General features: G+C 44.4%; 53 protein-coding genes and 1 riboswitch (2 of these 54 cut by a window edge). Of the genes, 13 read left to right on the top strand and 40 right to left on the bottom strand.

From position 1 onward, the window contains the following. From ptsG to yceD, 14 genes are all read right to left on the bottom strand, one after another. Positions 1-474, bottom strand: partial view of a PTS glucose transporter subunit IIBC gene (gene ptsG / locus R7F64_RS11815; protein WP_005372959.1) — the 5' portion only. The gene continues 957 nt to the left of window position 1, outside the view; 474 of the gene's 1431 nt are visible here — the first part of the coding sequence; its start codon is at positions 472-474; its stop codon lies beyond the left edge, outside the window. A 444-nt stretch (positions 475-918) separates the two neighbouring features. Further along, positions 919-1686, bottom strand: a complete 768-nt coding sequence (locus tag R7F64_RS11820) for a TatD family hydrolase (RefSeq protein WP_005372957.1) — start codon at positions 1684-1686, stop codon at positions 919-921. Beyond that, positions 1677-2639, bottom strand: a complete 963-nt coding sequence (locus tag R7F64_RS11825; protein ID WP_258628305.1) for a DNA polymerase III subunit delta' — start codon at positions 2637-2639, stop codon at positions 1677-1679. The genes R7F64_RS11820 and R7F64_RS11825 overlap by 10 nt, the downstream gene beginning before the upstream one ends. A gap of 24 nt (positions 2640-2663) precedes the next feature. Continuing rightward, positions 2664-3296 (bottom strand): dTMP kinase, encoded by a 633-nt coding sequence (gene tmk / locus R7F64_RS11830; protein WP_005387350.1) that lies wholly within the window; start codon positions 3294-3296, stop codon positions 2664-2666. Next, a complete protein-coding gene (gene mltG / locus R7F64_RS11835; protein ID WP_025767224.1) occupies positions 3293-4309 on the bottom strand; it encodes an endolytic transglycosylase MltG in 1017 nt (338 codons plus the stop codon). Before mltG ends, tmk begins: the two co-directional genes overlap by 4 nt. Further along, the gene (pabC, locus tag R7F64_RS11840; RefSeq protein ID WP_042523095.1) at positions 4306-5121 is read right to left on the bottom strand and encodes an aminodeoxychorismate lyase; all 816 of its coding nucleotides are present in this window, start codon (positions 5119-5121) and stop codon (positions 4306-4308) included. The genes mltG and pabC overlap by 4 nt, the downstream gene beginning before the upstream one ends. A 107-nt stretch (positions 5122-5228) precedes the next feature. Next, on the bottom strand, positions 5229-6479 hold the full coding sequence (gene fabF, locus R7F64_RS11845; RefSeq protein ID WP_005372948.1) for a beta-ketoacyl-ACP synthase II: 1251 nt from the start codon (positions 6477-6479) through the stop codon (positions 5229-5231). 93 nt (positions 6480-6572) lie between these two features. Further along, entirely contained in the window at positions 6573-6806 is a 234-nt protein-coding gene (acpP, locus tag R7F64_RS11850; protein WP_004406112.1) for an acyl carrier protein, read from the bottom strand. Between the two features lie 246 nt (positions 6807-7052). Further along, positions 7053-7787 carry a 3-oxoacyl-ACP reductase FabG gene (fabG, locus tag R7F64_RS11855; protein WP_025767222.1) on the bottom strand — a complete coding sequence of 245 codons (735 nt, stop codon included), beginning with the start codon at positions 7785-7787 and terminating at the stop codon, positions 7053-7055. A gap of 45 nt (positions 7788-7832) precedes the next feature. Continuing rightward, positions 7833-8756, bottom strand: coding sequence for an ACP S-malonyltransferase (gene fabD, locus R7F64_RS11860; RefSeq protein ID WP_005387313.1), 924 nt, complete (start codon positions 8754-8756; stop codon positions 7833-7835). 75 nt (positions 8757-8831) lie between these two features. Further along, the gene (locus R7F64_RS11865) at positions 8832-9782 is read right to left on the bottom strand and encodes a beta-ketoacyl-ACP synthase III (RefSeq protein ID WP_318071716.1); all 951 of its coding nucleotides are present in this window, start codon (positions 9780-9782) and stop codon (positions 8832-8834) included. 5 nt (positions 9783-9787) lie between these two features. Continuing rightward, on the bottom strand, positions 9788-10813 hold the full coding sequence (plsX, locus tag R7F64_RS11870) for a phosphate acyltransferase PlsX (protein WP_047103428.1): 1026 nt from the start codon (positions 10811-10813) through the stop codon (positions 9788-9790). Positions 10814-10823: 10 nt separating this feature from the next. Beyond that, a complete protein-coding gene (gene rpmF, locus R7F64_RS11875) occupies positions 10824-10994 on the bottom strand; it encodes a 50S ribosomal protein L32 (protein ID WP_005396978.1) in 171 nt (56 codons plus the stop codon). A gap of 59 nt (positions 10995-11053) precedes the next feature. Next, positions 11054-11578 (bottom strand): 23S rRNA accumulation protein YceD, encoded by a 525-nt coding sequence (yceD, locus tag R7F64_RS11880; protein WP_005387307.1) that lies wholly within the window; start codon positions 11576-11578, stop codon positions 11054-11056. Between the two features lie 149 nt (positions 11579-11727). Here yceD and R7F64_RS11885 point away from each other — a divergent pair, with 149 nt between their 5' ends. Then, entirely contained in the window at positions 11728-12309 is a 582-nt protein-coding gene (locus tag R7F64_RS11885) for a Maf family protein (protein ID WP_025767221.1), read from the top strand. Positions 12310-12367: 58 nt separating this feature from the next. On the opposite strand, the gene rluC is transcribed toward R7F64_RS11885, so the two are convergent. Further along, positions 12368-13312 (bottom strand): 23S rRNA pseudouridine(955/2504/2580) synthase RluC, encoded by a 945-nt coding sequence (gene rluC, locus R7F64_RS11890; protein ID WP_021033985.1) that lies wholly within the window; start codon positions 13310-13312, stop codon positions 12368-12370. A 639-nt stretch (positions 13313-13951) separates the two neighbouring features. On the opposite strand from rluC, the gene rne reads away from it, so the two are divergent. Beyond that, positions 13952-17017 carry a ribonuclease E gene (rne, locus tag R7F64_RS11895; protein ID WP_262628791.1) on the top strand — a complete coding sequence of 1022 codons (3066 nt, stop codon included), beginning with the start codon at positions 13952-13954 and terminating at the stop codon, positions 17015-17017. A gap of 332 nt (positions 17018-17349) precedes the next feature. Beyond that, a complete protein-coding gene (locus R7F64_RS11900; RefSeq protein WP_005380840.1) occupies positions 17350-18909 on the top strand; it encodes a SulP family inorganic anion transporter in 1560 nt (519 codons plus the stop codon). 60 nt (positions 18910-18969) lie between these two features. On the opposite strand, the gene R7F64_RS11905 is transcribed toward R7F64_RS11900, so the two are convergent. Next, positions 18970-19419 (bottom strand): low molecular weight protein-tyrosine-phosphatase, encoded by a 450-nt coding sequence (locus tag R7F64_RS11905; RefSeq protein WP_064368645.1) that lies wholly within the window; start codon positions 19417-19419, stop codon positions 18970-18972. A 117-nt stretch (positions 19420-19536) separates the two neighbouring features. Here R7F64_RS11905 and cobO point away from each other — a divergent pair, with 117 nt between their 5' ends. Continuing rightward, entirely contained in the window at positions 19537-20142 is a 606-nt protein-coding gene (cobO, locus tag R7F64_RS11910) for a cob(I)yrinic acid a,c-diamide adenosyltransferase (protein ID WP_005380837.1), read from the top strand. A gap of 62 nt (positions 20143-20204) precedes the next feature. On the opposite strand, the gene R7F64_RS11915 is transcribed toward cobO, so the two are convergent. The 3 genes from R7F64_RS11915 to apbC all read right to left on the bottom strand — a co-directional run bounded on the left by R7F64_RS11915 (position 20205) and on the right by apbC (position 24380). After that, positions 20205-22292 carry an AsmA family protein gene (locus R7F64_RS11915; RefSeq protein ID WP_318071717.1) on the bottom strand — a complete coding sequence of 696 codons (2088 nt, stop codon included), beginning with the start codon at positions 22290-22292 and terminating at the stop codon, positions 20205-20207. A 189-nt stretch (positions 22293-22481) separates the two neighbouring features. After that, the gene (gene udk, locus R7F64_RS11920; RefSeq protein ID WP_005380833.1) at positions 22482-23123 is read right to left on the bottom strand and encodes a uridine kinase; all 642 of its coding nucleotides are present in this window, start codon (positions 23121-23123) and stop codon (positions 22482-22484) included. A gap of 180 nt (positions 23124-23303) precedes the next feature. Next, positions 23304-24380: an iron-sulfur cluster carrier protein ApbC gene (gene apbC, locus R7F64_RS11925; protein WP_005380830.1), complete on the bottom strand. Its 1077-nt coding sequence runs from the start codon at positions 24378-24380 to the stop codon at positions 23304-23306. 162 nt (positions 24381-24542) lie between these two features. On the opposite strand from apbC, the gene metG reads away from it, so the two are divergent. Together metG and R7F64_RS11935 are read left to right on the top strand one after the other, a co-directional pair. Further along, positions 24543-26618 (top strand): methionine--tRNA ligase, encoded by a 2076-nt coding sequence (gene metG, locus R7F64_RS11930; RefSeq protein WP_033905755.1) that lies wholly within the window; start codon positions 24543-24545, stop codon positions 26616-26618. Between the two features lie 210 nt (positions 26619-26828). Further along, positions 26829-27638, top strand: a complete 810-nt coding sequence (locus R7F64_RS11935; protein ID WP_017821380.1) for a hypothetical protein — start codon at positions 26829-26831, stop codon at positions 27636-27638. A gap of 110 nt (positions 27639-27748) precedes the next feature. On the opposite strand, the gene fadR is transcribed toward R7F64_RS11935, so the two are convergent. Beyond that, on the bottom strand, positions 27749-28588 hold the full coding sequence (gene fadR / locus R7F64_RS11940) for a fatty acid metabolism transcriptional regulator FadR (RefSeq protein ID WP_054576221.1): 840 nt from the start codon (positions 28586-28588) through the stop codon (positions 27749-27751). A gap of 639 nt (positions 28589-29227) precedes the next feature. On the opposite strand from fadR, the gene nhaB reads away from it, so the two are divergent. Both nhaB and dsbB read left to right on the top strand, forming a co-directional pair. Further along, a complete protein-coding gene (gene nhaB / locus R7F64_RS11945; RefSeq protein WP_005380822.1) occupies positions 29228-30814 on the top strand; it encodes a Na(+)/H(+) antiporter NhaB in 1587 nt (528 codons plus the stop codon). Between the two features lie 83 nt (positions 30815-30897). Next, entirely contained in the window at positions 30898-31434 is a 537-nt protein-coding gene (dsbB, locus tag R7F64_RS11950; protein ID WP_017821379.1) for a disulfide bond formation protein DsbB, read from the top strand. A 79-nt stretch (positions 31435-31513) separates the two neighbouring features. Here the strand turns inward: dsbB and R7F64_RS11955 are convergent, their stop codons facing one another. Further along, on the bottom strand, positions 31514-32131 hold the full coding sequence (locus R7F64_RS11955; protein ID WP_017633855.1) for a YecA family protein: 618 nt from the start codon (positions 32129-32131) through the stop codon (positions 31514-31516). A 170-nt stretch (positions 32132-32301) separates the two neighbouring features. Between R7F64_RS11955 and dusC the strand changes: the two genes are divergently transcribed. Further along, complete coding sequence (gene dusC / locus R7F64_RS11960) at positions 32302-33261, top strand: tRNA dihydrouridine(16) synthase DusC (protein ID WP_017633856.1); 960 nt, start codon at positions 32302-32304, stop codon at positions 33259-33261. Positions 33262-33312: 51 nt separating this feature from the next. On the opposite strand, the gene R7F64_RS11965 is transcribed toward dusC, so the two are convergent. From R7F64_RS11965 to yfbV, 6 genes are all read right to left on the bottom strand, one after another. Further along, on the bottom strand, positions 33313-34773 hold the full coding sequence (locus tag R7F64_RS11965; protein WP_005387278.1) for a sensor domain-containing diguanylate cyclase: 1461 nt from the start codon (positions 34771-34773) through the stop codon (positions 33313-33315). Between the two features lie 174 nt (positions 34774-34947). After that, on the bottom strand, positions 34948-36774 hold the full coding sequence (gene malZ / locus R7F64_RS11970; RefSeq protein ID WP_318071718.1) for a maltodextrin glucosidase: 1827 nt from the start codon (positions 36772-36774) through the stop codon (positions 34948-34950). 141 nt (positions 36775-36915) lie between these two features. Further along, the gene (locus R7F64_RS11975) at positions 36916-37710 is read right to left on the bottom strand and encodes an ABC transporter ATP-binding protein (protein WP_005387275.1); all 795 of its coding nucleotides are present in this window, start codon (positions 37708-37710) and stop codon (positions 36916-36918) included. After that, positions 37707-38642: an ABC transporter permease gene (locus tag R7F64_RS11980; RefSeq protein ID WP_012841584.1), complete on the bottom strand. Its 936-nt coding sequence runs from the start codon at positions 38640-38642 to the stop codon at positions 37707-37709. Before R7F64_RS11980 ends, R7F64_RS11975 begins: the two co-directional genes overlap by 4 nt. Positions 38643-38816: 174 nt before the next feature. Then, on the bottom strand, positions 38817-39782 hold the full coding sequence (locus tag R7F64_RS11985; RefSeq protein WP_017633858.1) for an ABC transporter substrate-binding protein: 966 nt from the start codon (positions 39780-39782) through the stop codon (positions 38817-38819). Between the two features lie 330 nt (positions 39783-40112). Next, on the bottom strand, positions 40113-40565 hold the full coding sequence (yfbV, locus tag R7F64_RS11990) for a terminus macrodomain insulation protein YfbV (protein WP_005380809.1): 453 nt from the start codon (positions 40563-40565) through the stop codon (positions 40113-40115). Between the two features lie 346 nt (positions 40566-40911). Between yfbV and R7F64_RS11995 the strand changes: the two genes are divergently transcribed. From R7F64_RS11995 to R7F64_RS12005, 3 genes are all read left to right on the top strand, one after another. Next, positions 40912-42108, top strand: a complete 1197-nt coding sequence (locus tag R7F64_RS11995) for an acetate kinase (RefSeq protein ID WP_005380807.1) — start codon at positions 40912-40914, stop codon at positions 42106-42108. Positions 42109-42244: 136 nt separating this feature from the next. Beyond that, on the top strand, positions 42245-44389 hold the full coding sequence (gene pta / locus R7F64_RS12000) for a phosphate acetyltransferase (RefSeq protein WP_005380805.1): 2145 nt from the start codon (positions 42245-42247) through the stop codon (positions 44387-44389). A gap of 342 nt (positions 44390-44731) precedes the next feature. Continuing rightward, positions 44732-45154 carry a hypothetical protein gene (locus R7F64_RS12005; protein WP_005380804.1) on the top strand — a complete coding sequence of 141 codons (423 nt, stop codon included), beginning with the start codon at positions 44732-44734 and terminating at the stop codon, positions 45152-45154. 114 nt (positions 45155-45268) lie between these two features. Here R7F64_RS12005 and R7F64_RS12010 read toward each other — a convergent pair whose 3' ends face one another. From R7F64_RS12010 to moaA, 11 genes are all read right to left on the bottom strand, one after another. Further along, positions 45269-46216, bottom strand: a complete 948-nt coding sequence (locus tag R7F64_RS12010; RefSeq protein ID WP_054576226.1) for a glutathione S-transferase family protein — start codon at positions 46214-46216, stop codon at positions 45269-45271. A gap of 167 nt (positions 46217-46383) precedes the next feature. Further along, entirely contained in the window at positions 46384-47397 is a 1014-nt protein-coding gene (gene oppF / locus R7F64_RS12015; RefSeq protein WP_005387265.1) for a murein tripeptide/oligopeptide ABC transporter ATP binding protein OppF, read from the bottom strand. Next, positions 47376-48347: an ABC transporter ATP-binding protein gene (locus R7F64_RS12020; protein ID WP_005380792.1), complete on the bottom strand. Its 972-nt coding sequence runs from the start codon at positions 48345-48347 to the stop codon at positions 47376-47378. The genes oppF and R7F64_RS12020 overlap by 22 nt, the downstream gene beginning before the upstream one ends. A 27-nt stretch (positions 48348-48374) precedes the next feature. Then, on the bottom strand, positions 48375-49277 hold the full coding sequence (oppC, locus tag R7F64_RS12025) for an oligopeptide ABC transporter permease OppC (protein ID WP_017633861.1): 903 nt from the start codon (positions 49275-49277) through the stop codon (positions 48375-48377). A 15-nt stretch (positions 49278-49292) separates the two neighbouring features. Continuing rightward, positions 49293-50213: an oligopeptide ABC transporter permease OppB gene (oppB, locus tag R7F64_RS12030; protein ID WP_005380786.1), complete on the bottom strand. Its 921-nt coding sequence runs from the start codon at positions 50211-50213 to the stop codon at positions 49293-49295. A 128-nt stretch (positions 50214-50341) separates the two neighbouring features. Further along, entirely contained in the window at positions 50342-52018 is a 1677-nt protein-coding gene (locus R7F64_RS12035) for an ABC transporter substrate-binding protein (RefSeq protein ID WP_017633862.1), read from the bottom strand. A gap of 531 nt (positions 52019-52549) precedes the next feature. Continuing rightward, positions 52550-53005 (bottom strand): molybdopterin synthase catalytic subunit MoaE, encoded by a 456-nt coding sequence (gene moaE / locus R7F64_RS12040; protein WP_262637164.1) that lies wholly within the window; start codon positions 53003-53005, stop codon positions 52550-52552. A 1-nt stretch (position 53006) separates the two neighbouring features. After that, complete coding sequence (moaD, locus tag R7F64_RS12045) at positions 53007-53264, bottom strand: molybdopterin synthase sulfur carrier subunit (protein ID WP_017636051.1); 258 nt, start codon at positions 53262-53264, stop codon at positions 53007-53009. Continuing rightward, complete coding sequence (gene moaC, locus R7F64_RS12050; protein WP_005380779.1) at positions 53261-53740, bottom strand: cyclic pyranopterin monophosphate synthase MoaC; 480 nt, start codon at positions 53738-53740, stop codon at positions 53261-53263. Before moaC ends, moaD begins: the two co-directional genes overlap by 4 nt. Before the next feature lie 26 nt (positions 53741-53766). Beyond that, on the bottom strand, positions 53767-54279 hold the full coding sequence (moaB, locus tag R7F64_RS12055; RefSeq protein ID WP_005388935.1) for a molybdenum cofactor biosynthesis protein B: 513 nt from the start codon (positions 54277-54279) through the stop codon (positions 53767-53769). Between the two features lie 101 nt (positions 54280-54380). After that, positions 54381-55370 carry a GTP 3',8-cyclase MoaA gene (gene moaA, locus R7F64_RS12060; RefSeq protein WP_318071719.1) on the bottom strand — a complete coding sequence of 330 codons (990 nt, stop codon included), beginning with the start codon at positions 55368-55370 and terminating at the stop codon, positions 54381-54383. Then, positions 55359-55493, bottom strand: a riboswitch (molybdenum cofactor riboswitch). It overlaps the preceding gene by 12 nt. A 175-nt stretch (positions 55494-55668) precedes the next feature. Here moaA and R7F64_RS12065 point away from each other — a divergent pair. After that, entirely contained in the window at positions 55669-56565 is an 897-nt protein-coding gene (locus R7F64_RS12065) for a YvcK family protein (protein WP_005388931.1), read from the top strand. Between the two features lie 138 nt (positions 56566-56703). On the opposite strand, the gene luxU is transcribed toward R7F64_RS12065, so the two are convergent. Continuing rightward, positions 56704-57048 (bottom strand): quorum-sensing phosphorelay protein LuxU, encoded by a 345-nt coding sequence (gene luxU, locus R7F64_RS12070; protein WP_318071720.1) that lies wholly within the window; start codon positions 57046-57048, stop codon positions 56704-56706. Beyond that, a protein-coding gene (gene luxO / locus R7F64_RS12075) for a quorum-sensing sigma-54 dependent transcriptional regulator LuxO (RefSeq protein ID WP_005380768.1) crosses the window boundary here: on the bottom strand, positions 57045-57671 show its 3' portion. It continues 780 nt past the right edge of the window; 627 of the gene's 1407 nt are visible here — the last part of the coding sequence; the start codon falls outside the window, past its right edge; its stop codon occupies positions 57045-57047. Before luxO ends, luxU begins: the two co-directional genes overlap by 4 nt.

Consider the following 57671-nt stretch of genomic DNA (forward strand, 5'->3'; position numbering starts at 1 on the left):
GATAACACCTAGGATGATCGCAGCAAAACCAGTGATGATTGGCACTGCGCGCTTACCAGCGAAGAAGCCAAGGTACTCTGGAAGTTGGATTTTGAAGAAACGGTTGAATGCCCAAGCAGCCACACCACCGACAAGGATACCACCTAGTACACCTGTATCGATTTTCTCAACACCCATAACGCCCGCCATTACACCTAGCGTTGCCGTCATGATGCCGTAACCAACGATAGCTGCAAGACCTGCAACACCGTCGTTGTTAGTGAAGCCTAGAGCTACACCTACTGCAAATAGAAGTGCCATTTGGCCGAATACTGAACCACCAGCTTGTTCCATAAGATTAGAAACGATCTCTGGAATAAAGCTTAGATGGGCAGCACCCACACCTAATAAAATACCTGCAACTGGTAAAACTGATACTGGAAGCATCAGAGCCTTACCAACTTTTTGCAGGTTAGCAAAAAGGTTCTTAAACATGTTTATGCTCCTGATAAATTTATAAGTATTATTTGGGCACTAACGGCACACCCCCGTAGCCTAAAGGTTAGCACCCAATGAAAATGTAACCACAACTGCATTATATTTTCCGGCTCTAAATATATATTGATGACCCTCAAACTTTCCACACAGTTACGAAATTTAGTTTCAAAACAAGTCTTGGATCACACCCAAAAACAGCCGATGAAAAGGTTTGCATTGCACTTATATTACTGTTTTATAAAGAATTAATTATTTATATAATTAATTTTAAGGCGTAAATAAAATACGCCCCAATGTTATTTTTAGTAACAAAATTACATTTGTGATTTTTGAATGTTATTAAATCAACATTTTTAGTAAACATTAAACTCGTGAGCGTATCTGTTGTTTTTATCAACAAAAAAGGAGCCTAAGCTCCTTTTTTATGCTCTTATTATTTTTTCATCGCAAAAAAAGATTTCGGAAGTTTTCGGTGGTTTTTTGTGCCACTTCAGAAAGAGAGCACGATTTGAGTTGCGCAATATAAGAAGCGACTTCGACAACGTAAGCGGGTTGATTCTCTTTGCCACGATGGGGAACAGGAGCCAAGTAAGGAGAATCTGTCTCAATAAGAAGCTTCTCTAAAGGTAGAGTCTTCACCACTTCTTTTAACTCTGTAGCTTGACGGAAAGTAACAATCCCCGAGATAGAAATATAAAACCCCAGCTCCAGTGCAGCTTCAGCAAATGGAAGATCTTCTGTAAAACAGTGGATAACACCACCACATTTCTCTGCCCCACCCTTACGCAAAATATCTAGAGTATCCGCACGTGCGTTTCTGGTATGGATAATTAAAGGTTTGTTGAGCTCCACTGCAAGATCAACGTGTTGCTCAAAGCGCTCTTTCTGTAACGCGGCCGTTTCGGGCTTGTAATGATAATCTAAACCCGTTTCGCCAATAGCGACGACTTTTGCATTCGACGCATGGTGGCGCAATACGTCCATCGAAAAGTCGCTTTCAACATCAAGTGGGTGCACACCGCACGAAGCATAAACATTGTCATAAGGCTCGATCATTTCCATCATTTTCGGGAAAGAATCCAGCGTTACTCCAACAGAAAGTAGCTCAGTTACGTTTGCTTGTTTAGCTTTGTTAATAACGTCTTCCACATTGATGTGGAGATCGTCGTAATTCAATTTGTCTAAATGACAATGAGAATCTACGAACATAATGCCTCTCGTGATTCAATTAACCAATTCATTGATAGTAGCTCAAGGTTCAGGCCAGGAAAGGCTTGCACCTGAGCTTTCAGGTTCATCAGCGCCTTCGCTGATGAGTACAAACCGTTATAGTTGTCCGGTTGAAACTTTGTCGCGCCCGGAAGCATTTGAGCTTCTGATACACCAAACTGCGCTTTCTGAGCATCTGTCAGTAAATACCATGCCCAGTCTAGTGATTGCTCTGAGTGTTTAGCGATTAAAGAAGCACACTCAGAAACGTCTGAAACAGGCGAAGACATTGCCTTAATAAAACTGCGTTCAAAAGCCAAGTAAGCTTCGAGATCACCATTATTTAACGCATCCAATGTTTTTATTGGAGAGCCCATATTCAGTTTTAAGGCATAAGCAGGAACTTGCTTCGCCCCTTGTTCGTGCATCCATTGCATTGCTTGTTCCGCTGACGGAGGCGCAACAACCCAGTGTTGGCAACGGCTACGAATCGTTGGGAGCAGACGCTCCTGATTGTGGGTAACGAGCAAAAACAAGCACTTTGCCCCAGGCTCTTCTAGCGTCTTTAACAGCGCATTCGATGCCGACTCGTTCATAGAGTCCGCCGGTTCTATTACAAATAGGCGGTAACCATTAAGCTGAGATGATTCCTGAGCAAGACGGTTACAAGCGCGAATTTGGTCCACCGTTATCGCCTTTCCTTCTTTCTCTGGCTTGACCCAGTGTAAATCAGGGTGGTTTTGAGATTGATTTAGCTGGCAGCTATGACAAAAACCGCATGCTTCACTCGCGTAATTTTGGCAAAGAAGCGCTTGGCTAAAAAACTCGATAAGTTTTTCGATGCCTAAGCCCTGATCGCTTTGTAATAAAAGCGCACCTGGTATTCTGTCCGACTCTAACCCTACTTTGAGGTTATCCCATATTGGCTGTAGCCATGGATAATCATTTAACATGAGTCACCTAAATTTACATTTCACTTATTGACGAGCTAGCCACTCGTTTAGAGCGTCCCGAATATCACGCGACACGCCTTCAATCGTCTGTTCTGCGTTAATGATAACGATGGAAGGATCGGCATGAGCAATCTCCAAATAACGCTCACGTGTACGCTCGAAGAAACTAATATCCATCTTCTCTATACGATCTAACTCACCACGCCCACGCGCACGCTCAAGCCCAACACGAGGGTCAATGTCCATATAGAGAGTAAGAGCAGGTTTAAAATCACCAAGCGTTGTATCCCGGAGATTTTTCATTAACGATGCGTCAATCTGACGGCCACCACCTTGATAAGCTTGCGACGACATATCGTGTCGGTCACCAACCACCCACTGACCGTTTTCCAAAGCTGGTTTGATCACGTTCTCAACCAACTGAACACGTGCAGCGTACAGAAGAAGCAACTCCGTCATGTCCTTAAGTTCTTCACCTTCGTGCTCTTCTTTCACCAGAGCGCGCATTTTTTCTGCTAGCGGTGTGCCTCCTGGCTCACGGGTATTTACGATATCCTCAATACCGGCCGCTTTTAGCGTATCTAAAACGGTTTTAATCGCAGTGCTTTTACCCGCGCCTTCTAGGCCTTCAACGACAATAAAGTTTGCTTTCATCATTTGTTCTTTCTTAGTTCTCTTAAATAGGCACGAACAGCACGGTTGTGCTCAGCAAGGGATTTCGAGAATACATGTCCGCCCTTTCCACTTGCTACAAAATATAAATAGTTGCTGCTTTCTGGATTCAAAGCCGCTTCAATGGAAGCTTCACCAGCCATCGCAATCGGTGTTGGTGGCAATCCATTGATGGTATAGGTGTTATATGGTGTCGGCGTACGCAAATCTTTCTTACGAATGTTGCCATCGTAGGCGTCACCCATACCATAAATAACTGTCGGATCAGTTTGTAACCGCATGCGTTTGTTCAATCGGTTGATAAACACAGAAGCGACGCGCTCACGCTCAGAATCAATAGCCGTCTCTTTCTCGATGATAGACGCGAGAATCAAGGCTTCATATTTGTCCTGTAATGGCAGCTTTTCTTGACGCGCTTCCCAGTTAGCATCCAGTATTTTATTGAGTTTTCGATGCGCTCGTTTTAATAACTGGCTTTCACTCGCACCCGCTGTGTAATGGTAGGTTTCTGCTAAAAACAACCCTTCTAGCTTTTCTCTCTCAATTCCGAGCTTCGCAGCCATTTCTTTTTCTGAAAGATCGGTTAAATCATGCTTTAAATAAGGAGCACTTTTTAGTTGATCTACCCATTCAGAAAAGCGGCTGCCTTCAACAAAAGTGATCGCAAACTGGTATTCTTTTCCAGTATTCAGATGCTCCAATGTTTGCGAAAGTGACATACCAGGCTCAAGTTGGTAAGTACCCGCTCGCACTTGCAACAATTCTGGATATAAGTGAGGAATTAAACGGATGTACTCCGATGTTTCAATCACCTCATCTTCAACTAAGGCGCGCATGACATGATGAAAGCTTGTACCACTTTCTACAGTAAACAGCTGAGGTTGTTCCAATAGAATAGGCTTTTCAACGTATTGTTTAGCCTGTGAAATTATATAAAAAACAGCTGCTGCGCCTATCACTGCGATCAGCACAACAAAAGCCAACAGTTTTTTAATCACGTAGTTAAATTCCCTTGCAGTCGTTGAGTCAATTTTCCTATCGGAAATATAGTCTTAGAGTTCGATGTCACTATGCTGCGAATAGGTGCGACACCTAATATTGAGTTACACATGAAAGCCTCGTCAGCACTCAGCAAATCTGGAAGTATAAAACGCCCCTCGATGACTTCAATATGACTTACTTTAAGTAACTCAAGCACCTTACGACGCATTACGCCCGTAACGCCTGATAAGGTCAGCTCCGGCGTAAATACTTTATTACCTTTAACCCAAAAAAGGTTGGCCATTGTAGTTTCAATGACATGGTTTTGCACATTTAACGTTATTGCATCTGCAAACTCTGTATTGTCGATTTCAGCCTTGGCGAGAATCTGCTCTAAACGGTTGTTGTGCTTATGTCCCGCAAGTAAAGGTTGAATCCCTAGACGAGTATTACAAACGCCCAAGTCCACACCTTGTTCTTGCCAAGATGAATAATGAGAAGGAAATGCAAAATTGGAAATCGTCACGATAGGGCCTTTAATCCCATTAGGGCTATACCCTCGCCCGCCAATACCGCGGCTAACGTGAATCTTCACCCCCGCTCGTGCGTCAGATAAAACCGCTTTGCTTGCCCAACCATGCACAACTTTCCAGTCAGGTGAAGAGATCTTCAAAGCGTCAAGGCAAGCACTCATGCGCTCAGTATGCTCCTGCCAGTAAACCAACTCTCCATTTTGGGTCAGGATGGTGGTAAAGCCTCCATCACCGTATTGGAATGAGCGATCACCTAGCTCTACATGCGTTTGCGGAACTCCATTTACCCAAAACATTCACGTACCTTCAAATTAGCAGACAACAAATAAAACAAAACGGCTCAATGCTAAGCATCGAGCCGTTAGAATACAAGTTTCGCTTATCTAAATAAGGTTAGATAGTGTTACTCAGCGAACTTTTTGAAGATCAAAGAACCGTTTGTACCACCAAAGCCAAACGAGTTACAGATAGCGTATTCCATACCTTCAACTTTGCGCGCAGTGTGCGGCACAAGGTCGATGTCTAGACCTTCTTCTGGATCATCAAGGTTAATCGTTGGTGGAACGATTTGGTCAACCAAAGACATAACCGTGATAATTGCTTCAACAGAGCCTGCTGCACCTAATAGGTGACCAGTCATAGACTTAGTTGATGATACAAGTACTTGCTTCGCACCTTCTTCACCAAGAGCACGTTTCACGCCCTTGATTTCTGCAACGTCGCCAGCAGGAGTAGATGTACCGTGAGCATTCACATAACCTACTTGGGTACCTGTGATGTTCGCGTCACGCATTGCCGCTTCCATCGCAAGTGCACCACCAGAGCCATCTTCGCTTGGAGAAGTCATGTGGTAAGCATCACCAGACATACCAAAACCAACCAGTTCTGCGTAAATCTTCGCGCCACGTGCTTTTGCGTGTTCGTACTCTTCAAGCACCATCATGCCAGCACCATCACCTAGAACAAAACCATCACGGCCTTTATCCCATGGGCGAGACGCTTTTTGAGGCTCTTCATTACGAGTAGATAGTGCTTTAGCTGCACCGAAGCCAGCCATGCCAAGAGGCGTAGAAGCTTTTTCTGCACCACCAGCAACCATCGCATCTGCATCGCCGTAGGCAATCATACGTGCTGCATGGCCGATATTATGCAGGCCAGTAGTACATGCGGTAGAAATCGCGATATTTGGACCACGGAGACCACGCATGATAGATAGGTTACCTGCAACCATGTTTACAATGGTCGAAGGAACAAAAAATGGGCTAACTTTGCGAGGGCCTTTGTCTACTAATGCAGTATGGCCAGTTTCGATAAGGTCAAGACCGCCAATGCCTGAGCCGATAGCAACACCAACTCGAGCCGCATTTTCTTCGGTAATTTGTAAGCCAGAGTTATCAAGAGCTTGAATACCCGCTGCAATGCCGTACTGGATGAAAAGGTCCATCTTACGAGCATCTTTTTTAGACATGTACTCTGTGCAATCGAAATCTTTAACAAGACCTGCAAAACGAGTTGAGAAGTTCGTAGTATCAAAGTGCTCGATATTTACGATACCACTTTGACCTTCTAGCAGGGCTTTCCAAGATGATTCTACTGTGTTGCCTACCGGTGACAACATACCCATGCCAGTGACAACTACACGACGCTTGGACACGATATAATTCTCCGGGAATTGAATATTTCTATGAGAGGATAGAAGAAGTTAGAAAGAACACAGGCGGTCTAGGAGACCGCCTGGGAGAGCTAATTACTGAGCGCTGTTTACGTAGTCGATTGCAGCTTGAACAGTAGTGATCTTCTCAGCTTCTTCGTCAGGAATCTCAGTGTCGAATTCCTCTTCTAGAGCCATAACTAGTTCTACAGTGTCTAGAGAATCAGCACCTAGATCATCAACGAAAGAAGCTTCGTTTTTAACTTCTGCTTCGTCTACACCTAGCTGTTCAACAATGATTTTCTTTACGCGTTCTTCGATGTTGCTCATTTTTCTTTTCCTTTACAGATTTCGCCTAATGCGATGATTCCGTAGTTTATTCGAACTATTGAAAGTTGCAAGGGGGTCCTTGCTGGTCAAACCACAAAATTAGCGAATTTAACCGAATTTCAATACATTTTTGACTTAAATCATGCACAAATCTTGCGCATAAGCATGACAAGTTCATGACAGTTAACTGCAACTATAGGCTATTTTTCACAATGTAAAATAGCTTATTTTGCATAAACTGTCGCATTAAACCATGTACATGCCACCATTTACATGCAAAGTTTCACCAGTAATGTACGCTGCTTCAGGAGAAGCAAGGAAAACTACTGCTGATGCAATTTCACGTGGGTCACCTAAACGACCTGCTGGCACGTTCGACAAAGTTGCCGCACGTTGGTCATCACTTAGCGCCTTAGTCATGTCAGTTTCGATGAAACCAGGAGCAACAGTGTTCACTGTTACACCACGAGACGCAACTTCACGAGCCATTGATTTAGTAAAACCAATCACGCCCGCTTTCGCTGCTGCGTAGTTAGTTTGACCAGCATTACCCATGGTACCAACAACAGAGCCTACGTTGATGATACGACCCGCACGTTTTTTCATCATACCGCGTAAAACCGCTTTAGACATGCGGTAGATAGGCGTTAGGTTGGTATCGATGATGTCGTTCCACTCATCATCTTTCATGCGCATCAATAGGTTGTCACGAGTAATACCAGCGTTATTCACCAGAATATCGATCACACCAAATTCTTCGTTGATCGTTTTTAATGTCGCTTCGATAGACTCGACATCAGTCACGTTAAGCGCTAAGCCTTTACCGTTATCACCAAGATACTCGCTGATAGCAGCCGCACCACTTTCAGAAGTAGCAGTACCGATAACCGTAGCACCTCGCTCGACAAGAAGTTCCGCGATCGCGCGGCCAATACCACGGCTTGCGCCGGTAACTAGCGCGATCTTACCTTCTAGATTCATCATGTTGTGTTTCCTTTTCTTATCGCAAATTTATCGCTTGATGGATTACTTCGCAGCGTCTAGCGATGCGATATCATTCACTGCTGCTGCAGTTAGCGTTTTCACGATACGTTTTGTTAGACCTGTTAAAACTTTACCAGGACCAAGCTCAAGAAGATTTTCTACGCCTTGTTCGTGCATCAGTTCAACTGTTTCAGTCCAACGAACTGGGCTATGTAGCTGACGAACAAGCGCATCTTTGATTTTTGCAGGATCTGTCTCAGCAACCACATCAACGTTGTTGATAACTGGCAGCTGTGGTGAGTTAAATTCGATAGACTCAAGAGCTACAGCAAGTTTTTCCGCTGCTGGCTTCATAAGTGCACAGTGTGAAGGTACTGAAACAGGAAGAGGAAGCGCACGCTTCGCACCAGCTTCTTTACATAGCGCACCAGCTCGCTCTACTGCGTCTTTGCTACCAGCGATAACGACTTGACCAGGCGAGTTAAAGTTTACTGGAGAGACCACTTCGCCTTGCGCTGCGTCTTCACACGCTTTTGCAATCGCATCATCAGCCAAACCGATAATCGCGTACATTGCGCCAGTACCAGCTGGTACTGCTTCTTGCATAAGTTGACCACGTAATTCAACCAGCTTGATGGCTTCTTTAAAGTCAATAACACCCGCGCATACAAGTGCTGAGTACTCACCTAGGCTGTGACCGGCTAGGTTTGCTGGTTGCTCTAAGCCAAGTTCCTGCCATACACGCCAGATTGCAACAGATGAAGCTAGCAAAGCTGGTTGAGTACGGAAAGTCTCGTTTAAATCTTCTGCAGGTCCATTTTGAACAAGCGCCCATAGATCGTAACCTAGTGCGTCAGATGCTTCTGCAAATGTTTGTTTTACTACGTCATATTGTTCGCCTAGTTCTGCAAGCATACCTACAGCTTGAGAACCTTGACCTGGAAATACGATAGCAAACTTGCTCATGTTGTTTTCCTTTAAGCAAAGTAAAAAGAAATAAGATGCACCAAGTGCACCTTAAATTTTGAATTCTTGTGAAACTTAGAACTTCACAAGGGCCGAGCCCCAAGTGAATCCGCCGCCAAACGCTTCAAGAAGCAGAGTTTGACCGCGTTTAATACGACCATCACGTACCGCTTCATCTAGTGCTGTTGGCACCGTCGCAGCTGATGTGTTGCCGTGTTTATCAAGTGTAATCACGACTTGGTCTAGTGACATCGAAAGTTTCTTCGCTGTCGCTGAAATAATGCGATAGTTCGCTTGGTGCGGCACTAGCCAGTCTAGTTCAGACTTATGCATGTTGTTGGCTTCAAGCGTAACTTTTACTAGTTTCGATAGCTGAGTGACAGCGACTTTGAATACTTCGTTCCCAGCCATATGAAGCCATTTATCCGCATCTTGCCCCCGCACAGGTACAGGTAGGCTTAGAAGCTCTCCGAATTGACCATCCGAGTATATGTGGGTAGAGATAATGCCAGGCTCTTGGCTAGCGCCTACGACAACGGCTCCGGCACCATCACCAAATAGGATAATGGTTGAACGGTCTGTCGGATCACACGTTTTAGACAAAGCATCTGAACCAATCACAAGTACGTTTTTGCACATACCAGATTTGATATGTTGGTCTGCAACAGATAATGCGTACACAAAACCAGAACAAGCAGCGGCTAAGTCAAAAGCTGGACAACCTTTAATGCCAAGCTTTGCCTGCACCTGACACGCAGATGAAGGGAAAGTATGGCTACTGCTCGTTGTGGCTACGATAATCAGGTCGATATCGTTTTTATCAATACCCGCCATATCGATAGCGTTTTCAGCTGCGTAGAATGCCATGTCTGCTACAGTTTCGTTTTCTGCAGCAATTCGACGCTCTTTAATACCCGTGCGAGCAACGATCCACTCATCACTTGTATCTACCATTTTCTCTAGATCTGCGTTTGTACGCACCTGAGATGGCAGGTAGCTGCCAGTACCTAAAATTTTGCTATACATGAAGACTAATAATGCCTCTCGAGTAAAACCGCTTCCAAACGATCGCTAATACGGCTTGGTACTTGTCGTTTGACCTCGTGTACTGCCTCGCCAAGTGCATTGACAATCGCAGATACATCCGCACTTCCATGGCTTTTTATGACAATGCCGCGCAATCCTAGCAAACTTGCGCCGTTATACTGGTCGGGGTTCAGTGTTTTTAGTTCATTAAACAGCCTAGAAAACAACTTTCTAGCTATCCAACCCCTTATCGTTGATGCCATTATGCTGGTTTTAATTTTTTCGATAAAAAGTTGAGCTGTTCCCTCACTGGCTTTTAAGCATACGTTGCCGACAAATCCATCACAAACAATGACGTCCGCAACATCATGCAAAATTTGATTACCTTCAATATAACCGACAAAGTTAATCGCATCGGTCTGAGAAAGCATTTCTGCGCAACGTTTGACTAAATCGTTACCTTTAATCTCTTCTGCGCCAATATTGAGTACAGCAACGCGAGGAGGACGACCCAAGTGTTCTTCAGCTAATGCACTGCCCATTACAGCAAATTGGAACAAGCTATCAGCATCGCACGATACATTCGCCCCCAGATCTAGCATCCAAGTGCGCTTTCCGGTAATCGTCGGTAAAGCGGAAACTAAAGCAGGACGTTCAATGCCAGGAAGTAACTTAAGAATGAAACGCGATAGTGCCATTAATGCACCGGTGTTGCCACCACTAACACAAGCATCCGCTTTCTGCTCAGAAACCAAATCGATAGCCATACGCATAGAACTATTTTGGCTATTACGCAACGCCAATGAAGGTTTTTCTGAGTTCGAGATAACTTTCTCGCTGTGAAGAATAGTCAAGCGGGAACTGGTCGAGGTACCGAGTTGAGATAATTGAGACGTGATCAGAGATTGATCACCAATAAGAATCACTTTTAGCTCTGGGAAATGAGACAGTGCCTGCACGGCGGCAGGCACTGTTACGCGTGGACCGAAATCCCCGCCCATTGCATCAAGTGCAACGGTAATACTTTGCAAAGGTTCAACCTTACTTGTTGATAACCTTTTGACCACGGTAGTAACCTTCAGCAGTTACGTTGTGGCGTAGGTGAGTTTCACCAGAAGTCGCGTCTACAGATAGAGCAGCTGTAGTTAGCGCATCGTGTGAACGACGCATACCGCGCTTAGAACGAGTTTTACGGTTTTTCTGTACGGCCATTGACCCTACTCCTATACTATTGGGTTAAAAACCTGAAGAAGAATCGGCTACCACACCTATTACTTTTTCAGACTTTTCAAAACGTCGAATGGATTCGGTTTTTCTTCCTCAATTTCTTCAGGAATCTCACCAAAAACCATGTTATTTGAATCAACGCTACAATCCGCTTCATCGTGCATCGCAATTTGAGGTAATGCTAAGATGAACTCGTCTTCAACAAGTTGTATGAGGTCTAATTCACCATATTCATTTAGATCTACCAAATCATAAATTTCTGGTGCTTCCTGTTCTGTTTTCTCACCGTAGTAAGGAGTAGAAAGGAATTCAACTTCGCACTCATGTGCGAATACCTCATTACAACGCTGACACTCTAAATCGACTTCGATGTTAGCTTTACCAGAGATAACAACGAGTCGCTGTTCATCCATCCCAAATGACAATGAGACTTCTGCGTCGCGTTTTACGCCTTCAGTTGTTTCCACTAAGCGCTTGAAAAGACTAGCTTGGATGATGCCATCGTAATCCAATCGTTTCTGTGCAGCTTTAGCTGGGTCAACCGTTCGCGGTATTTTTACCTTTTGCATAGGGCGCGAATATTATCTTCCAAATCAAAATTAGTCAAAGAAAAAGGCAAAAAAGTTGTACTTTTTTACGCTTAACATACAGAGCATTAGCCAGAATCATTTTTGATCGATTATCCTATTGGAAATGCTCCCACGAATTGTAATTCAAAATGAAAAATTACCAACTGGTTTTAGCCTCAACCTCCCCTTTTCGTAAACAACTGCTTGAAAAGCTCTCACTACCATTCGTTTGTTTATCACCTGATTGCGATGAAACACCTTTTGACCAGGAAACGCCAACTGAACTTGTGCAGAGACTGGCCCAAGAGAAAGCAATATCTTGCCAGACGGATAAAGCAAGTTTAGTTATCGGCAGTGACCAAGTTTGTGTCATTAATGGTGAAATCGTTGGCAAGCCTTTAAATAGAGATAACGCGATAAATCAACTTTTGGCTCAAAGTGGAAAAGTCATCACTTTCTATACTGGTCTTGCGGTACATAACACCTTCACAAGCCATACAGAAGTCGGCTTTGATTCTTTCGAGGTGCACTTTAGAGATTTAACGCTTGAACAAATCGAACGCTACGTCGACAGGGAAGAACCTTTTTACTGCGCAGGCAGCTTTAAAAGCGAAGGCATGGGAATTTGTTTGTTTACGAAATTAGTTGGTAAAGACCCGAACACACTTGTCGGACTACCATTGATTGATTTGATTGATATGTTGCATGCTCAAGGACTCGATGTCCTTTAACCCAAATACGATAAAAGGGAGCCTGTGGCTCCCTTTTGCATCCGCGAGGAAAACATGGTTACGCGTTTCTTAAACCCGCCAACACTTTTTCTAGTTTCGGTTCCATCGGTGCGTTGATTTCCATCCACTCATCATTTGATGGGTGTTGGAACTTGATGTTTGCCGCGTGTAGGAACAAACGATCTAAACCAACTTGACCTGTATAAGCATCAAAGCGACGATCACCGTAGCGATCATCCCAAGCGATTGGGTGACCAGTGTATTGCGTATGAACTCGGATTTGGTGAGTTCGACCAGTAATCGGACTCGCCTGAATCAATGTAGCTTGTTCGAACTTTTCCAAAATCTTAAAACGCGTTTCTGACGGCTTACCATTAGGGTTAACACGAACAATACTGTTCACTTCGTTTTTGAGCAGTGGCGCGTTCACAACCTTACAACTGCTTTTCCATTGCCCCATGACAAGAGCTAAGTAAAACTTCTTTACTGTCTTTTCACGAAACTGGGCTTGCAAGTGACGAAGTGCAGAACGCTTCTTCGCAACCAGCAAAATCCCTGAAGTATCACGGTCAATACGATGCACAAGTTCAAGAAAGCGAGCTTGAGGTCGCAGAGCCCTAAGCGCTTCAATCGCACCAAACTTTAAACCACTGCCACCATGCACAGCGGTGCCAGATGGTTTGTTTAGAATCAACATATGATCATCTTCGAAGATAATCATATTTTCCAACTCAGCGACTTTGTTAAGTTTCGTACTTGGTGCGACATCGTCATCTTTTTTCTCGACGGTAACCGGTGGAATACGAACGAGATCGCCTGCTTTTAACTTGTACTCTGCTTTTATACGCTTTTTATTTACGCGCACTTCGCCCTTACGCACAATTCTGTAAATCATGCTTTTAGGAATGTCTTTTAATTGGTTGCGCAAAAAATTATCAATGCGCTGACCCGCCATATCTTCGTCAATGTCGACGAACTGGACTTTTGTTCTTATTTCGTTCATGAGCCGTATTGTAAACTCAATTTCGTGCGACTTCACATTATTCTTGTCGTAAAAGAAACACTCGGTGGCACATACTGGTCTAAATTTCGCCAAGCTTTTGTTTAAATTATTAAAACTCTCAATCAAGTTCTCAATTTGTTTTCTGTCTTGAACAGTTTGCACATCTCAATTGCTTATGAAACAGCCAGTTATAAAATAGAAATTTTGAGTTTGGCGGCAAATTTTCTATCGTTTGCGTGAAAGCAGATTGCTGATAGCCACGCGCACTGCTATAGTTCACAGCTGCTAAGGAAGGTTTGGTTACATTTTATTCATTACCAATCATTTATCCTCAAGCAATGTGAGTAGATCGTTGAAGGTCGAGTGCAGCATTGGCGTGAGACACATCGAATTCAACACTCTTGCCACCCTACTCCTCGCATATTCACGTTGAGTACCTACCGCCCAAATAGCGGGTCACAAGTCTACGTTTCCAACAGAAACCACAAGAGGCTTGTGATGACTGAAGTGCCCGAGAGCATCCCCTTCCAGCCGGGAGGCTGCAAAATACAAGCCATGGGATCAGGCACCGTGAAAGAGCGAAAAAACAGTGGCAAGTCGACAAGAAAGATATAAAAGAAAAGACAACGAGAATTTTCAATGAAAAGAATGTTAATTAACGCAACTCAAAAAGAAGAGTTGCGTGTCGCTCTGGTTGATGGCCAGCGACTTTTCGATCTTGATATCGAGAGTCCAGGGCATGAATCTAAAAAAGCGAATATCTACAAAGGACGTATCACACGTATCGAACCAAGCTTAGAAGCCGCATTTGTTGATTACGGCGCCGAGCGTCACGGTTTCCTCCCTCTCAAAGAAATTGCCCGCGAATATTTCCCTGAAGGTTACACCTACCAAGGTCGTCCAAGCATCAAAGAAGTGCTAACGGAAGGCCAAGAAGTAATTGTTCAAGTGGAAAAAGAAGAACGTGGAAGCAAGGGCGCTGCTCTTACTACTTTCATTTCTCTTGCTGGTAGTTACCTTGTTCTGATGCCTAACAACCCTCGTGCTGGCGGTATTTCTCGTCGAATCGAAGGTGACGAGCGAACTCAACTAAAAGCCGCATTAAGTACTTTGGAACTGCCTCAGGGCATGGGCCTAATCGTACGTACTGCTGGCGTTGGCAAGAGTGCTGAAGAGCTTGAGTGGGATTTGAATGTACTACTTAACCACTGGGGTGCAATCAAAGGTGCAGCGGACTCTAACCCTGCTCCATTCTTAATCCACCAAGAAAGTAACGTTATCGTTCGTGCAATCCGTGACTATTTGCGTCGTGATATTGGCGAAATTTTAATTGATAGCAACACCATCTACGAACGTGCAAAAGAGCACATTCAATTGGTCCGCCCTGATTTCCTTAACCGCGTTAAGAAATATGAAGGCGAAGTTCCACTATTCAGCCACTACCAAATCGAAAGCCAAATTGAATCGGCTTTCCAACGTGAAGTGCGTCTGCCATCTGGTGGTTCTATTGTTATTGACCCAACTGAAGCACTAACCTCTATCGATATCAACTCTGCTCGTGCAACCAAGGGCGGCGATATTGAAGAAACAGCTCTAAACACGAACCTAGAAGCAGCCGACGAAATTGCTCGCCAATTACGTCTACGTGACTTGGGTGGCTTAGTGGTTATCGACTTTATCGATATGACCCCGGTTCGTCACCAGCGAGAAGTAGAAAACCGTCTACGTGAAGCCGTTCGCCTTGACCGCGCTCGTGTACAAATCGGTCGTATTTCTCGCTTTGGTTTGTTGGAGATGTCACGCCAGCGCTTGAGCCCTTCTCTAGCAGAAGCAAGCCACCACATCTGTCCTCGCTGTAGCGGAACTGGTGTCGTTCGCGACAACGAATCTCTAGCACTTTCTGTACTTCGTTTAATTGAAGAGGAAGCGCTAAAAGACAACACAGCACAAGTACTTGCAGTCGTACCTGTGCCAATCGCCTCTTACTTATTGAACGAAAAACGTCGTTCAGTAAACCATATCGAACGCATTCAAGAAGTGAAAATTACGGTAGTTCCAAACTCTGATATGGAAACACCGCACTTTGAAGTTATCCGTGTTCGTGAAGGCGAAGAGTTCGATCTGATTTCTTACTTACTTCCTAAGAAACTGGAAGCGATGAAAGAAGCAGAAGGTAAAGAGCCAGCGGAAGTTGACGTAAAACCAAAACGAATTGAAGAGCCAGTTCTTAAAGGCTTTGCTGCTCCGTCTCAAACCGCACCTGCACCAGCAGCTAAACCAGCTCCTGAGGCGAAGAAGAAAGAACAAAAAGTTGAACAAGAAGAGAAACCTGGATTGTTCAGCCGTCTGTTTAAAGCTCTTGGTAGCTTCCTATTAGGTGGTTCTGAAGAAACAAAAGAAGAACAGAAACCTCAGGAAGAGAAAAAACCAAATCGCGATAATCGACGTAACAAGCGTGATCGCAACGATCGTCGTCGCAATAACAACCAGCGCGATAATCGTGATAACCGCGACAATCGCGATAACCGACGTCGTCGTAAGCCTCGTGATGAACAGGCTAATGAGCAAAACGAAGCTCAACAACAAACAAATAAACCGCAAAACCGTAACCAAAAGCGTAAACCTAAAGCTCAACAGGCAGATAAAGCCCAAGAGCAAAAAGCAAACGCAAAAGTAGCGGAAAAAGGTCTGCAGCTAGCAGCGGAAGCTCGTACTGAAACAAAACCAGAAGAGAGCAAACCAAAGCAACAAAACGCGAAAGCAGAAAAAGTGAAGGAGCGTCGCCAACGTCGCAAACTGAACAAGTCTGTACGCGTTAAAGACCAAGAAGCGGTTGAGAAGAAAGCAGAAGAAACGGCGGTTAAGACTCAAGAAACGGTTGAAACCAAAGTTGAGAAGCCAACAGAAGCAGCGGTAGAAGCACAACAAGACAACAAGCAAGCAGAGTCTAAGCAACGTCGTAACCGTCGTTCGCCACGTCACCTGCGTGCAAGCGGCCAACGCCGTCGCCGTGGCCGCGATCGCCGTCCTAACCCGTTCCGCCTGCGTAAAGGTGGTGTAGCTTCTCCTGAGATGGCTATGGGTAAAGTAATGCCACGCTACATTCCGAAACCAGCACCTAAGAAAGAAGAGCAAGTTAAGGAAGAAACAGTAGCAGCAGTACCTACAATGCAAGGTGGTTTTGCTTGTCCAGAGATGGCTATGGGTAAAGTGATTATTCGCCGCGAGCAACCTGTTGTAACGGAAGCGCCAGTTGTTGAATCAAAGATTCAAGAAACAGTTGAAGCGAAAGTGGAAGCTCCAGTAGTAGAAGCACCTGTTGTGGAAGCAGTAATCGCAGAAAAAACTGAATCGGCAGTAGTAGAAACAGCTTCGGTAGAGCCTATCGTTGAAACTCCTGCGACTGAACCGGTTGATGCCATTGTAGAAACGGCACCTGCTGAAGAGCCTGTGGTTGAAGCAGCAAAAGAGATTGCAGCCGAAGCGCCAGTAGCTAAATCAGAGCCTAAAGTCGAAGCCATTAAAGTTGCGGCTAAGCTAAACGCTAGCGCACCGATGACGAAAGCACCTGGCCCTCAAGAGCTACGCGAAATCACGGTTGCAGCAGCACCGTTCAAAACCGAACGTTACCAAGCTAAAGGTGCGGGTAGCCAAGTGGCTAAAAACCGCGCATCAGCAGAGATGACAAAGCCTAACTTTAACTAGGCTAAATCATTACGTTCAACGGCTTAACGGCATAAATAAATTAAAGGCTACCATCTGGTAGCCTTTTTTATCTTCATATTTGCCCAATAAATTGTTCATATAAATACCAATTCGTGATCACATTTGTACGCCATTATTCGTATCATTCTTGAACTTAATCACACTTTTCGGTAGCATGCGCCGACTCAAGTTTTCGACACCATTCTGATGCTGCTCTTTTAATACTACGGTTTACACTGCAATGTTTGATTAGAAATCAACCACTCAGTGGCTTGTGCAAATACGAATATGTGTCGGGTTTAACTCATTGCAAAGAGAACTTAAAAACAAACATGTTCGAATTTCCCCAATTTTCTAAGCACTCCGTAAAAAATGATGTGCTATCAGGCTTAACCGTTGCGCTAGCATTGGTTCCTGAAGCTGTCGCATTTGCGTTCGTCGCAGGCGTAGATCCGATGGTCGGTCTTTACGCTGCATTCATCGTTGGTCTTATTACTTCCATTTTCGGTGGTCGTCCTGGCATGATTTCTGGTGCAACAGGTGCCATGGCAGTCGTAATGGTTTCGCTTGTCGCGACTCACGGTGTCCAGTACCTATTCGCAGCCATCATGCTCGCTGGTATTCTTCAAATTGCCGCTGGTATGTTTAAATTGGGTAAGTTCATCCGTATCGTACCTCACCCTGTGATGATCGGTTTTGTGAACGGTCTGGCTATTGTTATCTTCCTAGCTCAGTTGGGTCAGTTTAAAGCGCCAGATATCAACGGCATGCTTACTTGGCTACCACAAGACCAGATGCTGCTAATGCTTGGTTTGGTTGCGCTGACTATGGCAATCATTCACTTTCTACCAAAAATCACAACAGCTGTACCCTCTTCACTTGTTGCGATCGTAACGGTGACGGCTTTAGTGGTTGGCTTGGATCTGGAAACTCGCACTGTTGTTGACTTCCTGCGTACAATGTCTGGTGATGAAGCTGCAACACTCGCAGGTTCACTACCAACCTTCTCTATTCCTGCGGTACCATTTACACTAGAGACACTACAAATCATTCTTCCATACGCGATCATTCTCGCGGCCATTGGTCTAATTGAATCTCTACTAACACTGACAGTTTTAGATGAGATGACGAATACTCGTGGTCAATCTAACCGCGAATGTATCGGTCAAGGTATGGCAAACATGACGTGTTCTGTGTTTGGCGCGATGGGTGGTTGTGCGATGATTGGTCAGTCGATGATCAACGTAAACTCAGGTGGTCGTGGTCGTCTATCTGGTATCGTTGCGGCTATCGCTCTATTGATGTTTATCTTATTCGCTTCTTCGCTAATTGAAATGATCCCACTCGCTGCTCTGGTTGGTGTGATGTTCATGGTTGTCATTGGTACATTCGAATGGGCAACATTTAAGCTAGCACGCCGCGTACCGAAGCAAGACTTCTTCGTTATTGTTCTTGTGACCGTTGTTACTGTTCTTACTGACCTTGCTGTTGCCGTAGCGGTTGGTGTTATCGTTTCTGCATTAATGTTTGCATGGCAACACGCTAAGCACATCTATGCCGACACGTGCTTAAACGAGGAAGGTTCAAAAGAGTACAAGATTCACGGCCCTATTTTCTTTGGCTCTGCGGCTAACTTCCTGGAGTTGTTTAACGCGCCTGAAGATCCAAAAGATGTGATTGTCGATTTTGCAGACTCTCGCGTGACTGATCACTCTGCAATTGAAGCCATTGAAACACTGGCTGAGCGTTACAATGCTCAAGGTAAAACGCTACACCTTCGTCACCTAAGCCCAGATTGTCGTAAACTTTTGGACAAAGCTGGCAGCTTGGTTGAAATTAACGTGAAGGAAGACCCAAGCTACAAAGTAGCAACCGACATACTAGCGGGTTAACACGAATAAAAAGGGATGAGCTGAGCTCATCCCTTTTTCTATTGTCTTCAAGCACGGCGATTATAGCTTCTTCAAAATTGCGTCTGATGCCTCTTCGATTAAATCAAGCACCAGTTCAAAGCCATCTTCCCCACCATAATATGGGTCAGGGACTTCGTCGTAACCTGACCCAGAATGACTTAAAAATAACGATACTTTGTGTCGATACTTCAACGGACAGATATCCAATAAATCGGCCAAATTTGCTTTATCTGCGGCTAATATAAGGTCAAACTTTTCAAAGTCATCAATGGTGACTTGGCGCGCTTGCATTCCTTTAAAAGAATAACCTCGCTGCTTTCCTGCTGCCATCGCTCTTGAATCCGGTCGGTTTCCTGCGTGGTAGCCAATTGTACCTGCCGAATCAACCTCTACTTCAACGCCTAGCTTTTGAGCTTTCGCTCTTAACACTGCCTCTCCAGTTGGTGACCGACAAATGTTTCCCATACAAACAACAAGTATTTTCTTCATTTTATTCCCTGAATTATCGGTGGTTTTTCTTCACGATATGTTGGTCTATCATAGCGAGATAAATCAATGAACCCAAATTAGCTTGGACACAGCACGAAAAGGAATTGAGGAAGTATTATGTCTATCGAAGAAAATAAAGAAGCACGCCATAAAGCTCGCCAACAAAAAGTCAAAGAACAGGTAGACGCAAAAATCGCTGCTGCTCAAGAGGAAAAAGGTCTGCTACTGATCATTACCGGAAATGGTAAAGGTAAATCGACATCAGGATTCGGTACGATCGCACGCGCAGTGGGTCATGGTTTGAATTGTGCTGTCGCGCAGTTTATTAAAGGTACTTGGGACAACGGTGAGCGCAACCTACTTGAGAAACTCGGCGTTGAATTCCAAGTAATGGCAACCGGCTTTACGTGGGAAACTCAAAACAAAGCCGCTGATACCGAAGCTGCGCAAGGCGTATGGCAAGAATGTAAGCGCATGCTGCAAGACGACTCTATCGATGTCATCTTGTTTGACGAGCTAACTTATATGGTGAGCTACGGCTACATCGACTTAGACGAAGTGGTCGAAGCACTGAGCAACAGACCTAAAATGCAGTCGGTTATTATTACTGGGCGTGGCGCACATCGAACCCTGATTGAAATGGCCGATACCGTTTCTGAAGTGAAAAATGTAAAGCACGCATTTGAATCTGGCGTAAAAGCCCTCAAAGGCGTCGATTGGTAACACTCGCAGAGTAATTTAAAAAGGGTTGGCAAAATGCCAACCCTTTTGATTTTCACGCACGGTTAGTTGAAAAGATTCTTCAATAAACCATCGACCGCATCTTTGGTTTTCTCGTCTTTGATTTTGTCCGTTAGCTTCTCTACGCCACGATCGATTTCTTTCTGAGCTTTCTGCTTCAGAACATCATCGAATACGAGCTTGAATTTAGGTTCTGCCCACTTACCAGACACATTGATTGGAATCGTGATGTCTTTCAGCTCATCTATATCTTTACCGCCCTGGCCTTCTAGGCTACCTACAACTGACGTGCTGATAGTAAAGTCGACTGTTTCATTGATGTAGTTTGCGGTACCTTTACCACGAACACGTAACAATGGAGACTGAGCTTGCATATTATCCGTTGATACAACACCTTTGTTGAGTTTCAATGTCGCCGTCATCGCACTGAAGTCTGTTTTCTTAGCTTCATTGATGCCTTCAACTTTTTGCCCTTTAAATTTCGCATAGTTTTCACGAATCAACTGAGCAACGTTGATGCCATTCACCGCACCGTCAGCAAAATTGATAACAACCGTACCAGATAGATTCTTCTTGATACCGGTAGGCGTGAGACTCTTACCTGTAACATTCACATCAATGTTACCTGTCCCTTCAAGTTTGTCGTTTTCAGCAACGTCTATAAGTAGCGGTTGAACTTTCACGCCTTTGATTGACTTTTTAACACTGTAAGTCGCTGGTGATTGGCGTGCATCTAACTTCGCTGTCGCTGAGATTGAGCCTTGGTACAACTTCGAACTAAAAGATGTAAGCTCAAACACGCCACGATTTACAGTGAAGCTCGTTTTTACCGCTTCCATCTTCGCATTTGCCGCTTTGAATTTGTCGATGGTAATGTCACCCTTTACATCTAACGTTTTCAACGCAGACAAATCAGGCTCAACCTCAGGTCCGGCAGGAGCACTCTCGCCACCAGAAGCAGGCTTATTACCTTCGGCAGCTTGCTTATCTAACCCTAAAAACTCATCAAGATCGATATTGGGGCTATGGAGAGCAAAGCGTACTTTAGGAATATCACCGAGTGTCACATCTGCCTTACCATCTAGGGCGATAGCATTCGCTGTTAACTTCTCTAGAACAAAACTCAGATGGTTTTTCGTTAGGTCGAAAGACAGATCAGACACCATGTCGACTTTCATCGGGGACTGAGGTAAAGCATCACCCTCAAAAGTCGATTTAAGAGTTAACTTATCCAACTGTACTTTGCTGATAGCCTTGTCCACGCTAAGTTGACCAGCACCCTGCATATCTAACTTCATACCACCAGCGACACCCTTAATGGCATAAGTCAGGTTATTTACTTTATCGAATTCAAACGTGTCTAAACCGATCGTTGCCGATTCAATTTTATTGGCAGGGTCAGAGTATGTCGCATCAAAGTTGATGTTCTTTAGCGCGTAGTTTGCCAAACCTTTTTCTAGCTTAAAGTCTGCCTGACCTTTCGCGGTGAACTTTTGGTCGTTCATTTCGCCCTTCACGCCAAAATCAGCCGTTGTCCAGTTGTCAAAAGCGAATTCGGAAAGGTTTAATGAAATATCATAAAGTTTGGTGTAACTACCGGCTTGCTTATCCTGCATTTCTAATGAACCGTTAGAAACCGTAACGCCAGCAAGATTAATACTCCAATCAGAACCAGAAGTTTGCGTTTCACCATTTTGCGTAGGCGCAGCATTGCTCTCTTGTTCTGCTTGTTGTGTTTGGGCTTTCGTCAATGCATCAATATTCTTGCTGCCATCTTTCTTGGTTTCAATGTAGAACTCAGCACCATCAAGCGTGACGTTTCCAATTTCAAGCTGTTGACTAAAAAGTGGCATAACAGAGATGTCTACACCAACGGTATCAACTTTGAATAAATTGGGTTTACTAAAGCCTTGTGGGTTTCGCAATTCTGTATGTCCCAACTCAAAGCCAATTGATGGGAAAAATTGCCAACTGATATCCCCTTCAATCACCAACTCTAATCCCGTTTGCTTTTGCGCTTGCTCAACAATAAGGGGTTTAAACTGATTCGGATTGACGAAGATGGTTAACGCTAAAATTGCGACCAAAATGACCACAATCGGTATTGCTAGAATTAAGAGCAGTTTCTTCATTTGTTTTTCCTTGCTCGAGTGTTTTTACAATTATAAGCGCAGACTCCATTTGCCGCTGACAGTTCCACAAAAGCGTGAAAAGTGTCTGGTTTTAACCTGCAACTGACTAATTTAAAAACAAAAAAAAGAAGTGGCACTTAAGGTGCCACTTCTTCTCCTAAAAATAAAGCGATATAGCCGTCTATAGGCTTAAGCTTTCAAAAGTCTTGCAATGTGAGCTTTTAATACATCAATTGCGATACGGTTTTTACCACCGCGAGGAACAATAATGTCCGCATATTGCTTAGAAGGTTCGATAAACTGCATGAACATCGGACGTACTGTTTGTTGGTATTGCTTAAGAACAGACTCCATAGTTCGGCCTCGTTCTTCCACATCACGCTTAACACGGCGAAGCAAGCAAATATCTAACGGTGTGTCCATAAATACTGTCGCATGCATCAAATCACGAAGACGAGGGTCTGTAAGAAGAAGGATACCTTCTAGAATGATCACCTTTTTAGGTGTCATTGTGGTGGTGTTAATTGTTCTTGTGTGCTCAGTGTAGCTGTACTCAGGCACTTCTACTGCTTCACCACGTACCAATTTTTCTAGGTGCTCACACAGTAGGTCGTGGTCCAACGCACTCGGGTGATCGTAGTTCGTCTTTACTCGCTCTTCCATGCTTAGGTGGCTTTGGTCGTTGTAGTAGCAATCTTCCGTGATGACACCGATTTGATGATCGCCTACTTTCGCGCGAAGCTCATTATAAATAGTGCTCGCGATCAGACTTTTTCCAGAAGCAGAAGCGCCAGCAATACCTACGATGACGCATTGATTATTATCAGACATTAGTTTGCACCCGATGATGATTTCTAGTCACATAAAAAGATAAACTGCCTGATTATAGGGAGTTCACCCCATAGTTACTAGTTGGAATTAGGGTTTAGTCATAAGTTTCTGCCTGCTCAGAGGATTAACCTCCGAGCAAACGTTAAAATGTGCAATTATCAACCAACAGGCATAGTAAACTTAGTTCACCATTGTAAAGCTAATCGCATCTGGTTTTGCTTTGCCTTGCCAAAACATCGTGCTACATACGCGATCGGCAAGTTGCTTATAATACCCTGCATGCTCACTTTCTGGGCGTCTTGCTACCGTTGGCACGCCAGCGTCAATATCTTCTCTCATAGAGATATGAAGCGGAATTTGTCCTAACAATGCTAAGCCAAATTCTTGCGACATTTTTTCAGCTCCGCCCATACCAAAAATATGCTCTTTCGCGCCACATTGACTACAAATGTGATAACTCATGTTTTCCACAACACCAATAACCGGGACATGGACTTTGTTAAACATTGCCGCTCCCTTCCTTGCATCGGCAAGGGCTAAATCTTGCGGCGTTGTGACTAGCACGCTACCTGTTACCGGAATTTGTTGTGACAGAGTCAATTGAATATCCCCCGTACCTGGCGGCATATCAATCACCAAATAATCCAAATCTGGCCAATCTGTTTCAGTTAATAACTGCGACAATGCTTTTGAAGCCATTGGACCGCGCCATATCGCCGCTTCTGATTTATCCACCAAATAACCGATAGAATGAGTATAGATGCCGTGAGCAAAAATGGGTTCCATCCACTTGCCATCACGAACTTCTGGTTTAGCATCTTCTTGCCCCAACATCATAGGTACAGACGGACCATAGATATCTGCATCCAACAATCCCACTTTCGCCCCAGATTGAGCAATCGCCAACGCTAAGTTAACTGCGGTAGTAGATTTACCAACGCCACCTTTCGCAGAACTGACGGCAATGATGTTCTTAACACCCTTAACCGAGTTAGCCACTTGAGTTTCTAAAGCTTTAACTCCAAGGCGAATATTAAATGGGAATTCAGCCACTTTACCCGAGGCTTGCTGCTGTTTGATCCAGTCATGCAGTACGGTTTGAAGCTCATTACTTGCGAATGGCAACGTTATATCAATAGAACCCTGTGTCGTAATCGAAATTGCGCCATGAATATCTGCCCAGTTTTCCACCAACTGTGGATGTTGGAATTGGTTAAACCAGTGACAAAAATCTTGTTTTGAAGTGAACTGATGCATAAGCCCTCCTTTTAGATGTCATGCTACCACCGTCCAGGCTCAACCAGAACCCCAAAAAAACTAAGGCATTCCGCAGTTTGACACCTTGGAGTTAGTCAGTTCATGGGGTAGTATTATCCATCAAAATTTATTTATACCTATCAAGAAAAGCGAATATTAAGTATGGCAAACGATCCAAAAAACTTTCCGTCAAGGAAAATGCTGGTAACTTGTGCCCTTCCGTACGCTAACGGTTCGATCCACCTTGGTCATATGCTTGAGCATATCCAAGCGGACATTTGGGTTCGTTACCAACGCCTACGCGGCAACACTGTAAACTTCATCTGTGCTGACGATGCTCACGGCACGCCAATCATGCTTAAAGCGCAACAGATGGGTATTACTCCTGAAGAAATGATTGCCGCAGTTAGCGAAGAGCACCAAAAAGACTTCGCTGGATTTGATATCAGCTTTGATAACTACCACAGCACACACTCAGATGAGAACCGTGAGCTAGCGTCACACATTTATCTTGAGTTGAAGAAAAATGGCTTTATCTCTAGCCGCACTATCTCTCAGCTGTTCGATCCAGAAAAAGAGATGTTCTTACCGGACCGTTTCGTAAAAGGTACCTGTCCAAAATGTAAGTCTGAAGACCAGTACGGTGACAACTGTGACAACTGTGGTGAGACTTACAGCCCAACAGAACTGATCAATCCTAAATCTGCGGTTTCTGGTGCGACGCCAGTAATGAAAGATTCAGAGCACTTCTTCTTCGACCTGCCTCAGTTTGAAAGCATGCTAAAAGAGTGGACTCGCTCTGGCTCGCTACAAGCTGAAACAGCGAACAAAATGCAAGAATGGTTCGAGTCTGGTTTGCAGCAATGGGATATCTCACGTGATGCACCATACTTTGGCTTCGAGATCCCTGGTGAGAAGAACAAATTCTTCTACGTATGGCTAGACGCGCCTATCGGCTACATGGGCTCTTTCAAAAATCTATGTGACAAGCGCGACGACCTAGATTTCGACGAGTATTGGAAAAAAGACAGCTCAGCAGAGCTGTACCACTTCATCGGTAAAGACATCGTTTACTTCCACAGCCTATTTTGGCCAGCAATGCTAGAAGGTTCTGGCTTCCGCAAGCCTAACAACGTATTCGTACACGGTTACGTAACCGTAAACGGCGCGAAAATGTCGAAGTCTAAAGGTACGTTCGTAAAAGCAAGCACTTACCTAGAGCACCTAGACCCTGAGTGTCTACGTTACTACTACGCTGCGAAGCTAAACAGCCGTATCGACGATCTAGATCTTAACCTTGAAGACTTCACTCAGCGCGTAAACGCTGACGTTGTTAACAAGATCGTTAACCTGGCATCTCGTAACGCAGGTTTCATCGCGAAACGTTTTGAAGGCAAACTGTCTGACAACTTTGCAGAGCCTGAACTTTACAACGAATTTGTTGCTGCTGCTGACCGTATCGCTGAGCTTTACGAAACGCGTGAGTTTGGTCGTGCAATCCGTGAAATCACGGCATTGGCAGACAAAGCTAACCAATACGTTGATGAAAAAGCACCGTGGGTTGTAGCAAAAGAAGAAGGCAAAGATCAGGAACTACAAGACATCTGTTCTGTCGGTATCAACCTGTTCCGCGTACTGATGACTTACCTGAAACCAGTAATGCCATCGCTAGCTGCGCGTACTGAAGCGTTTCTAAACCAAGAGCTAACTTGGGAAAACATCGCTGCTCCACTAACAGGCCACGAGATCACTAAGTTCAAAGCACTGTTCAACCGTATCGATCCGAAGAATGTTGAAGCGATGATCGAAGCATCTAAAGAAGATGCGGCGGCAGAAATGGCGGCGAAAGAGAAAGCAGAAGCGGAAAAGAACAAGGCTAGCGAAACTGAGCTAGACAAAGAGCCAATCGCTGAAGAGATTGAGTTCGACGCTTTTGCAGCAGTAGATATGCGTATCGCTCGTATCATCTCTTGTGAAGAAGTGCCAAAAGCAAACAAACTGCTTAAGTTCCAACTGGACATCGGTGGTGAAACTCGTCAAGTGTTCTCTGGCATCAAGTCAGCGTACAAACCTGAAGAGCTAGAAGGCAAACTAACTGTAATGGTTGCAAACCTAAAACCTCGTAAGATGAAGTTTGGTATGTCTGAAGGTATGATCCTAGCGGCAGGCCCTGGTGGTAGTGACCTGTGGATCCTTGAGCCACATGAAGGCGCTCAACCTGGTATGCGCGTAATGTAAGTTGTAGCTTTACAATCAAATTTAAAAAGTCCTCGCCAGTTCAGCGGGGACTTTTTTTGACTGAATTCACACTTTTGGGGAATTTGTGCACCAAACTTGTACAGCACCTCTCCCATCACAATCCTAAATTACTGTTTTAATAGAATTTAATTAGTGGCATCAAAACTGCAATCTTCCTTGTTAGGTCCAAACACTAACAAGGAGTTGGTTATGTTTGTTTTGATTTCCACACTATTGTCCATCGCTATTTTAGCTGGAATATATCACTTATCTTCTAAACGAGAGCAGCAACATGCGCGCAAATATCAGCTGTTAACATTGTTGCGAGATGTTGTTCACCTTCTGAGACACCACCGAGCTGCTACTCACTACTCGCTTCAATTCCAACAAAACGATCAACAAAAATTGGACGCTCTTCATGATGCTCTGACTAACAAGCTGCATCTTTTAGTCGAAACATCACGGTTTGAAAACAAACCCATGTATCGCGTATTACAGATTAAAGTAGGGAAACTACTTGAACAATGGAATGACCATAGTGTTGCAAGAAACCAGATGGAGCATGGTAAGTTAATTCGTCATTGCTTGTTTTTGATGGATGAAGTAACCATCGCATGGCTAGCGGTTGAGCAAAGAGATGACTTGCATAATGAGTATCACATGAACTGGCAAAACATTATGGATAGCTTGGAGACCCTGACTCAGTTACGAATCAGCATTCAAGATTTAGGAGAGCAAGGCGGAAATGAGCGTTTCAAAAATTATGCATCGGTCATGATGCGTAAGCTAAACCAACTAGCGGTTATCGCTCCACTTAGCATTACCTCTCCTGCTTCCACGCGCTCAATACAGACGCTAAATGAATACGTGACAGGGAGTCATGTCGACTTAACAGAAGCAGAGCTTTATGGCGTCACATCGGACTTGTCATTGACCATCTTCAATACTTACGACCATGTCCTTTCAGATGTCGTAGAGTCATTATATCTACCGTTACCCAGACTCTCACTAGCAGGATAAACGTTCCATACCTTATTATTGGTGCTTGGTTCGTCGCCGACTTATAAATAAAAACAAAAAAACCGCAGGCCTAAGGCACTGCGGTTTTCGTTTATTCAACTTGTCAGCGCTTAGCTGTCGTCTTCCGTGAAGTTCGTTGGTAATTGCTTTTTCATTTCGTTCCAGATCAACGCACTTTCCATACCATAATGACGAATCACTACTGGTAGTTGCTCACGCTGGCCACTTTCACAAGTTTCGAGCAATTGATGGTAAAACTTCAGAGCTAGCTCACGAGAAGCTGGATTTGAGAAGTAGTAGCTACCGACACGATCGTAGAGCTTCTTCAAACCATTAAAGATCAAACCGTAAATTTGATTTCCTGAATGGAATGCTAGGCGCTGGAAAAGCATATAATCGTAAAAGTTGAACGTTTTAGCAATCAAGATTTCTTGACGCTTCGCTTCATCTTTCTCGTTATCTTCTTTCACATTCTGCAGAACTTTTTCAGCATACGGCGAAGAAGCGATGAATTCGTCCCAGGAAGCCGCATTCATTAAAGCTTCACAAGATTCGATTACGTTCTTAATTGTACGCTCAGAGCCCTCTTTGTTCGCTTTAAATGCATAGCGCATAAAGATAGGACTGATGTTGGTACGTGCCGCAAGCAGATCTTCTACAATGTTTGTCGCATTATCAACGTCTAGCGTCATTAAAGTATCCAAAATATGCAGGCCAGAGGTCTCCATAAATTGGTTAACTTTCGTAGGTTTGCCGTGCTGGATAGTCAGCCATCCATCACGGGCTAGTCGTTGAAGAACCTCTCTTAAAGTCGTTCGAGTAACACCAATCAGTTCGGACAGCTCGCGCTCAGCAGGTAAAATTGAGCCTGGAGGAAAACGGCCGTTCCAAATGCTCTCGATAATATATTTTTCTGCGAATCCCGCAGGGCTTTTCGCCTTTATGACCATTCTACTTTTTATCCAATATTGATTTCTGAGGGTCGATACTACTCATCATACCACTACTTAGCGGTTTGAGAAAATTTACGATCAATAGTGGAAATGACTCCATAACATAGAGTTAATACTCTATATGTTGTGTCAATTTAAGAGGCTCTAACATGCGAGCGAAAGCAGTAAAATATGAATTTTCATTTAATTAAACAGCTCACAAATCTCGGAGAAATAAAGACAACCGTGTCACATTTTTATATTCAAAATATGAAAAATTACTTTGTATATCACAGTTAATATTCTTTCTTAATTTGCCTTTTCTCGTCACTGACCGTCATTTAAAATCCAAGAGGATTTTTTTAAGACTTTCATGGTATAGTAACGCCGTTTTGATCGCGTTATTACATTTAAAAAGTCATTTTAGTCGGTAGCATCACGTTTTGTTATTGACTAATAAATGCCTGAGTGTAGAGTTTGCGGTCGAAAGTGAGCGGTGCTTGAGTTCAGGGGAAGTAACTTGGCAAGACTACAATAAACAAAGGATTGTTGTTTTACTAAGTTATTGTTTTTAAAGACTAGTTAATAAGTCTAACAAACAGATACTTAAGCACTATTGTAGTGTCTATTCATAATTTTGTTATAAAGAGAATTATCATGCCGATATCGCTCGGAAACGCTTTTATCAAGAACTTCCTTGGTAAAGCGCCTGATTGGTACAAAGTTGCCATTATAGCCTTCTTAATAATTAACCCGATTGTATTCTTCCTAATAAACCCATTTGTAGCTGGATGGTTGTTGGTCGCTGAATTTATTTTCACGCTAGCAATGGCATTAAAATGCTACCCATTACAACCTGGCGGTTTACTTGCTATTGAAGCCATTGCTATCGGCATGACTAGCCCTGCGCAAGTTAAGCACGAATTAGTAGCAAATATCGAAGTACTGCTACTTCTGGTATTTATGGTTGCGGGCATCTACTTCATGAAGCAGCTATTGCTGTTCATTTTTACCAAAATTTTACTTGGCATTCGCTCTAAAACCCTACTATCACTCGCGTTCTGCTTTGCTGCGGCATTTTTGTCTGCATTTTTGGATGCCTTGACGGTTATCGCCGTTGTTATCAGCGTGGCGATCGGCTTTTACTCTATATATCACAAAGTAGCGTCTGGTAACCCTATCGGTGACCATGACCATACACAAGATGACACGATCACTGAACTAACGCGTGATGACCTAGAAAACTATCGTGCGTTTTTGCGCTCTTTGTTGATGCATGCTGGTGTAGGTACTGCCTTAGGTGGCGTAACCACGATGGTTGGTGAACCTCAAAACTTAATTATTGCAGACCAAGCGGGTTGGTTATTTGGTGAATTCCTAATCCGTATGTCTCCAGTGACACTACCTGTATTTTTCTGTGGTCTCATCACTTGTGCTTTAGTTGAAAAGCTTAAAGTGTTTGGCTACGGCGCGAAGCTTCCTAATAACGTTCGTCAGATCCTCGTCGATTTTGACCGTGAAGAGCGTAAAACGCGAACAAATCAAGATGTCGCAAAACTCTGGGTTCAAGGTCTTATTGCGGTTTGGTTGATCGTTGCACTCGCTTTGCACTTAGCGGCTGTCGGCTTAATTGGCCTTTCTGTGATCATTTTAGCGACCGCATTTACTGGTGTCATTGAAGAGCACTCCATGGGGAAAGCGTTTGAAGAGGCCCTGCCCTTCACTGCACTGCTTGCTGTATTTTTCTCGATCGTTGCTGTAATCATTGATCAAGAGCTGTTTAAACCAGTCATCGATGCGGTGCTTGCCGTTGAAGATAAAGGTACTCAGCTAGCTCTGTTCTATGTGGCGAATGGCTTATTATCTATGGTGTCGGATAACGTGTTCGTTGGTACGGTTTACATCAATGAAGTAAAAACTGCACTCATTGAGGGCCTCATTACTCGTGATCAGTTCGACTTACTGGCGGTGGCAATCAATACTGGTACTAACCTGCCTTCTGTTGCAACGCCAAACGGTCAAGCGGCATTCCTATTCTTACTCACATCGGCTCTCGCTCCATTAATTCGTCTGTCTTACGGTCGAATGGTTATCATGGCGCTGCCTTACACCGTCGTTCTTGCGATTGTCGGTCTGATGGGAATCATGTTCTTCCTAGAGCCTGCAACCGCTTCTTTCTACGAAGCTGGTTGGATTTTACCTCATAGTGGTGATCTGACTCCCGTAGTATCCGGTGGTCACTAAAATTTGAGTTGATTAGGAAACTTATCCACGATAAAAAGCTCTGAGTATTCAGAGCTTTTTCTATTTCAGACAGGAACAAAAACGTGACTATTTTAAATTCACTTAACCAGTTTTCAAAGGGACGTTTATCGTGGCTACTGCTTCTGCTATTCGTCGTTTTCTTTGAAGCATGTGCCCTCTATTTTCAGCACGTCATGATGCTTGCACCATGTGTCATGTGTATTTATGAAAGAGTCGCGATGATGGGAGTGGGCGTCGCTGCAATGGTTGGTATATTGGCACCCAAGAACCCAATTTTCCGCTGGCTAGGTTTGATAGGCTGGGGATTAAGTGCTTACAAGGGTTTGTTACTTGCGATGCAGCACGTTGACTACCAGTTTAATCCATCACCATTCGCGACTTGCGATTTATTCGTCACATTCCCTAGCTGGGCTCCGCTCAATCAGTGGGTTCCTTGGATGTTTGAAGCATATGGTGATTGCTCTAAGGTTGTGTGGCAGTTCCTTGATTTATCAATGCCACAATGGTTAGTCGTAATTTTTGCAGGCAATTTAATCGCTTTGGCATTAATTGTAATTGCACAATTCTTCCCTGCAAAACGCGTTAATCCAATTCGTTAATCCTACTGACGCGTAAAAATTAACAAAAAGCCGACCATCTGGTCGGCTTTTTGTTAAGTGGATAGCGCGGCGATTCGCTTTAGCCGCGTGATTGACCACAGCACTGCTTGAATTTTTTTCCGCTCTCACAAGGACAGGGATCATTGCGCCCGATACCTTTGAATGGGTTTAGGCTTTGAGCTTTATTGCCTACCATCAACTCATCCGCGCCCAGCGCGACTTCACCGACCATTAAATCAAGCTGGTCGACTAAATCTGTCAGGGCCGGTGGCGTTTCAATACCTGCGTCGCGCATCTGTTGCTGCGTTGCTGGCTCATCGATAGCCAGCATCAAAGTGGTCAGTAATGCTTGCAGCATACGCTGTAATCCATCATTGAGCTCAACGTCCTGCCACTGTTCTTCAATCATTGGCCAAACAGACATAAAGCCTTCGGCAAAATCAGCAAGTTGTTCGGGATCTTTGCCTGTTAGCTCTAGCACGGAATATTCGTTTCGTTGAATTCGGTTATGCTGCTTGTGAATTTGCTCTTCCACAGCTGGTTGAATCGCTTTGAATCCCTCACCTAATAGCGGCTCTAACCACTTTTCAGGAGCGAGTGGTTTTGTCGTCAGATTCGCAGCTAACACTGCGCCTTCGATAAATAGGCAAGATTCATCGACGTGAACTTCACCTTTTTCAATCAATGTGTATTGCATGACATCTGGTTTCCCATAAATTTGGCGGCATTATACCTCAGAGCTCAAAAGCACGTAACCTAACGTTGTGTGTTTTACTGCATTGGGCGCTTCGACTCTTTTAATGACAAACTTAACTTACATCGCTACAATCGCCCTCCTTTTTACCACCAAACTGTATTAGGCAAGCTATGCGAGTTGTACTAGGCCCAATGGAAGGCGTTTTAGATCATTTGATGCGCCAAATCCTGACCGAGATAAACGACTATGACCTGTGTGTTACGGAGTTTGTTCGCGTAATCGACCAGCTATTACCCGATCATGTATTTCACCGTTTATGCCCGGAGCTGTTGCAAGGTTCTCAGACTGCATCTGGTGTGCCAGTACATGTGCAATTGTTGGGACAAGAACCAAACTGGATGGCTGAGAACGCAATTAAAGCGGCAAATCTTGGCGCCAGAGGTATTGATATAAACTTTGGTTGCCCAGCCAAAATGGTCAACAAAAGTAAAGGTGGAGCAGCGCTACTCCAACATCCAGAGCTCATTCACCGTGTGGTTAAAGCTTGTCGAGAAGCCGTTCCAGAAGCCATTCCCGTAACTGCAAAAATTCGTCTTGGCTGGGAGAACCCTGAAGATTGCTTTGAAATTGTCGATGCCATTCAGTCTGCTGGCGCAAATGAACTGACCGTACACGCACGTACTAAACAAGGTGGTTATAAAGCTTCTGAGATAAAATGGGATTACATCAACCAAATTCGCGAACGTTTTGATATCCCACTGATTGCGAATGGCGAAATTTGGAATTATGAAGACGGTCAACGTTGCATTGAAACGACTGGCGTTAACTCTTTGATGGTGTGCCGAGGCGCTTTCAATATCCCTAACTTAGGCAATATGGTAAAACATAACCACCAGCCAATGTCATGGCCCGAGGTGGTTGAGTTGCTCATCTATTACTCCAAGTTTGAGATGAAAGGCGATAAAGGCTTGTATTACCCAAACCGCGTAAAACAATGGTTCTCTTACTTACGTCAGGCTTATCCTGAAGCAAAAGACCTATTTAGAGAAATCAGAACGTTCAACAAAGCCGCACCAATTGTTGAGCATATTCAACGCTACCGCGATGACTTAAACTCTCAGGTTGCATAACTCCCGAACACAAAAAAGGACGAATATCTCGTCCTTTTTTGTACCTAAATCCTAGTAACAGATCTTATTTTTGCCGGTACTTTTGGCTTGATATAACTTTTCATCCGCCGCTTTAAACAATTCATCAAAGTTTTCTACTCGGCTCTCTTTACTAAACACCACACCGCCAGAGATCGTAAAGCCTTCTTTCGTTACGCGTATCGAGCGCTCATCTATGGCTTTTTTTACTCTGTCTAAAATGAGTTTAATGCCTTCTGAATCTTCGTCATAAATCGCTAAAACGAATTCTTCGCCACCAAACCTTGAGGCAACATCGGTATGGCGAATATTTTCACGTATACATTTTGCAACAAGCTGAATTGCAGAATCACCGACATCATGACCATAGGTGTCGTTGATCTTCTTGAAGTTATCAATATCGAACACTGCCAAAGCAACCTGTTTTTTTGTCATCTTATTACGCCACACGGTTTGCATACCTCGACGATTCAATAAGCTGGTCATTGGGTCTCTTGCTGCCAGTTCTTTAAAGTAACGTCGCTCGCTATGCATATTCACATAGAACAAGACGACGGTACTCAACACGTAAATAAATAGTGCGACAATAAGGCTGTATTTTTCAAAAACCGCTAGGTTCTTAGCTTCATCCCAAAGGTTGTACTCGTAGTACATGCTGTGATTCGCACTCAATCGCTCTAATTCGACTGGTTTGATTCGTGTACTGTTTGAAGGAATGGATTGTAAATTGGAAACCAAATGAAACTGACCTACAAGACCTAGCGACGAAGCCATAAGCGTATTGATGTCAAAATCAATAGATAAAACACCTTGATGTTCTCCTTTCTCATAGACGGGTACCGTCATACTAATGACTTGACCTTCCATCGAGTCCAACACAGGCCCTGGTCCAGCCAAGGTAATGTTCACTTTATCTTGCGCGGTTTTTTGCCAAAAAGGTCGGGCTTTTAGCGTTGACAAAAGCTCTCTCGTGAAATTTTTTGCGTAGGTATCGGGTGAGGAGATAACGTAACCGCGCTTGTCAATGTAATGGATTCCAACAATGTGCGATTCAATATCGTGCAGAAATGACAATGACGGCGCAAAACCCGCCTTTTGTTCAGCTAACTGGTTAATCGTTGAACCTTGCTGACATAAGCTTTCATCCCCTACGATCATATAATCAAGGTCAACCGCAGGTAACCCTTCACTATAAACACTTTCGAGTAATAACACATCTATAGGCCAAAGATAACAAAGCCCTTCTTTGACTAAAGAATTATGTTCTTCAAACAGTGGGTTAGCGTAATTGGTATAGTTGGTGAAGCTGTAATCTAAAGCCGTGAGTACTTTAATACCGCGAGACATTGCACGCTCGATACGCGAATACTCAGAATCGATATAGCGGTTAACCGCATCATAGTAATTTTTCGTTGTCACGAGTAAAACCACTACAAATAACGCCAGAGGAAAAAAGATGACAAATGAGAGGCTAAATCGCCTTTGGTTTACCATTGAGTACCATGCATATGAAAGGTCAATAGTCTCTTATGACTGCTATTAAATTGATACTCGTTATCTGGTGACGCATGCAATGCAGCACCAGATAACAAGAGACCAAACAAATGTGTGCGCGCTGTTTGAGACCGTTTATATATTAAAGGAGTTTAATCAATATAGAGTGTGGTGTCACTTTAGTCGCCATAATTTGCAGCTTTGTGCCGACATATTGACAGAGATATGACCTTTATAATCAACCTGTTCTGTGTCATCTAACAACGATATAACTTGGCTAACCTCCAAGCCCAGTTGCCACATAGGTAAATCGATTGAACATTCATTACCACTGAGATTAATCATAACAACGACTGCTTCACGACCCAGTACACGTGCGTACGCCAACTGGTTGTTAGTGCAATGCAGCCATTGAATACAGCCCGACTGTAAAGGCTTACATTGTTTACGTATCTTGATCCATTGTTGGTAAAGCGATAGCCATTGTGAACTTTCAATTTCATTCCAAGGAAAACAACGACGATTATCCGGGTCCAGCCCTCCCTCTAGTCCGACTTCACTCCCATAGTAAATACAAGGTGTACCGACGTATGTCATAAGCATTGCTAGCGCGATGTTCATTTTACGCTTATCACCATCAACCAGTGTGATAAAACGAGCAGTATCATGACTATCGAGTTGATTTAGCTGCGATAGCTGATTCGAAAATGGGATTTTTACTCTGGCTTCGTCCAACCATGCTTTAAACTCCAAACCATCAATGTTGATTGGATCGTACATAATGTCTTGTCGTGCGATAAAAGCTCGAACTGGATGAGCAAAACCGTAGTAGTTCATCGCCCCATCCTCTTGATCACCTTGCAACCACTGCGTTGCTTCAAAAAAGTGCTCACCTAACACATAAGCATTCGGGTTTACTGACTTAGTCGCATTACGAAACGCTGCCACATAATGAGCATTGTTTTTCGCGCCGTCTCCTTCGCCAAGCATATGGATTACATCAAACCGCCAGCCATCAACCAAGTACGGTGGCTTCAGCCAATACTTGATGACAGACTCTTCACTTTGGTAGATGTAGTCGCGCACCTGTTCATTTTCAAAGTTCAGAACCGGTAAGTTACCAATGCCTTTCCAACCAATGTAGTGATTGGTTTCGCCTTCGAAAAAGTAGTAATCACGGAACTTTGACTGCGGATTGCCATACGCTCCTTCTCCTTTTTGTTCTATATCAAACCAAGGATGATGCACTGATGTGTGGTTAAACACCGCGTCTAAGACAATCTTCATATTCTTACCACGGATTTTCTCACACAGTTCAGCAAACTGATCATTGGTGCCGAACATAGGGTCAACAGTGAAGTAATCGGTGGTGTCGTATTTATGATTACTTGGTGAAGAAAAGATCGGATTAAAATAAAGCGCAGTAACGCCGAGCTGTTCAAGATAGTCCAACTTTTGTTCTACACCTTTGAGGTCGCCGCCAAAGAATTCACGTGCCCCGGTATTTTGGTGAGAACCTACCGCGTCTCCCCACGCCTTGACGAACGAGGCAGAATCATACTGAGCATAAGCGTGGCGAATATCAGACTCACTTTTACTAGCAGAAAAACGGTCAGGAAAGATTTGATAGAAAACTTGCTCTTGGACCCAGCTTGGTGGTTGATGCTCTACATTCAACTTAAAGTGGAACTCTTTGGGTGGAATACGCTTTTGTACGCCTCGTGCATCGAGCCAGTATTGTTGTCCGTCTTTGAGGAGCTTAAACACATAATGTGTGACATCTCGATCTTGATTTGGTCGAAACAATGCCTCCCATAGTAATAATTCACCAGCCGTTCCTACTTGAGCCATGTCGACCAGATATTCTTCATTGTCCGGCTCAATACGCACATAGACGGAATCAAAATCCAATGTCTCGGTTTTCAGTCTGACTGTAACTTGCTCGTCATTAAAAGCTAAACCATCAATAGTTTGACTATGAAAAATAAATGGCAGGTTCATTATGGGCACTCCTCGTCATCGGATATGCCACTATGTTATTGAAGAATTAGAGACAAGAAATCCTCCTTGCGAGTTGACATATCAGCCAATTTTCTCAAGGAGGATCACACTTAGTAGGCGTAGTGACTTGTCGGATACCGCTTAGTTCAACAAGAGACTGTCATCTGCCAGCTCTTCACCACGCACTTTGGAGAACATATCCAACAAGTCTGGTACCTGCATGTTAGCGCGCTGCTCTCCAGCCACATCAAGCACAATTTCACCTTGGTGAAGCATTACGGTCCTATCGCCACATGCTAATGCGTCTTTCATCGAATGCGTCACCATCATCACGGTTAAATCGAACTCATCGACAATACGTTTAGTTAAGTCGATAACAAACGCCGCCATACGAGGATCAAGCGCAGCCGTGTGTTCATCAAGCAACAACAACTTACTCTCCGATAACGTCGCCATCACAAGGCTAACGGCTTGTCGTTGTCCACCAGACAGCAACCCAATGCTATCGCCCAAGCGGTCTTCTAAACCAAGACCGAGGATGCTAATTCGCTCTTGGAACAGCTTGCGACGTTTGGTAGAGAGCGCCAACCCCCAGCTGCGTTTTTTACCACGCATGTGCGCTAGAGCCATGTTCTCTTCTATCGTCAGTTCACCACAAGTCCCGGCCAATGGATCTTGAAACACTCGGGCGCATTGCGTCGCACGTTGGGCAACCGTCTGCTTGGTGACGTCTTTGCCATCAATGATCACCTGACCACCTATCATCGGCGTCTCACCTGTCACCGCACCAAGCAACGTCGATTTTCCTGCGCCATTAGAACCAATCACGGTAAGAAATTGATGCTCTGGAACCTCTAAAGAGACGCCTTTCAATGCACGATTTTCCAAAATCGTCCCAGGGTTGAACGTGACCTGAATATTATTTAGTTCGATCATAATGCCTCCCCAGAACCATTTTTTGATGCCGCTTGTTTAGCATCAGTAACGCGTTGTTTCGCTCTCATGCTCTGTTTTAGCTTTGGAGCAATAAGCGCCACAGCCACCAATACTGCGGTAACAAGGTTGAGGTCTGAAGCTTGTAAACCAAACATGCCAGAGCTCAAAGCGAAAGCCACTGCAAGGCGATAAAGTACCGAACCGATGATGACCGCAAATACCGCAACCCAAATCTTGCGCCCGGGAATAAGGGTCTGCCCCAAAATCACAGCTGCCAAACCAACGACAATGGTGCCCACGCCAGAGGTCACATCCGCAAAGCTGTTCGTTTGTGCAAACAACGCGCCTGCGAATCCCACAAACCCGTTGGATAAAGCCAAGCCAAAGTAGGTATAAAAGCCAGTGCTCGCCCCTTGCGCAGAAACCATACGCGCATTCACACCCGTGGCTCGTAAACCAAGACCAAAGTCGCTGTTCAGCAGGCGAATGACAAAGAAAGCGGAAAGAAGAACTAAGACCCCAACAACCAGAGGGCGAATAAACATCGCATCGCCCAATGCTTCAAACGGAGTGAGAATAGTATCCTCTCCAAGCAACGCCATATTAGGTTTGCCCATAATACGAATATTAATTGAAAATGCAGCGATCATGGTAAGAATGGAAGCTAACAGGTGTAAAATACCACACCGAACAGCCAGAAAAGCGGTTACCCACCCCGTCATACTACCAGCTATCATCGCCATTATTGTCGCAAGCCAAGGATTAATACCTGCGACAATCGCCGTTGCAGCCACCGCAGCTCCCATTGGAAAGCTGCCATCCACACTCAAATCGGGGAAATCGAGAACACGGAACGTAAGATACACACCCAGAGCGACTAGGCCATAAATCAAGCCAATTTCGAGTGCGCCAAAAAAAGCAAATGCAGACATAACTGCTCCTTTCTGCATGCTCAGGCTGGCTAATACCAACCTGAACGTAAGACTTCTAACGTATACTCCCCTTCTTCTCTAGCAGAATGCTCTACACGAGAAATCCGGCGAGTATCAATTTTGGGGCAAGCGTCTACCAACCAACGTGACGGTCTTTACCCCAAAAAGCGTTACTTATTGCATGCTTGTCGCACGTTCAACCACAGAACTTGGCAGCTTGATACCGAGCTTAGATGCTGCGCTTTCATTAATTACAAGGTCAGAGCCCGTCGCGACTTTTACATCCAGCTTGCCTGGTTCTTGACCATCAAGAATCGCCGCCACGTAATCCGCGGTTTGTACACCAACCTGGTAGTAGTCAAAACCTAAGCCTGCAATAGCACCCTTTTCGACATACGACGTCGCGCCACCAAATACAGGTTTCTTCGCTTGATTCGCTGCCACAATCATCCCTTCAATCGCACTTGCAACTGTATTGTCTGTTGGGGCGTAAAGAATGTCTGATTTCGCTGCAATCGCTTGAGTCGCAGACTGAACATCAGCACTTTTTAGTGCGGTCGCTTCAACCACTTGTATGCCTTTTGCTTTTGCGCTTTCTTTTAGTAATTCAACTAAAGTCACGGCATTAGCTTCACCGGGATTAAATACAACCCCGATGCTTTTCACCTGAGGAAGAATTTCTTGGATGAGATCGACATGCTGAGCAACGGGTGAAAGATCAGACAGGCCAGTTACGTTTTTGCCTGGTTGTTCCATCGACTTAACCAATTTCGCACCAACCGGATCTGTTACCGCAGTAAAGACAACAGGAATAGAGCGAGTAGCCGACACCAAAGCTTGTGCCGAAGGTGTCGCGATGCCAACTAACACATCAGGATTTTCGCCGACGTACTGACGGGCAATTTGCACCGCAATCGCTGGATTACCCTGTGCGGTCTTATAATCAAATTCTAGATTTTTGCCTTCTTCGTAGCCTTTCGCTTTCAAACCATCAAGTAACCCTTGGCGCGTCGCGTCTAACGCCGGGTGTTCGACAATCTGTGAAACTGCGACAGTTGCAGTGGCGGCCAGTACATTGGTAGAAGAGAAAATAGCAGTAGCTGATAGAACGGCAGTGGCTAATAAACGTTTCGTTTTCATCATAACTCCTTGATGTGACTTCGTCCTTGTTTCACGAGCTTTCAATATGTGTATCGACTCGTGAATTCAAATGTTTGAAGGCGGTATTGTTGTGTTCATATAACTGTGTACTTCTTGCGCATCTTGTTTTTATTATTACTACTAAGTCTTAGTAAAGAAAAGAAAGATTTAACACTAAAGCAACATTTGTGATCGGGGGGACTTCTTCATCCGGAAAGAATCTTTGGTAAACAAAGCTTCGCTCGCTTCATCAACGACCGTCAAAGTAGGTAATAGAGGCAGGATCAAAAATGGAGCGGCCAGTGCACACTCCATTTCAAACAATTTAAATTAGAACCAACGCTCTAATGACGATTTATCGAGCTGGCGAAACGCTCGGTTCAATATTATCGCAAGCTCTTTGTAACGAGGGCGAGCTTTGACAGGCTCTAATGCAAAACCTGTTTCCACAATTTTTTGATGCAACTCCCGATACCAAGAGGCCAAAGAAGGCGGCAATTTCGTGTTGGATCGAGCACCAAGCCACCAAATGCCTTGAAGTGGCAAGCTAATCGCAAACAAGGCGACAACAATGGATTGAGGTAACGCGTGGTAATTGTTGAATGCCATTTGAGTGAGTACGCTGATCGCAGCAACAGCTGGCATGACTTTAATGCCAAAGCGAGTCGCCTTAATGATACGCTGTTCCGGAAATATGGCGCTTAGCTCTTTACGAACCGGCCAGATCTCCATGTAATTCTGGCCATCTTTCAGGCTATGGATCAATCCGACTTTATTACTCATACCGCTCTCTCACTAAAAAATAGTTGAACATTTCAACTGAAGGTACAAAAAATTGATGAAAGTTAATATTCTTTCAAATTTTTTTTGTTATCATTGCTTATTATCGCTATCCTTTGCAGACCCTCAATCTCATTGTTGCTGTTATTTACAATTTAAGCAACTCCGAGATATCTATCTGCACGGATCGCATCATAGTGATGGAAGGGTTCATCACTATTTCTTTATATGGAATTAGAACAATTTTTGACCAGGATTAGTACGCAGCCTTCTGGGTATCGGCTATTCTTGTGATTAATTTTTCATTCTTTAACTGATTTTTTATCAGACGAATAACAGGTAGTCATACATGTCTAAGCTAGTTTTAGTTTTAAACTGCGGTAGTTCTTCTCTTAAATTTGCCGTTGTTGATGCCGAGAACGGCGACGAGCACTTGTCAGGTCTTGCTGAGTGTCTTCACCTTCCTGAAGCTCGCATCAAGTGGAAACTTGATGGCAAGCACGAAGCTCAACTAGGCAATGGTGCAGCTCACGAAGAAGCACTAGCGTTTATGGTAGAAACTATTCTTGCTTCTAAGCCAGAGCTTAAAGCTAACCTAGGCGCAATCGGTCACCGTATCGTTCACGGCGGCGAGCAGTTCACTCAATCTGCACTAATTACTGATGAAGTTCTAAAAGGTATTCAAGACGCTGCAACATTTGCACCTCTTCATAACCCTGCTCACATCATCGGTATCGAAGCGGCTAAGAAAAACTTCCCAGAGCTGAAAAACGTTGCTGTATTTGACACTGCGTTCCACCAAACTATGCCTGAAGAGTCTTACCTATACGCTCTTCCATACAACCTATACAAAGAACACGGTATCCGTCGTTACGGCATGCACGGTACTTCTCACTTGTTCATCACTCGTGAAGTTGCAGGCCTACTAAACAAACCAGTTGAAGAAGTAAACATCATCAACTGTCACCTAGGTAACGGCGCATCTGTATGTGCGATCAAGAACGGTCAATCTGTAGACACTTCTATGGGTCTTACTCCACTTGAAGGTCTGGTAATGGGTACTCGCTGTGGCGACATCGACCCTGCTATCGTCTTCCACCTACACGACGCTCTAGGTTACTCTGTTGATCAAATCAACACGATGCTAACTAAAGAATCTGGTCTTCAAGGTCTAACTGAAGTGACTTCTGACTGTCGTTTCGTTGAAGACAACTACGGTCAAAAAGAAGAAGCAACGCGCGCAATGGACGTGTTCTGTCACCGTCTAGCTAAATACGTTGCTGGCTACACTGCTTCAATGGAAGGCCGTCTAGACGCAATCACTTTCACTGGCGGTATCGGCGAGAACTCTGGCCCTATCCGTGAAATGGTTCTAAACCGTCTTGGCATCTTCGGTATCGAAGTAGATAGCGAAGCTAACCTTAAAGCTCGCTTCGGCGGCGAAGGCGTTATCACGACTGAAAACAGCCGTATCCCTGCAATGGTTATCTCTACTAACGAAGAGCTAGTCATCGCTGAAGACACTGCTCGCCTGACAGGTCTTTAATTGAATTCCTGGCTAGCCACTCGGCTAGCCAGATTTTCAATCAAACGAATTTCTTAGGGGCTCAACTCCTATTCTTCGAGCTTCATGGAATAAGAGTTGAGCTTTTATCCCCCAAATAGCTAAAGGTACTCTACGAATGTCTCGTACTATTATGCTTATCCCTACTAGCGCAGGCGTTGGCCTAACAAGCGTTAGCATGGGTGTTCTTCGCGCTATGGAGCGTAAAGGCGTTAAAGTTTCTTTCTACAAGCCAATCTGTCAGCCACGTTCAGGTGGTGATCAGCCAGATCTGACTTCAACTATCGTTGGTCGTAACAGCGATATGAAGATCGGTGAACCAATGGCGATGTCTGTTGCTGAAAGCCTAATCGGTAACGACAACATGGACGAGCTGCTAGAAACCGTTGTTGAACGTTACAACCAAATCAACAAAGACGCAGACGTTACGCTAATCGAAGGTCTTGTACCTACTCGTAAGCACCCATTTGCAAACCAAGTAAACGCGGAAATCGCGGCAACACTTGGTGCAGAAATCGTGCTAGTTGCGACTCCAGGTACTGATAACCCTGCGCAACTGAAAGAGCGTATCGAAGTAGCATGTTCTAACTTCGGCGGCACTAAAAACAAAAACATCTCTGGTGTTATCATCAACAAACTAAACGCTCCTGTTGACGAAGCTGGCCGTACTCGCCCTGACCTATCTGAAATCTTTGACGATGCAGACAGCGCGAAACAAAACGAATTGAAAGTGATGGAAATTTTCAACACTTCTCCAATTCGTGTACTAGGTTGTGTGCCATGGAGCATTGATCTGATTGCGACTCGTGCAATCGACATGGCTAAACACCTGAAAGCAGATATCATCAACGAAGGTGACATCAACACTCGTCGCATCAAGAGCATCACTTTCTGTGCACGTTCTCTGCCAAACATGATTGAGCACTTCAAACCGGGTTCTCTACTTGTTACTTCTGCAGACCGTCCTGATGTTATCGTTGCTGCTTCTCTTGCTGCAATGAACGGTGTGGATATTGGTGCAGTACTGCTAACTGGCGGTTACGATATCCCTAGCGAAATCGAAGGCCTATGTAAACCAGCATTCGACACTGGTCTACCTATCTTCAAAGCACAAGGTAACACTTGGCAAACGTCTCTAAACCTACAGAGCTTCAGCATAGAAGTACCTGCAGACGATAAAGAGCGTATCGAGTTCATCAACGAACACGTTGCTGGCCACATCGACGGTAACTGGATCGAGTCTATGACTGAAGGCACTCAGAAGTCTCGTCGTCTAAGCCCACCAGCGTTCCGTTACCAGCTAACCGAACTTGCTCGTAAAGCAGGTAAGCGTATCGTTCTTCCAGAAGGTGACGAACCACGCACAGTTAAAGCAGCAGCAATCTGTGCTGAACGCGGCATTGCAGACTGTGTACTTCTAGGTAACCCAGATGAAATCCGTCGCGTAGCGGCTCAACAAGGCGTTGAGCTAGGTACTGGTGTAACCATCATTGATGCAGATGCTGTTCGTGAAAACTACGTTGCTCGCCTAGTTGAGTTGCGCGGTGCGAAAGGCATGACTGAAGTTGTGGCTCGTGAGAAGCTACAAGATTCAGTATTCCTAGGCACAATGATGCTTGAGAACGACGAAGTTGACGGCCTAGTTTCTGGTGCTGTTCACACTACGGCGAACACTATCGTTCCTCCGTTCCAAATCATCAAGACGGCACCAAATGCGTCTATCGTATCTTCAGTATTCTTCATGCTTCTGCCTGATCAAGTACTGGTTTACGGTGACTGTGCAATCAACCCAGATCCAACTGCTGAACAGCTTGCTGAAATCGCTATCCAATCTGCTGACTCTGCAGCAGCATTCGGTATCGAACCACGCGTTGCAATGATCTCTTACTCTACTGGTGAATCTGGTAAGGGTGCAGATGTTGATAAAGTACGTGAAGCAACAAAACTGGCTCAAGAGAAACGTCCTGATCTTATCATTGACGGTCCTCTACAGTACGACGCTGCTATTATGGAAAACGTTGCTGCTTCTAAAGCACCAAACTCTCCAGTTGCAGGTAAAGCGACAGTGTTTGTATTCCCAGACCTAAACACGGGTAACACGACTTACAAAGCGGTACAACGTTCAGCTGACCTAGTATCTATCGGTCCAATGCTGCAAGGTATGCGTAAACCTGTAAACGACTTGTCTCGTGGCGCGCTAGTAGACGACATCGTGTACACCATCGCTCTAACAGCTATCCAAGCAGACCAAGAAGCTAAATAATCGCTTCTGACATCTAGTTGGATATAGATACAAAGCCCTCGATTCGTCGAGGGCTTTTTCTATTGCTGGCCAGAACACTTATTTGTTTTTTATACCAATCACTGCACAACCTATAATTACTGGTGCACAAAGCTTTTCTTCCTATCGCCCCCCATACCTAATCGACATTGCTCGTGCTTGTTCTTACACCGATTGACCCACTCCCCAAAATGCATTGGCTCCAAACCAGCACGGTCCCTGTTCAATTTATCGGCATTATTTACGTTTTAGCTAAACTTTTTTGCTAGGAAATACGTAAAAGCTACTGCAATACACAAACTCATTGACTGCTAAGGAATATATATGAAGGATTTCATCAATACATCACTGATAAAGTTTGGTTTAGCTGCGTTTCTGATTAGTTTTTCTTCATTCAGCTTTTCCGCCCCGAGTATTAAAGGCGTCGATCAAGATATGTCCGGAGGAACGGTGACCGCTGAAATGGCTCATGCTGATGACAATGGGTGGATGGTTGTCCACCGAACAGACGAATCAATGAAGCCTGGTCCTGTTATCGGCTACGCTCCGTTAAAAATGGGAAAGAATGAAAACGTAAATGCAATTTTGATGGAACCAGTAGAATCAGGCGATATGCTGATGTTAATGGTCCACGGAGAGAAAGGTGGCATGAAGACTGGTGTGTTTGAGTATACGCTCGGCGCTAAAGAGGACGGTCCTGTAAAAGTGGACGGAAAGCTAGTGATGGACATCGTACGCGCTAAGTAAGGTGGAGATGAATGAAAAAGTAAACTTCCTACTCCCGGTATTTAGATGACACAAAAGTACTTAACGGCATTGCTAACCGTTAAGTACTTTTTCATTTGCGATGGAAGCAGCAAACTAGCCAATCCTTTCTCTTCCATGAGGAGTATTTAGGTCTAAATCAGGCCCTTTTGGTACAACTTGCGTCGGATTAATCCCAGTGTGGCTGAAGTAGTAGTGGCGTTTAATGTGATAGAAATCCGTCGTATCTTCGACGCCTTTTACTTGATACAACTCTTTTAAGTAGCCTTGTATATTTTCGTAGTCTGCGATGCGCTGCTTGTTACACTTGAAATGCCCCACATACACCGCATCAAAACGAATAAGAGTCGTAAACAAACGCCAATCCGCCTCAGTAATTGTGTTCCCTGCTAAGTAACGATGCGTCGCTAGGTGAGCATCGATTTTATCTAACGCATTAAACAAAGAATCAAACGCTTCTTCATACGCCTCTTGTGTAGTCGCGAAGCCACAACGATACACTCCGTTGTTGACATTCGGATAAACAAAATCGTTCCACTCATCAATAACGTGTTTTAGATGTTCTGGATAGTAGTCGTCGTGATTCCCTGTTAACGCATTGAATTCCGAATTGAACATGCGAATGATCTCTGACGACTCGTTTGACACAATAGTATTGGTCTTTTTATCCCAAAGTACAGGCACGGTTACGCGGCCCGTGTAATCGGGTTTGGCCTGCGTGTAAATTTGATACATACGCGTGTGACCAAACAATGGCTCAGGAAGCCCCATTTGCCAACCTTGGCTGAGCATATCAGGGCAAACGACCGTGACATCAATATGTGGTTCTAAACCTTTCAGCTTGCGGAAAATGAGGGTTCGATGTGCCCAAGGACAAGCAAGAGAGACATACAAATGGTATCGACCGGACTCTGGTGTAAACTCCGCATCAGGATCGTTTTTAACCCAGTTACGGAATCCGGCATCTTCGCGCACAAATTTGCCACCATTTGATTTTGTGTCATACCAGACATCTTGCCAAACACCTTCAACCAACTTACCCATGATTGCTCTCCTCTCGTTCTGTTTGTGTCTATATTAGCGTTTCCTATCAAACAGAGAATCATCGAACTTAGGACATCATGTTCAAGAAATTCGAATGTATAAATCAGACACATAAAAAAAGCGCGACCCGATGAAGGTGTCGCGCTTAAGCCCGTCACAGGCTGAATTTATACACTAACGTGTAAACAAGATACCGCGTGAACGTCATTACCTAAAATGGTTGGCTTTGTCTTCGCACACTCTTCGGTTGCTTGTGGGCAACGAGTGCGGAATACACAACCCGACGGTGGGTTGATAGGTGAAGGAAGATCACCCTCTAGCATTTGGATTTTCTTATTGCGCTCAATATCCGGGTCCGGGATCGGAACCGCAGACATTAGCGCACGCGTATATGGGTGCTTAGGATCAGCAAACAGAGCCTCGGCCTCGCCAAGTTCCACGGCATTACCTAAATACATAACTAAAACGCGATCTGAAATGTGTTTAACGACAGACAAGTCATGCGCAATGAATACCAGAGAAAGCCCTAACTCTTTTTGAATCTCTTTAAGTAGGTTAACCACCTGAGCTTGAATAGATACATCAAGCGCCGATACTGGCTCGTCACAAATGATCATCTTAGGCTTAAGGATAAGCGCACGCGCTATCCCGATACGCTGACACTGACCACCCGAGAACTCGTGTGGGTAACGGTTAATCACGTTAGGTAATAGGCCAACTTTCGCCATCATCTCTTTAACGCGATCTTTCACTTCCTGCTTAGACAGTTCTGGATAGAATGTCTCAAGAGGTTCAGCAATGATATCACCAACAGTCATACGCGGATTCAGCGATGCCAATGGGTCTTGGAAAATCATCTGAATTTCTTTACGCGTCTCACGGCGCTGAACGCTTTTCATTTTAGTAAGGTCTTGACCCAACCAAACTACTTGGCCGTCAGTAGCTTCAACCAGACCAATGATGGCACGAGCAAACGTCGATTTGCCACAACCTGATTCACCTACTACACCAAGCGTTTCCCCTTCGTATAGTCGAACGTTCACGCCATCTACCGCTTTCAGGCTCGAAGGCTTTGACCACGGCCATGCCGACTTTGAGGCAATGCTGAAGTGAACTTTCAGCTCAGAAATGTCCAGAATTAGTTTTTTGTCTACTGCGTTCATTTGTTCCAAGCCTCCCATTCAGAAAAACATGCACGCTGACGACCATCACCAAATGGTGTCAGAATTGGCGCCTCGCGCTTACAACGATCCATCACACGGTGACAGCGCTCTTGATAAGGGCAGCCCGGCGGTAGACGAAGCAAGTTTGGTGGATTACCAGGAATGGTCGGCAGAATTTCACCCTCAGTATCGAGGCGAGGAATCGCCTTCAGCAGCCCCTCCGCATAAGGATGGCTTGGATTGTAGAAAATTTCGTTTACGTTGCCGTACTCCATGGTACGGCCTGCATACATCACCAGCACCTTGTCACACGAACCTGCAACCACACCAAGGTCGTGAGTGATCATGATGATCGCTGTGTTGAACTCAGATTTCAGCTCATTCAACAAGTCCATGATCTGTGCTTGTACCGTCACATCAAGTGCTGTTGTTGGCTCATCGGCTATAAGCAGTTTAGGACGACATAACAACGCCATCGCGATCATTACACGCTGACGCATACCGCCTGAAAACTCATGCGGGTACATCGTGATACGCTTACGCGCTTCAGGGATTTTTACCGCTTCCAGCATGCGTACTGATTCTTCAAATGCTTCCGCTTTGCCCATGCCTTTGTGCAGCATAAGCACTTCCATCAACTGATCACTGACTTTCATGTAAGGGTTCAGTGATGTCATTGGGTCTTGGAAGATCATTGCGATCTGTTCCGCACGCACTTTGTTCAGTTCTTTTTCTGGTAAGTTTAGGATTTCTTTGCCTTCAAACTTTGCGCTACCAGAAATAATACCATTCTTAGCCAAAAGGCCCATGATTGCGAATACGGTTTGAGATTTACCTGATCCCGACTCTCCAACGATACCTAAGGTTTCGCCTTGGTTGAGAGAGAAGTTCAAATCGTTTACTGCGGTTACGATACCATCTTGCGTGGTGAATTCGACGCGCAGATCTTTGACATCTAATAAGCTCATCATTGCTTCCTTAATCTTATCTTTTAATTATCTGTCTTTTGGATCCAGCGCATCGCGCAGGCCGTCACCAACGTAGTTGAAGCAGAATAGCGTCACAACCATGAACACTGCTGGGAATGCCAGCTGCCAGATTGCTACTTCCATTGTCTGTGCACCTTCTTGTAGAAGAGCGCCCCAACTTGTCATTGGTTCCTGAACACCAAGACCAAGGAATGATAGGAATGATTCCGTTAGAATCATACTTGGGATAAGCAGCGTAGAGTATACCGCTACAATACCCAGTACGTTCGGTACGATATGACGAGTAATGATTTTCCAGTTGCTTACACCACACACATGTGCCGCTTCGATAAACTCCTTGCTACGTAGACTAAGAGTCTGACCACGTACGATACGCGCCATATCTAGCCATGCGATAGCACCAATCGCAACGAAGATCAGCATGATGTTACGACCGAAGAATGTTACCAGTACAATCACCAGGAACATAAACGGTACCGCGTATAAAATTTCTAGAATACGCATCATTACGCGGTCAACTTTACCGCCGATGAAACCAGATGCTGCGCCGTAGAGCGTACCAATCAGTACCGCTACAAATGCACCCATAACACCTACCATCAACGAAATACGACCTCCAATTAGCGTACGCACGTATAAATCACGGCCTAAGCTGTCAGTACCAAACCAATGGTCAGCATTCGGTGCAACGTGCATCGCGTACCAGTCAGTATCATCAAATGTGTACGGTGCGATCATTGGCAGGATAATAACCGCCAACGTCATTAGAACAAGAAGGAATAAGCTCACCATCGCCGCTTTGTTGCGCATGAAACGGATACGAGCATCTTGCCAAAGACTGCGACCTTCAATCTCCAAGTTTTCGGAGAATTTCTCAATCGCTTCTAGGTTTTCTTTTTTCGTTAACATAACCAAACGTCCCTGTTAGTAGCGAATTTTCGGGTCAATCATTGCAAGTAAAATATCTACAATCGCGTTGAATAGAATAAATAGGAAACCAATCAGAATGGTTACCCCCATTACTAGCGAGTAGTCACGGTTAAACGCAGCGTTAACGAATAGTTTACCAATACCAGGCAGACCAAAAATGGTTTCGATAACAACGGAACCGGTGATGATACCTACGAAAGCTGGACCCATGTAAGAAACAACAGGGAGAAGTGCCGGCTTCAGAGCATGTTTGATAATGATGTAACGGTAACTTAGACCTTTAGCACGTGCCGTACGAATAAAGTTACTGTTTAAGGTTTCGATCATCGAACCACGCGTAATACGAGCAAAAGTAGCAACATACAGTAGCGACATACCAATAACAGGAAGCACTAAATACTGCCAGCTACCATCTTGCCAACCGCCCGCAGGGAAGATATTCCAGTGAAGCGAGAATATGTAGATAAGCGCAGGCGCTAATACAAAGGATGGCATTACCACACCAAGCATCGCAGTCGACATAATGGTGTAATCAATCCAAGTATTTTGCTTGAGCGCAGCAATGGTACCGACGGTAACCCCCATTATCAAAGTAAAGATAAAGGCGATGAAGCCCACTTTAGCCGAAACAGGTAAGGCAACCGCGATCAGCTCGTTTACTGAGTAATCAAGGTATTTAAATGACGGTCCGAAATCACCTTGGATAACATTGGTCAAATACGTGGTGTATTGTTCAAATACAGGTTTATCCAAGCCATATTTAGCTTCGATATTTGCCATTACTTCGGGTGGCAATGGACGCTCTGTCGAGAAAGGGTTTCCCGGTGCAAAGCGCATAAGAAAGAAAGATACGGTGATCAAAACCAACATTGTTGGGATCGCCTCAAATATCCTTTTTGCGATGAATTTAAGCATAAACTCACTCTTTCAGTCTGTGACAGTTAAATTAAAGAAGTCGTCCAATTCTTTTGGACTAAAGATAGGCGCTACATGCAATTTCTCACATGTAGGGCCTCATTTTTATAGTTCTATCGAGTTACGAATTACTCTGTGATGTAGAGATCTTTAGAGTAAATCTTGTCTTCCGCGTTATTTACTGGGAAGCCACCAACTTTCGGTGATAGTAGACGTGATTTCACGTACTGGTAGATAGGTGCGATTGGCATATCTTTTGCCATCAACTTCTCTGCTTCTAGGTAAAGCGCTTGGCGCTCTTCGTCAGAAGTTGAAGCAAATGCTTTGTTCATGATCGCATCGTACTCTTTGCTGTCGTAGTGAATACCACCAGTAGTGTTATTACTCATCATCAGCGTTAGGAAAGATGAAGCTTCGTTGTAGTCGCCACACCAACCTGCACGAGCAACCTCAAAGTTGCCAGAATCTTTGGTAGATAGGTAAGTTTTCCACTCTTGGTTTTCTAGCGTAACGTCAAGACCAAGTGTCTTCTTCCACATTGAACCCAGTGCAACCGCAAGTTTCTTGTGGTTCTCTGATGTATTGTATAGAAGGTTAAATTCAAGAGGGTTGTCTGCGCCGTAACCCGCTTCTTCCAATAGACGCGCAGCTTCTGCGTTACGCTCTTCTTGCGTCATTTTGCCGTATGCAGGGATTTCTGGGTTGAAACCTGCCGTAATTTCAGGTGTTAGGAAGTAAGCTGGCTTTTGACCTTGACCTAAAATCGCATCAGTCACAATGTTACGGTCAATCGCATAAGAAATCGCTTTACGCACACGAACATCATCAAACGGCTTTTTCTTCGTATTGAAGATGTAGTAGTAAGTACATAAGTTACCGGTTACAGACACTTCTTGTGGGTGCTCTTTCTTCAGACGCTTGAAGTGCTCTGTAGGCAGCTCGTTCGTGAAGTCGATTTCACCCGCTAGGAAGCGGTTCATTTCCGCTACTTGGTTCTCGATTGGTAAGAAAGTCACTTGATCAAGCGTCGTGTTTTCGTTGTCCCAGTACTGTTCGTTACGTTTTAGAACCAAACGCTCATTTACAACCCAGTTGTCAACAACATAAGCACCGTTACCTACAAAGTTCTCTGGCTTCGTCCATTGATCGCCGAACTTTTCAACAGTTGCTTGATGAACAGGTTTCACTGTCGTGTGGCCCATCATCATTACAAAATATGGTACTGCAGTATCTAACTCAACCACTAACGTGTGGTCGTCAACCGCTTTAACACCTAACTCGCTCTTATCTTTTTTACCCGCAACAATGTCTTTTGCGTTCTTCATCTTGGTGTATTCCATGTACCAAGCATATGGAGAGGCGGTTGCTGGATCGACTGCACGTTGGAAGCTGTAAACGAAATCACCTGCAGTGACAGGATCACCGTTTGACCATTTTGCGTCTTCACGTAAGTGGAAAGTGTATGTTTTGTTGTCTTCAGTTTCCCAAGATTCTGCAACACCAGGGATAGTGTTACCGTCCGCATCTTGGTTTACAAGGCCTTCAAGAAGATCGCGAATCACGTGGGATTCTGGAACACCTTGAGATTTATGAGGGTCTATTGTCGCAACTTCTGTACCGTTACCACGCACCAATTCTTGAACAGCAGCAAGTTTTGGCTCTTTAGAATCAGATTTAGCTTCAGGGGCTGGAGCCGGAGCAGGCTCAGCAGCTTGTTTCTCCGCAGGCTTTTCACCACAACCAGCTAGAGCGAGAGAAAGACCAGCACCAATAAATAAAGCGCGCGTGATTTTATTCTTATACATGCGTAAAACTCCAAATTTTTTCGTTAGCATCCATGACTTCTTTGTAAGGGCCTGGAACGGTCAGAGTTTTAGATTTTTTTAGTGCACTTTCTGAGCACAAAAGTCTAAAACCTTACAAAGACTGCGGCACACATTAGCAATCATTGAAGTAATTTGCCATAAAAATGTAGCAAAAAAACCAATAATGCTGACTAAACCACACATATCTAGCAGTAAACTCTAACCCCAAAGCATTCACCAGCCAAATAAAGACCAGAAGCGACATTTAACAGGCGAAACTTTCGATTAATCTGAGTTTAAACCATTTACTAGCATCTTATGCTAGATATTTACACATCATTTAACATTTATGACAAATCAAGTCTAACAAATAATTGTTTATATATTGGGCAAAAAACTTTTATTGTGAAGAATATCACCAGACAAAAGATAGGAAATATTGAAACAAAGTGAGCAATACAATGAAGATAAATACAAAAAAAGCTAAGTGCCATTAGCACTTAGCTTTTTTCACTAGAATGCGGGTTAGTTCTATTTTTCCCAACGCTGTGCTGCTTGATGATCGGTGTCGCGCGACTCAATCCAACGATCTTCATTCGTCGTACGCTCTTTTTTCCAAAATGGTGCTTGGGTTTTCAGATAATCCATGATGAACTCGCACGCATCAAATGCCGCGCCGCGGTGCGCACTGGAGACGCCCACAAATACAATTTGGTCACCGCTATCCATGTCTCCGACACGATGAATCACGCGTACACCTAATAGTGGCCAGCGAGACTCAGCTTGATCGCAAATGTCGCTCAAGCTCGTCTCTGTCATCCCCGGATAGTGCTCTAGATGTAAACCAATGACATTATCCCCAAGGTTCATATCTCGAACTTTACCAACGAATGTAACGACAGCGCCGGCAGCCGTCCCTTCAGATAGACGTTGATATTCTTGCTCAACCGAAAAGTCTTCAATTTGTACAGAAACACGAGAATCCATCTTAACCCCCAGTTACCGGCGGGAAAAACGCAACTTCGTCACCTGCTTTTACTTGTGTATCCAGAGGGACGATAGATTGGTTCACTGCAGCAAGTAGCTTTCCTGGCTCGAGTGCTAAATCCCACTTGCCATCTTTCTCAGTGCCTTCTTCCACTAGATGTGCACGAATTGATTCAACCGTTTCAAACGGCCCGTCTAACTCAACACTGTCGATGCCAATCAGCTCGCGAGTTTGAGCAAAGAAAAGTACTTTAATCATGATTCCACCTTAAAGTGACCAGATTTACCACCCGTTTTCTCTAATAGACGAACTTGACCAATGACCATGTCTTTTTGTACTGCTTTACACATATCGTAAATCGTTAGAGCAGCAACGGAAGCTGCCGTGAGCGCTTCCATTTCCACACCAGTTTTACCCGCAAGTTTACATACTGATTCGATGCGAACTTTGTTTTCTGCTTCGATAGCTTCCAGTTGAACTTCAACTTTAGAGAGTAGTAGCGGATGACAAAGTGGAATCAAATCCCAGGTTTTCTTAGCGGCTTGAATACCAGCAATACGAGCCGTCGCAAATACATCACCTTTATGGTGCTGGCCAGAGACAATCAGTTGAAGTGTTTCTGGGGCCATGTGAACAAATGCTTCAGCACGAGCTTCACGAACCGTCTCCGTTTTTGCTGACACGTCAACCATGTTTGCTTCGCCAGAAGCATTGATATGTGTAAATTGGGTCATTGTTTTTCCTTCGCTTTTAGGAAAGGTTATACAGATAGGTGTGGCATGAAGTTACAAGGGCGATGACTTGCATCCAACTGCTGTTTAATAATTTTTGTCCAGCCTGTGCGGCACGCACCAGTTGAACCTGGCATTGCGAAGATCACGGTGTGGTTAGCAAAACCAGCAATCGCACGAGACTGAATCGTAGACGTACCGATCTCTTCGTACGACACCATACGGAACAACTCACCAAAACCTTCAACTTCTTTATCAAATAGAGGCTTAAGTGCTTCTGGCGTGCTATCACGTGAGGTGAAACCTGTACCGCCAGTAATCATGATCGCTTGTACGCTTTCATCAGCAATCCATTGAGAAACAATCGCGCGGATCTTGTACATGTCATCAATAACAATTTGCTTGTCTACTACGTTGTGACCCGCTTCTTGAGCATGCTCAGCTAGGTAACGACCAGAGGTATCGTTTTCTTCAGTACGAGTGTCAGATACCGTTAGAACGGCAATATTTGCAGGTTGGAATTTGCTTTCAGCGTGACCCATTTGTTCACCTATTCTCTTAATTAGCTTTGATACGCTTGGTATCGATTCGGAAAAAGTTAGAGCCAGCTTATCACTAAGCTCGCTCTAAAAGTTGAATGAAGTTAGCCGCCGATAGACGCGAGGTGTGGCGTCATACCAGTATTGCCATCATGCAAGAAATGGCTTACCGACTTGGTTTGTAACTGCGCCTGGATACGTTCAATAAGCTCACTCTCTTGCGCATCACGTTCCAAAAGATCACGCAATTCTACACCGTAGTCTCCAAACAGACATAGGTGCAGCTTACCCATCGCAGAAACGCGCAGTCGGTTGCAGCTTTCACAAAAGTCTTTTTCATAAGGCATGATAAGACCTATTTCACCCTTGTAATCAGGATGAACAAATACTTGCGCAGGACCATCATTATGCGAGCGTACTTTCAGCAACCAACCATTTGCAATTAGCTGGTTACGAATTGCCACTCCGGATACATGGTGCTTATTAAATAGCTCATCCATCTCACCCGTTTGCATCAACTCAATGAAACGCAGTTGGATTGGACGATCTTTTATCCAGTTAAGAAACGCTGGCAGCTCGTGATGGTTCAGATCTTTCATCAACACCACATTAACTTTTACTTGCTCATAACCGACCTCGAACGCACGTTCGATACCATTCATGACTTCAGTAAACTTATTTTCACCTGTGATTTGATGAAACATACGCGGGTCAAGGCTATCCACACTGACATTAATGTGGGTTAAACCCGCTTCACGCCAATCTGCGACTTGTTTTGCCATGCGATAGCCATTGGTTGTCGTTGCAACTTTTTGAATGCCAGGCGTCGCCGCTACTGAATGGATAATGTCGGTAAAATCTTTGCGTAAGCTAGGCTCACCACCAGTGATGCGCACTTTTGACGTGCCACAATCAGCGAATGCTTTTACGACCCGTTTGATTTCAGGGAGAGATAAAAAAGACGAGTTTTTATTGCCCGAAGGCTTATAGCCATCAGGAAGGCAATAGGTACATTTGAAATTACATACGTCGGTCACAGACAGACGCAAGTAATAAAACTTACGATGAAATTTGTCTTCGAATTGTTGCGCCACGGAACACCTTTCCAAACACGGGAGGCATGGCCATTTCCAATCATGCCCTTGTGACAGTATGCCACTGGCTCAAAACGCCTATCCAAGGACTTAGCAATAGTGAGCTCGGAGTTATGGCAACCAGAGATATGAAATCTCTGATAGCTTTGCGGTGTAAAATACTTAATATTTGTAATGGAATCCAGACTTGAGTGATAAAAAACTCTCTAGAGACACAATTTACCGCTAAGTGAGTACCTTTAAGACACTCCTTAAGATAAATTGTAGCCGTTTTTTATTAGATTATTAGAAGAACATAATGAATATCTACACAGATAAAAAAGTGGTCGCTGTTGGCGGTGGTCATGGCTTAGGTCGAATGCTGGCCGCATTACGAGATTTTGGCAGCAATGCAACTGGGATTGTTGCCACGACTGACAATGGTGGTTCAACAGGAAGAATTCGTCACTGCCAAGGAGGAATCGCTTGGGGAGACACACGTAACTGTATTAATCAGCTCATTACAGAGCCTTCGATCAGTTCTATGATGTTTGAATATCGCTTCAAAGGCACTGGCGAACTTGATGGTCATAATCTTGGTAATTTGATGCTTACTGCACTCGATAACTTATCGGTCAGACCTTTAGATGCCATTAATCTGATTCGCAATATGTTAAAAGTCGACGTTAACATCCTTCCTATGTCCGAACACCCTTCGGATCTTTCCGCGTTATCCGTAGATGGGAAGTGGGTTACGGGAGAAACAAATGTCGACGAAATGAAAGCAGACTTGCGACGTTTGGATCTTTCACCAGAAGTGCCTGCTACCAAAGAAGCCATCACAGCTTTGGCGGAAGCGGACGCGATTATTCTTGGCCCTGGCAGTTTTTTAACTAGTATCATGCCTCCTTTATTGCTGCCTGAACTCGGCAAAGCGATTGCAGCAAACACAAAAGCAAAAGTCATTTTTGTTGCTAACCTGAGTCCAGAATACGGCCCAGCGGGACGAATGACGATGGCTCAAAAATTAGAATGGTGTGAACGTGCCTGTCAAGGAAGAAAAATAGACGTGGTTCTAGCAGAGAAAACCGAGCAAGACGTCTTAAGTCAATGGAATGTAGTGACGGAGTCACTCGCCTCCTCTAACCGAGACTGGCGTCACGATAGAAACAAGCTCAAACTAGCGATTGAAAATCAGCTACAACTTTCTATTTAAGAGCACGTTACCTGGCTAGCGCCCTCTTTTAAGTTGTTTATTGATAATGAAAACCCTTCTGTCATCGAAGGGTTTTAGTTCAGGCATCCAGTAAAAACAGATGTTTACTAAGAAAAAATGGTTAATAGAAATAAATAGCTACTGTCGCCAAGAGCGATAAGCATCTCGAGTTTCGTGCAAAAGATCGAGCATAACCTCTAACACCTCAGACTCAGCAGTTAACTCACCGGCTTTCGCTTTTTTGTCTATGGACATCGCCAGTTCACAAAGGCGATCTGCCCCAAAGCTCGCAGCACTACTTTTCAACGCGTGGCTGATTTCTTTTGAGTAAGCTAATCGCTCTGCCCCCTGCAATTGGGATAAGTTCTCGATATAGGTATCCATTTCTCCTAGGAAGATATCGAACAGTACAGGTACGTTGTCGCTGCCAATTTCCATCGACAGTTCATCTATTTTTTGCTGATTTAATACATTTACACTCATACTTTTTGCCGCTCTTCCTTGCCGTTCCATGCCTGTAACTTGCGGTAAATCGTCGACGGACTGACATCAAGGTATCCCGCCGCTCGAGGAATATTGCCATCACATGCTTCAATCGCTTGCTCGATTGCCATTTTTTCCGTCATCCATAATGGCATAATCTCAGATGCGGTCATCGCTTTCGGCTCAATTAATTTAGCCACAGACGACGGACGGTCAAGCGGTTGATTCAACGGTGGCGGTAACATGTCCAACGTAATCTCTTTACCGTTGTTTAGAACAACGATATTGCGTAGCACGTTTTGTAACTGACGAACGTTACCCGGCCACTCATAGCTGTTGAATCGCTCGATGACATCAGGCGCAAAACGTATGAAGCTTTTTCCTTCTTCGTGTGACATGTAACCTAGCAGTGAGTATGCAATTTCAATAACATCTTCGCCTCGTTCGCGTAAAGGCGGTAAATGCAAAGGAATGACATACAAACGATAGTACAAATCTTCACGGAATCGACCTTCTTGTACCTCTTTCCATGGGTCACGGTTAGTGGCACAAACAAAGCGCACATCCACGCTCTTCATTTTTGAGGAACCCACTTTTTGGAATGTGCCCGTTTGAATAAATCG

Origin of the sequence: Vibrio sp. Vb1980 (assembly GCF_033338615.1) — a bacterium.
Classification (GTDB): Bacteria; Pseudomonadota; Gammaproteobacteria; order Enterobacterales; family Vibrionaceae; genus Vibrio; species Vibrio alginolyticus.

What these genes read in the sequence shown, in the direction of transcription:
- R7F64_RS11820 (WP_005372957.1), bottom strand. Translation starts at nt 1,686, where the DNA reads ATGTTCGTAGATTCTCATTGTCATTTAGACAAATTGAATTACGACGAT.
- R7F64_RS11825 (WP_258628305.1), bottom strand. Translation starts at nt 2,639, where the DNA reads ATGTTAAATGATTATCCATGGCTACAGCCAATATGGGATAACCTCAAA.
- tmk (WP_005387350.1), bottom strand. Translation starts at nt 3,296, where the DNA reads ATGATGAAAGCAAACTTTATTGTCGTTGAAGGCCTAGAAGGCGCGGGT.
- pabC (WP_042523095.1), bottom strand. Translation starts at nt 5,121, where the DNA reads ATGTTTTGGGTAAATGGAGTTCCGCAAACGCATGTAGAGCTAGGTGAT.
- acpP (WP_004406112.1), bottom strand. Translation starts at nt 6,806, where the DNA reads ATGAGCAACATCGAAGAACGCGTAAAGAAAATCATTGTTGAACAGCTA.
- fabG (WP_025767222.1), bottom strand. Translation starts at nt 7,787, where the DNA reads ATGAATCTAGAAGGTAAGATCGCGCTAGTTACCGGCGCAAGCCGTGGT.
- fabD (WP_005387313.1), bottom strand. Translation starts at nt 8,756, where the DNA reads ATGAGCAAGTTTGCTATCGTATTTCCAGGTCAAGGTTCTCAAGCTGTA.
- R7F64_RS11865 (WP_318071716.1), bottom strand. Translation starts at nt 9,782, where the DNA reads ATGTATAGCAAAATTTTAGGTACTGGCAGCTACCTGCCATCTCAGGTG.
- rpmF (WP_005396978.1), bottom strand. Translation starts at nt 10,994, where the DNA reads ATGGCCGTACAGAAAAACCGTAAAACTCGTTCTAAGCGCGGTATGCGT.
- yceD (WP_005387307.1), bottom strand. Translation starts at nt 11,578, where the DNA reads ATGCAAAAGGTAAAAATACCGCGAACGGTTGACCCAGCTAAAGCTGCA.
- R7F64_RS11885 (WP_025767221.1), top strand. Translation starts at nt 11,728, where the DNA reads ATGAAAAATTACCAACTGGTTTTAGCCTCAACCTCCCCTTTTCGTAAA.
- rluC (WP_021033985.1), bottom strand. Translation starts at nt 13,312, where the DNA reads ATGAACGAAATAAGAACAAAAGTCCAGTTCGTCGACATTGACGAAGAT.
- rne (WP_262628791.1), top strand. Translation starts at nt 13,952, where the DNA reads ATGAAAAGAATGTTAATTAACGCAACTCAAAAAGAAGAGTTGCGTGTC.
- R7F64_RS11900 (WP_005380840.1), top strand. Translation starts at nt 17,350, where the DNA reads ATGTTCGAATTTCCCCAATTTTCTAAGCACTCCGTAAAAAATGATGTG.
- R7F64_RS11905 (WP_064368645.1), bottom strand. Translation starts at nt 19,419, where the DNA reads ATGAAGAAAATACTTGTTGTTTGTATGGGAAACATTTGTCGGTCACCA.
- cobO (WP_005380837.1), top strand. Translation starts at nt 19,537, where the DNA reads ATGTCTATCGAAGAAAATAAAGAAGCACGCCATAAAGCTCGCCAACAA.
- R7F64_RS11915 (WP_318071717.1), bottom strand. Translation starts at nt 22,292, where the DNA reads ATGAAGAAACTGCTCTTAATTCTAGCAATACCGATTGTGGTCATTTTG.
- udk (WP_005380833.1), bottom strand. Translation starts at nt 23,123, where the DNA reads ATGTCTGATAATAATCAATGCGTCATCGTAGGTATTGCTGGCGCTTCT.
- apbC (WP_005380830.1), bottom strand. Translation starts at nt 24,380, where the DNA reads ATGCATCAGTTCACTTCAAAACAAGATTTTTGTCACTGGTTTAACCAA.
- metG (WP_033905755.1), top strand. Translation starts at nt 24,543, where the DNA reads ATGGCAAACGATCCAAAAAACTTTCCGTCAAGGAAAATGCTGGTAACT.
- R7F64_RS11935 (WP_017821380.1), top strand. Translation starts at nt 26,829, where the DNA reads ATGTTTGTTTTGATTTCCACACTATTGTCCATCGCTATTTTAGCTGGA.
- fadR (WP_054576221.1), bottom strand. Translation starts at nt 28,588, where the DNA reads ATGGTCATAAAGGCGAAAAGCCCTGCGGGATTCGCAGAAAAATATATT.
- nhaB (WP_005380822.1), top strand. Translation starts at nt 29,228, where the DNA reads ATGCCGATATCGCTCGGAAACGCTTTTATCAAGAACTTCCTTGGTAAA.
- R7F64_RS11955 (WP_017633855.1), bottom strand. Translation starts at nt 32,131, where the DNA reads ATGCAATACACATTGATTGAAAAAGGTGAAGTTCACGTCGATGAATCT.
- dusC (WP_017633856.1), top strand. Translation starts at nt 32,302, where the DNA reads ATGCGAGTTGTACTAGGCCCAATGGAAGGCGTTTTAGATCATTTGATG.
- R7F64_RS11965 (WP_005387278.1), bottom strand. Translation starts at nt 34,773, where the DNA reads ATGGTAAACCAAAGGCGATTTAGCCTCTCATTTGTCATCTTTTTTCCT.
- malZ (WP_318071718.1), bottom strand. Translation starts at nt 36,774, where the DNA reads ATGAACCTGCCATTTATTTTTCATAGTCAAACTATTGATGGTTTAGCT.
- R7F64_RS11975 (WP_005387275.1), bottom strand. Translation starts at nt 37,710, where the DNA reads ATGATCGAACTAAATAATATTCAGGTCACGTTCAACCCTGGGACGATT.
- R7F64_RS11980 (WP_012841584.1), bottom strand. Translation starts at nt 38,642, where the DNA reads ATGTCTGCATTTGCTTTTTTTGGCGCACTCGAAATTGGCTTGATTTAT.
- R7F64_RS11985 (WP_017633858.1), bottom strand. Translation starts at nt 39,782, where the DNA reads ATGAAAACGAAACGTTTATTAGCCACTGCCGTTCTATCAGCTACTGCT.
- yfbV (WP_005380809.1), bottom strand. Translation starts at nt 40,565, where the DNA reads ATGAGTAATAAAGTCGGATTGATCCATAGCCTGAAAGATGGCCAGAAT.
- R7F64_RS11995 (WP_005380807.1), top strand. Translation starts at nt 40,912, where the DNA reads ATGTCTAAGCTAGTTTTAGTTTTAAACTGCGGTAGTTCTTCTCTTAAA.
- pta (WP_005380805.1), top strand. Translation starts at nt 42,245, where the DNA reads ATGTCTCGTACTATTATGCTTATCCCTACTAGCGCAGGCGTTGGCCTA.
- R7F64_RS12005 (WP_005380804.1), top strand. Translation starts at nt 44,732, where the DNA reads ATGAAGGATTTCATCAATACATCACTGATAAAGTTTGGTTTAGCTGCG.
- R7F64_RS12010 (WP_054576226.1), bottom strand. Translation starts at nt 46,216, where the DNA reads ATGGGTAAGTTGGTTGAAGGTGTTTGGCAAGATGTCTGGTATGACACA.
- oppF (WP_005387265.1), bottom strand. Translation starts at nt 47,397, where the DNA reads ATGGGAGGCTTGGAACAAATGAACGCAGTAGACAAAAAACTAATTCTG.
- R7F64_RS12020 (WP_005380792.1), bottom strand. Translation starts at nt 48,347, where the DNA reads ATGAGCTTATTAGATGTCAAAGATCTGCGCGTCGAATTCACCACGCAA.
- oppC (WP_017633861.1), bottom strand. Translation starts at nt 49,277, where the DNA reads ATGTTAACGAAAAAAGAAAACCTAGAAGCGATTGAGAAATTCTCCGAA.
- oppB (WP_005380786.1), bottom strand. Translation starts at nt 50,213, where the DNA reads ATGCTTAAATTCATCGCAAAAAGGATATTTGAGGCGATCCCAACAATG.
- R7F64_RS12035 (WP_017633862.1), bottom strand. Translation starts at nt 52,018, where the DNA reads ATGTATAAGAATAAAATCACGCGCGCTTTATTTATTGGTGCTGGTCTT.
- moaE (WP_262637164.1), bottom strand. Translation starts at nt 53,005, where the DNA reads ATGGATTCTCGTGTTTCTGTACAAATTGAAGACTTTTCGGTTGAGCAA.
- moaD (WP_017636051.1), bottom strand. Translation starts at nt 53,264, where the DNA reads ATGATTAAAGTACTTTTCTTTGCTCAAACTCGCGAGCTGATTGGCATC.
- moaC (WP_005380779.1), bottom strand. Translation starts at nt 53,740, where the DNA reads ATGACCCAATTTACACATATCAATGCTTCTGGCGAAGCAAACATGGTT.
- moaB (WP_005388935.1), bottom strand. Translation starts at nt 54,279, where the DNA reads ATGGGTCACGCTGAAAGCAAATTCCAACCTGCAAATATTGCCGTTCTA.
- R7F64_RS12065 (WP_005388931.1), top strand. Translation starts at nt 55,669, where the DNA reads ATGAATATCTACACAGATAAAAAAGTGGTCGCTGTTGGCGGTGGTCAT.
- luxU (WP_318071720.1), bottom strand. Translation starts at nt 57,048, where the DNA reads ATGAGTGTAAATGTATTAAATCAGCAAAAAATAGATGAACTGTCGATG.